The sequence below is a fragment of the Paenibacillus sp. LK1 genome, from assembly GCF_002750415.1.
Lineage (GTDB): Bacteria > Bacillota > Bacilli > Paenibacillales > Paenibacillaceae > Paenibacillus > Paenibacillus taichungensis.
The window spans coordinates 173,015-230,685 of the sequence record NZ_PEII01000008.1 but is presented as its reverse complement, the minus strand read 5'-3'; the positions used below and the strand labels follow the sequence as shown (position 1 = coordinate 230,685).

At 48.1% G+C, this 57,671-nt stretch carries 49 protein-coding genes (2 of these 49 running past the window's edge); 12 read left to right on the top strand and 37 right to left on the bottom strand.

All coding sequences use genetic code 11. The annotated features are described in order from the left end of the window. The 3 genes from CS562_RS19100 to CS562_RS19090 all read right to left on the bottom strand — a co-directional run. Positions 1–3, bottom strand: partial view of a diguanylate cyclase domain-containing protein gene (locus CS562_RS19100; RefSeq protein ID WP_099857925.1) — the start only. It extends 873 nt beyond the left edge of the window; 3 of the gene's 876 nt are visible here — the first part of the coding sequence; the start codon lies at positions 1–3; its stop codon lies beyond the left edge, outside the window. Positions 4–117: 114 nt separating this feature from the next. After that, positions 118–1,218, bottom strand: coding sequence for a glycosyl hydrolase family 8 (locus CS562_RS19095; protein ID WP_306554501.1), 1,101 nt, complete (start codon positions 1,216–1,218; stop codon positions 118–120). Positions 1,219–1,271: 53 nt separating this feature from the next. Then, complete coding sequence (locus tag CS562_RS19090) at positions 1,272–1,778, bottom strand: MarR family winged helix-turn-helix transcriptional regulator (RefSeq protein ID WP_064641639.1); 507 nt, start codon at positions 1,776–1,778, stop codon at positions 1,272–1,274. A gap of 141 nt (positions 1,779–1,919) precedes the next feature. Between CS562_RS19090 and CS562_RS19085 the strand changes: the two genes are divergently transcribed. After that, a complete protein-coding gene (locus CS562_RS19085) occupies positions 1,920–2,360 on the top strand; it encodes a GNAT family N-acetyltransferase (protein WP_076287315.1) in 441 nt (146 codons plus the stop codon). A gap of 342 nt (positions 2,361–2,702) precedes the next feature. Here CS562_RS19085 and rlmN read toward each other — a convergent pair whose 3' ends face one another. From rlmN to greA, 3 genes are all read right to left on the bottom strand, one after another. Then, positions 2,703–3,797, bottom strand: coding sequence for a dual-specificity RNA methyltransferase RlmN (gene rlmN / locus CS562_RS19080; protein WP_099857923.1), 1,095 nt, complete (start codon positions 3,795–3,797; stop codon positions 2,703–2,705). A gap of 176 nt (positions 3,798–3,973) precedes the next feature. Further along, on the bottom strand, positions 3,974–5,329 hold the full coding sequence (locus tag CS562_RS19075; RefSeq protein ID WP_076287313.1) for a sodium-dependent transporter: 1,356 nt from the start codon (positions 5,327–5,329) through the stop codon (positions 3,974–3,976). A gap of 412 nt (positions 5,330–5,741) precedes the next feature. Continuing rightward, the gene (greA, locus tag CS562_RS19070; RefSeq protein ID WP_063565893.1) at positions 5,742–6,218 is read right to left on the bottom strand and encodes a transcription elongation factor GreA; all 477 of its coding nucleotides are present in this window, start codon (positions 6,216–6,218) and stop codon (positions 5,742–5,744) included. Between the two features lie 238 nt (positions 6,219–6,456). Between greA and CS562_RS19065 the strand changes: the two genes are divergently transcribed. Continuing rightward, positions 6,457–7,329, top strand: a complete 873-nt coding sequence (locus CS562_RS19065; RefSeq protein WP_099857922.1) for an arylamine N-acetyltransferase family protein — start codon at positions 6,457–6,459, stop codon at positions 7,327–7,329. 83 nt (positions 7,330–7,412) lie between these two features. Continuing rightward, a complete protein-coding gene (locus CS562_RS19060; protein WP_180287182.1) occupies positions 7,413–8,102 on the top strand; it encodes a 4'-phosphopantetheinyl transferase family protein in 690 nt (229 codons plus the stop codon). 88 nt (positions 8,103–8,190) lie between these two features. Here CS562_RS19060 and CS562_RS19055 read toward each other — a convergent pair whose 3' ends face one another. The 12 genes from CS562_RS19055 to CS562_RS19000 form a co-directional block, all read right to left on the bottom strand. Then, complete coding sequence (locus CS562_RS19055) at positions 8,191–9,657, bottom strand: MDR family MFS transporter (RefSeq protein WP_099857920.1); 1,467 nt, start codon at positions 9,655–9,657, stop codon at positions 8,191–8,193. Next, positions 9,654–9,890: an MbtH family protein gene (locus tag CS562_RS19050; RefSeq protein ID WP_099857919.1), complete on the bottom strand. Its 237-nt coding sequence runs from the start codon at positions 9,888–9,890 to the stop codon at positions 9,654–9,656. The genes CS562_RS19055 and CS562_RS19050 overlap by 4 nt, the downstream gene beginning before the upstream one ends. Before the next feature lie 12 nt (positions 9,891–9,902). Next, positions 9,903–17,141, bottom strand: a complete 7,239-nt coding sequence (locus tag CS562_RS19045) for an amino acid adenylation domain-containing protein (protein ID WP_257219543.1) — start codon at positions 17,139–17,141, stop codon at positions 9,903–9,905. Further along, positions 17,138–18,187, bottom strand: coding sequence for an isochorismatase family protein (locus tag CS562_RS19040; protein WP_099857918.1), 1,050 nt, complete (start codon positions 18,185–18,187; stop codon positions 17,138–17,140). The genes CS562_RS19045 and CS562_RS19040 overlap by 4 nt, the downstream gene beginning before the upstream one ends. A gap of 86 nt (positions 18,188–18,273) precedes the next feature. Then, a complete protein-coding gene (locus CS562_RS19035) occupies positions 18,274–19,887 on the bottom strand; it encodes a (2,3-dihydroxybenzoyl)adenylate synthase (protein WP_099858002.1) in 1,614 nt (537 codons plus the stop codon). 3 nt (positions 19,888–19,890) lie between these two features. Next, positions 19,891–21,225 carry an isochorismate synthase DhbC gene (gene dhbC / locus CS562_RS19030; protein ID WP_099857917.1) on the bottom strand — a complete coding sequence of 445 codons (1,335 nt, stop codon included), beginning with the start codon at positions 21,223–21,225 and terminating at the stop codon, positions 19,891–19,893. 23 nt (positions 21,226–21,248) lie between these two features. Further along, on the bottom strand, positions 21,249–22,034 hold the full coding sequence (locus CS562_RS19025) for a 2,3-dihydro-2,3-dihydroxybenzoate dehydrogenase (protein ID WP_099857916.1): 786 nt from the start codon (positions 22,032–22,034) through the stop codon (positions 21,249–21,251). Positions 22,035–22,202: 168 nt separating this feature from the next. Beyond that, positions 22,203–23,063 (bottom strand): alpha/beta hydrolase, encoded by an 861-nt coding sequence (locus CS562_RS19020; protein ID WP_099857915.1) that lies wholly within the window; start codon positions 23,061–23,063, stop codon positions 22,203–22,205. Positions 23,064–23,365: 302 nt separating this feature from the next. After that, positions 23,366–24,412, bottom strand: a complete 1,047-nt coding sequence (locus CS562_RS19015; protein ID WP_099857914.1) for an ABC transporter substrate-binding protein — start codon at positions 24,410–24,412, stop codon at positions 23,366–23,368. A gap of 49 nt (positions 24,413–24,461) precedes the next feature. Then, positions 24,462–25,679 carry an AraC family transcriptional regulator gene (locus CS562_RS19010; RefSeq protein ID WP_099857913.1) on the bottom strand — a complete coding sequence of 406 codons (1,218 nt, stop codon included), beginning with the start codon at positions 25,677–25,679 and terminating at the stop codon, positions 24,462–24,464. A gap of 270 nt (positions 25,680–25,949) precedes the next feature. Further along, positions 25,950–26,699 (bottom strand): Bax inhibitor-1/YccA family protein, encoded by a 750-nt coding sequence (locus CS562_RS19005; RefSeq protein ID WP_063565881.1) that lies wholly within the window; start codon positions 26,697–26,699, stop codon positions 25,950–25,952. A gap of 279 nt (positions 26,700–26,978) precedes the next feature. Beyond that, positions 26,979–27,335, bottom strand: a complete 357-nt coding sequence (locus CS562_RS19000) for a nucleotide excision repair endonuclease (protein ID WP_076287303.1) — start codon at positions 27,333–27,335, stop codon at positions 26,979–26,981. Positions 27,336–28,007: 672 nt separating this feature from the next. On the opposite strand from CS562_RS19000, the gene pdxR reads away from it, so the two are divergent. The 3 genes from pdxR to CS562_RS18985 are packed head-to-tail and all read left to right on the top strand — an operon-like array spanning position 28,008 to position 30,847. Then, a complete protein-coding gene (gene pdxR, locus CS562_RS18995) occupies positions 28,008–29,459 on the top strand; it encodes a MocR-like pyridoxine biosynthesis transcription factor PdxR (protein ID WP_099857912.1) in 1,452 nt (483 codons plus the stop codon). Between the two features lie 12 nt (positions 29,460–29,471). Further along, positions 29,472–30,392, top strand: coding sequence for a D-alanine--D-alanine ligase (locus tag CS562_RS18990; protein WP_076287301.1), 921 nt, complete (start codon positions 29,472–29,474; stop codon positions 30,390–30,392). Beyond that, positions 30,389–30,847 (top strand): GNAT family N-acetyltransferase, encoded by a 459-nt coding sequence (locus CS562_RS18985; RefSeq protein ID WP_076287300.1) that lies wholly within the window; start codon positions 30,389–30,391, stop codon positions 30,845–30,847. The genes CS562_RS18990 and CS562_RS18985 overlap by 4 nt, the downstream gene beginning before the upstream one ends. An 84-nt stretch (positions 30,848–30,931) precedes the next feature. Here CS562_RS18985 and CS562_RS18980 read toward each other — a convergent pair whose 3' ends face one another. From CS562_RS18980 to CS562_RS18975, 3 genes are all read right to left on the bottom strand, one after another. Beyond that, a complete protein-coding gene (locus CS562_RS18980; RefSeq protein ID WP_257219542.1) occupies positions 30,932–32,437 on the bottom strand; it encodes a copper amine oxidase N-terminal domain-containing protein in 1,506 nt (501 codons plus the stop codon). Positions 32,438–32,648: 211 nt separating this feature from the next. Then, positions 32,649–32,780: a hypothetical protein gene (locus CS562_RS33510; RefSeq protein ID WP_256222229.1), complete on the bottom strand. Its 132-nt coding sequence runs from the start codon at positions 32,778–32,780 to the stop codon at positions 32,649–32,651. 99 nt (positions 32,781–32,879) lie between these two features. Continuing rightward, positions 32,880–33,347, bottom strand: a complete 468-nt coding sequence (locus CS562_RS18975) for a YfbM family protein (RefSeq protein ID WP_076287299.1) — start codon at positions 33,345–33,347, stop codon at positions 32,880–32,882. A gap of 116 nt (positions 33,348–33,463) precedes the next feature. Between CS562_RS18975 and CS562_RS18970 the strand changes: the two genes are divergently transcribed. Both CS562_RS18970 and CS562_RS18965 read left to right on the top strand, forming a co-directional pair. After that, positions 33,464–33,940 carry a DUF4385 domain-containing protein gene (locus CS562_RS18970; RefSeq protein ID WP_099857911.1) on the top strand — a complete coding sequence of 159 codons (477 nt, stop codon included), beginning with the start codon at positions 33,464–33,466 and terminating at the stop codon, positions 33,938–33,940. 97 nt (positions 33,941–34,037) lie between these two features. Continuing rightward, positions 34,038–35,798 carry a cellulase family glycosylhydrolase gene (locus CS562_RS18965; protein WP_099857910.1) on the top strand — a complete coding sequence of 587 codons (1,761 nt, stop codon included), beginning with the start codon at positions 34,038–34,040 and terminating at the stop codon, positions 35,796–35,798. A 251-nt stretch (positions 35,799–36,049) separates the two neighbouring features. Here the strand turns inward: CS562_RS18965 and CS562_RS18960 are convergent, their stop codons facing one another. From CS562_RS18960 to CS562_RS18940, 5 genes are all read right to left on the bottom strand, one after another. Next, positions 36,050–37,111 carry an LLM class flavin-dependent oxidoreductase gene (locus tag CS562_RS18960; protein ID WP_099857909.1) on the bottom strand — a complete coding sequence of 354 codons (1,062 nt, stop codon included), beginning with the start codon at positions 37,109–37,111 and terminating at the stop codon, positions 36,050–36,052. 174 nt (positions 37,112–37,285) lie between these two features. Then, on the bottom strand, positions 37,286–38,098 hold the full coding sequence (locus tag CS562_RS18955; protein ID WP_099857907.1) for a class I SAM-dependent methyltransferase: 813 nt from the start codon (positions 38,096–38,098) through the stop codon (positions 37,286–37,288). Between the two features lie 430 nt (positions 38,099–38,528). Beyond that, on the bottom strand, positions 38,529–38,855 hold the full coding sequence (locus tag CS562_RS18950) for a type II toxin-antitoxin system RelE/ParE family toxin (RefSeq protein WP_076287294.1): 327 nt from the start codon (positions 38,853–38,855) through the stop codon (positions 38,529–38,531). Beyond that, positions 38,836–39,111: a type II toxin-antitoxin system Phd/YefM family antitoxin gene (locus CS562_RS18945; RefSeq protein WP_076287293.1), complete on the bottom strand. Its 276-nt coding sequence runs from the start codon at positions 39,109–39,111 to the stop codon at positions 38,836–38,838. The genes CS562_RS18950 and CS562_RS18945 overlap by 20 nt, the downstream gene beginning before the upstream one ends. Positions 39,112–39,296: 185 nt before the next feature. Further along, positions 39,297–39,638, bottom strand: a complete 342-nt coding sequence (locus CS562_RS18940) for a zinc ribbon domain-containing protein YjdM (RefSeq protein ID WP_076287691.1) — start codon at positions 39,636–39,638, stop codon at positions 39,297–39,299. 254 nt (positions 39,639–39,892) lie between these two features. On the opposite strand from CS562_RS18940, the gene CS562_RS18935 reads away from it, so the two are divergent. Then, positions 39,893–41,047 (top strand): VanZ family protein, encoded by a 1,155-nt coding sequence (locus tag CS562_RS18935; RefSeq protein WP_076287292.1) that lies wholly within the window; start codon positions 39,893–39,895, stop codon positions 41,045–41,047. Positions 41,048–41,216: 169 nt separating this feature from the next. Here the strand turns inward: CS562_RS18935 and CS562_RS18930 are convergent, their stop codons facing one another. The 7 genes from CS562_RS18930 to CS562_RS18900 all read right to left on the bottom strand — a co-directional run bounded on the left by CS562_RS18930 (position 41,217) and on the right by CS562_RS18900 (position 48,428). Beyond that, positions 41,217–42,677: a carboxylesterase/lipase family protein gene (locus tag CS562_RS18930; RefSeq protein WP_099857905.1), complete on the bottom strand. Its 1,461-nt coding sequence runs from the start codon at positions 42,675–42,677 to the stop codon at positions 41,217–41,219. A gap of 350 nt (positions 42,678–43,027) precedes the next feature. Continuing rightward, positions 43,028–44,038: a metallophosphoesterase family protein gene (locus CS562_RS18925; RefSeq protein WP_099857903.1), complete on the bottom strand. Its 1,011-nt coding sequence runs from the start codon at positions 44,036–44,038 to the stop codon at positions 43,028–43,030. Next, positions 44,038–44,373, bottom strand: coding sequence for a DMT family transporter (locus tag CS562_RS18920; protein WP_076287289.1), 336 nt, complete (start codon positions 44,371–44,373; stop codon positions 44,038–44,040). The genes CS562_RS18925 and CS562_RS18920 overlap by 1 nt, the downstream gene beginning before the upstream one ends. Then, positions 44,370–45,137, bottom strand: coding sequence for an HAD family hydrolase (locus tag CS562_RS18915; protein ID WP_099857901.1), 768 nt, complete (start codon positions 45,135–45,137; stop codon positions 44,370–44,372). The genes CS562_RS18920 and CS562_RS18915 overlap by 4 nt, the downstream gene beginning before the upstream one ends. A gap of 87 nt (positions 45,138–45,224) precedes the next feature. Further along, a complete protein-coding gene (locus tag CS562_RS18910) occupies positions 45,225–46,604 on the bottom strand; it encodes an ABC transporter substrate-binding protein (RefSeq protein WP_099857899.1) in 1,380 nt (459 codons plus the stop codon). A 34-nt stretch (positions 46,605–46,638) separates the two neighbouring features. Continuing rightward, entirely contained in the window at positions 46,639–47,553 is a 915-nt protein-coding gene (locus CS562_RS18905) for a carbohydrate ABC transporter permease (protein WP_257219541.1), read from the bottom strand. Next, the gene (locus tag CS562_RS18900) at positions 47,553–48,428 is read right to left on the bottom strand and encodes a carbohydrate ABC transporter permease (protein ID WP_099857897.1); all 876 of its coding nucleotides are present in this window, start codon (positions 48,426–48,428) and stop codon (positions 47,553–47,555) included. The genes CS562_RS18905 and CS562_RS18900 overlap by 1 nt, the downstream gene beginning before the upstream one ends. A gap of 200 nt (positions 48,429–48,628) precedes the next feature. Between CS562_RS18900 and CS562_RS18895 the strand changes: the two genes are divergently transcribed. After that, entirely contained in the window at positions 48,629–49,195 is a 567-nt protein-coding gene (locus tag CS562_RS18895; protein ID WP_076287286.1) for a GbsR/MarR family transcriptional regulator, read from the top strand. 182 nt (positions 49,196–49,377) lie between these two features. On the opposite strand, the gene CS562_RS18890 is transcribed toward CS562_RS18895, so the two are convergent. Both CS562_RS18890 and CS562_RS18885 read right to left on the bottom strand, forming a co-directional pair. Continuing rightward, positions 49,378–52,983 (bottom strand): S-layer homology domain-containing protein, encoded by a 3,606-nt coding sequence (locus CS562_RS18890; protein WP_180287181.1) that lies wholly within the window; start codon positions 52,981–52,983, stop codon positions 49,378–49,380. Positions 52,984–53,254: 271 nt separating this feature from the next. Beyond that, entirely contained in the window at positions 53,255–53,998 is a 744-nt protein-coding gene (locus CS562_RS18885; RefSeq protein WP_099857893.1) for an SDR family oxidoreductase, read from the bottom strand. A gap of 241 nt (positions 53,999–54,239) precedes the next feature. Between CS562_RS18885 and CS562_RS18880 the strand changes: the two genes are divergently transcribed. Both CS562_RS18880 and CS562_RS18875 read left to right on the top strand, forming a co-directional pair. After that, positions 54,240–54,629, top strand: coding sequence for a winged helix-turn-helix transcriptional regulator (locus CS562_RS18880; protein WP_076287283.1), 390 nt, complete (start codon positions 54,240–54,242; stop codon positions 54,627–54,629). A 117-nt stretch (positions 54,630–54,746) separates the two neighbouring features. Next, positions 54,747–55,793, top strand: coding sequence for a CdaR family transcriptional regulator (locus CS562_RS18875; protein ID WP_099857891.1), 1,047 nt, complete (start codon positions 54,747–54,749; stop codon positions 55,791–55,793). A gap of 106 nt (positions 55,794–55,899) precedes the next feature. Here the strand turns inward: CS562_RS18875 and CS562_RS18870 are convergent, their stop codons facing one another. Together CS562_RS18870 and CS562_RS18865 are read right to left on the bottom strand one after the other, a co-directional pair. Continuing rightward, complete coding sequence (locus tag CS562_RS18870) at positions 55,900–57,048, bottom strand: glycerate kinase (protein WP_099857889.1); 1,149 nt, start codon at positions 57,046–57,048, stop codon at positions 55,900–55,902. Positions 57,049–57,071: 23 nt separating this feature from the next. Continuing rightward, a protein-coding gene (locus CS562_RS18865; RefSeq protein ID WP_076287280.1) for a GntP family permease crosses the window boundary here: on the bottom strand, positions 57,072–57,671 show its end. 696 nt of this gene lie beyond the right edge of the window; only the last 600 of its 1,296 coding nucleotides appear in the window; its start codon lies beyond the right edge, outside the window; its stop codon occupies positions 57,072–57,074.

Below are 57,671 nucleotides of genomic sequence, written 5' to 3'. Positions count from 1 at the left end.
CATAAGTACCTTCTCTCCAGTAGAATTTAATAGTGATCATTAGAATTCAACAAATTACGACATGAATATACAAATATTATGCTAACACAATATTAAACACATAAAATGACAGAATTATCATTTTTCAAGAAACTTTTGTAATTCAGTCTCACCAAGCAAAGGGAAAAGGTTATCAAACATATGTGTATCGCCATCAAATACGTACCCTCCCGGATAAGCGTTATCCAGACTGCGCAAGGAAATCATATGGTTATACAGCTGTTTGGCCCATTTTGGATCACCTGTTTGAACAGCGAGCAGCATGGCGAGTCCATAAACGGATGGAGATTCATAGGATACGGCGGGTGTACGCCCCGTACGTTTATATTGGCCCGGCAACTGATGACGGGTATTGAATTCAGTTTTCAGAAAAGAAATAAGCTTGTCCGGCGTCCGGTTGGTTGCCGTTAAATGGTTGGCGACAATTAGCTGATCGATCAGGTTGACCGTATCATCATATATATATTCTTTCGTTACAACATTAAAGGTTTTAGGGTAAAATACGCCGTCATCCGGCATGCTTTTCAGCAGAGATTCGTATTTGGTATAGGTTCCTGGTTCCAGCATTTCATGCTCTTCCATCGCTTGCAGCGCCTGCAGATCAACATAAACCAGACTTAATATATCCGGTGAATGTCCATTGGCGAAATCGTGAAAATCAACATAATACCCCTTGGTCTGAACGGACTGCGTAAGTGTACGGACAATATGATTGGCTGTTGCCAGCTTCTCCTTCCGGCCCTGCTCCCATTGATCTGCCGCCTTCAATAATGCCCCAACGATTCGAAAATCATCGCCAAGCGCATTGGTGGTCACATGAGACTTCCCTTCCGTATCCAGCTTCCAGGCAATATAGTTTTGAGGCATCAGGAAATAGGTCTTTAAGAGATCATAACTCTGCTCAAATAACACCTGATCGTTCTTGGCTACGGCGTATTGCATCCACAGTCCGATGGATTCAGACAAAGCCTCCCGACCTGCAACAATATTTGGATTTACTGACGAAGCATCCTGAAGATAGGTGGCCAGTGTGCCATTCGAATTGGTCATATGTTTCTGTACAAAAGAAGCTGTCGGGGATGGATCGTTCATCACAAACCGCTCCTTCATAAAAATAATCCATGCTGCCGCGATACCAACCGCCAGTATGACCAACCACACCAGTCTTCTCCGGTTCATGACCTGCATATTTCCCTCCTGTGTTGTTACAGCTCTGGAATATCACTCTTCGCTTATTCAGATTGGTCCATATAAGGTCGGCGGCCACCCTTTTTGACGAATTTCCAATCGACTTCAATGTTGTGGCGCATCCGCCGCAGAAGCTTAACCGCAATCTCAATCTCTTCCTCCGTTAAGCCCTCCAGCGTTACCTGATCAGAATGAACACCCTCCCTGCGGATGAACTCCCAGGCTTCAAGACCAGCATCTGTCGGATATAACAGCTTATTCTTCTTATTACCCATTGCCGACTGTTTGACGACAAACCCGTCCGCTTCCAGTTTGCTAATGGCTCTAGCCGCAGTGGTCCGATCCACTTTGATTAATTCAGCGAGCTGGTTGGGGATAATACCAGGATTCTCACATATGCGATAAAGATACAAATACTGTCCACGAGACAAGTTTAGATGTTGGAATTCAACGTTGCTGATCGAATCCAGACAGCGGGCAATCATGCCGATTTCACGCAACACTTCTTTTTTTTCAGTCAATGGATTCACTCCTCTATAAAATTGTTGCATTCGCAACATAATTGATGATATAACTGATTTAAATCAGTTTAAATTTTAACCATGATAACACATGGAACAGGTATACGTTCATGCTATCTACCAGTTTACCATGCCATAATAGAATTACTATTGACTAAAGGAGAAACATTCATGAATACAACTATTGTTGAAGCTAATAACCAGGAATTGCTCGACGCCTGCTTCGCCATTCGTACCGCTATTTTTGTTGAAGAGCAAGGGGTGCCGGCTGAGGACGAATTCGATGCTTATGATGCACTGGAGACGGAAGCAAAACATATTCTGCTCTACGTAGACGGCGTTCCCGCTGCCTCTTCCAGGCTGCGTGTGGTCGAAAATGTTGCCAAATTGGAACGGATCTGTGTCATGATCGATTATCGGAAACACGGACTTGGTCGTGTGCTGATCGATAAGCTGGAGCAAATGGCACTCGCTCAAGGACTCGAGAAGGCCAAGTTGCATGCACAGGTACAGGCCTCAGGGTTCTACGAACGTCTCGGATACACGGCAGCCTCGGACGTATTCATGGAAGATGGCATTCCACATCTACTGATGACCAAGAACTTAAAATAAATACCAAAAAGAGCATCCTCAAAGTTCAAGAACAAGACTTTGGGATGCTCTTTTTGGTTTCTAATGAACCCAGCCCGTGCTATTAATGGAGATTCAAGTATTTGGGAGTGTAACGAATCGTACAAACCTTATTTTCTGTTTTTGCAACCTAACTTGCACCTTTTTAATGTGAATTTGACTGAAATAACTTGATTGAAGTTCGTTAGCATTTCTAATTCACGTATTTTGCTCCAATTAGGTGCGAAGAGTTCATTAGATGTAGCGCCACATTGGGAGAGTATTTACTAAGTAAATAAGATGACAAAGAAGCCAGGCGTTAACCTGACTTCTTGGCTTACATCCTTATCCCAAAGCCAGACGACCTGGCTGAGATTCAGCGGCGTTGTTTTTCATCTGTTTACTGCGCAATTGTCCGCAGGCCGCATCGATATCGGTACCATGTTCCATGCGTACAGTTGCGTTAATGTTATTCTTTTTCAATGTATCATAAAAGCCCAGAATGGACTCTTCCGTGCTCCGCTGATACTGACTGTGCTCATCCACCGGATTGTACGGAATCAGGTTGATACTGACCATACTCTTGCGGGTGGACAACAGTTCAGCCAATTCGGCCGCATGTTCCCGCTGATCGTTGACGTCCCGAAGCAAAATATATTCAAACATAATACGCTTGTTCGTCGTAGCCAGGTAATAATCCACCGCGTCCATCAATTGTTCAATCGGGAAGGCCCGGTTGATCTTCATGATCTGTGTCCGCAGTTCGTTGTTCGGTGCGTGCAGGGAGATCGCCAGATTAACCTGCAGACTGCTGTCTGCAAATTCCTTGATCTTGTCAGGCAGCCCACTCGTGGATACGGTGATCCGTTTGGCCGCAAGCGCCAGCCCTTTACGATGCTTGATCACTTCAATGAAATCAGTCATGTTCTGGAAATTGTCAAACGGTTCGCCAATTCCCATCACGACCACGTTAGTTACCCGCTCGCCTTGACCAGCTGCATCAAGATACTGTTGTACGTGCATAATCTGTTCGACAATCTCACCACCGGATAGATCGCGACTTTTCTTGATCAGCCCGCTCGCGCAGAAGCTGCAACCAATATTACATCCCACTTGAGTAGTTACACATACAGTGAGACCGTATTTTTGGCGCATTAAAACCGTTTCAATCAGATTTCCGTCCTGCATACGCAGCAGAAATTTCACCGTGCCGTCAGCAGATTCCTGCTTCACATGTTCACTCAGTGAGTTCATCGTGAAATGCTCGGAAATGACATCCAGACATTCCTGACGCACATCCGTCATCTCTGTAAAATCATGCACTCGCTCCTGATATAACCATTCCCAGATGCGGGAAGCACGGGATTTCTTCTGCCCGTGCTCCGGCAACCAGTCACGTAGTTGCTCTAATGTTAATCCATATATGGATGATTTAATCATGTTATTGTCCTCTTTTCGCAAAAAGCATATGGCTCATCGGTCTATTGAAAAAACCTCTACTCTGTATTGTCCCAAAATTGACGAGGGAACACAAGGGCTTTTGCATTTCTTCCAAGAGGTTTTATCAATGGCAAATCTGCACAGTAACTTATCGCTTCACTCCAATGCCCAACCGTTTAGAAGTGAATAATACCTGAGGTATGCAGCAGAACCAGAAGCACCAGAATTGGCGCTACATAACGCAGCATGAACAGCCATACCCGGAACCAGCCTGCACGCAAGCCGGATGCTTCAGCAGCCTTTTTCCAGAAGTATCCGGCAAAAATAGTAACGAGCAATCCACCAATCGGAAGTAAAATGTTGGACGCCATAAAGTCCATCCAGTCGAACACACTCTTCGAGCCAATCGTCCATTCAGGGAACAATCCGAGCGACAATACCGAAGGAAGCCCAACGATGAAGACGGCAAGTGAGATGGTCCATACCGAGCGACTCCGGCTCCAGGATAGTCTCTCCATGAAATATTTCACCGGAACTTCCAGCAAGGATACAGCCGATGTTAACGCCGCAATCGCCAGAAGCACGAAGAACAACCCGCCAAACACGAAGCCTAGCGGCATAGCCGAGAAGGCTGCCGGCAAAGCCACAAAGATCAGCGATGGACCCTGATCTGGTGCAATCCCGAAGGAGAAGGTCGTTGGGAAAATGATCAGACCTGCAATGAACGCATAAATCAGATCACCCGCACCTACAGCAACGGTCGCTGCACCCAGTGATTGATTTTTATCAACATATGAACCGTATGTCACAAGAATACCCATACCCAGTGATAGGGAGAAGAATGCATGTCCAAGCGCTACCAGCGCAGATTCGGTCGTAAGTTGCGAGAAGTCTGGATTCAGGAAGAAGGAAACTCCCGCACCAGCTCCTGGCAAAGTCACTGCACGAACCATCAGGATAATGAGCAGAACCAGCATCGCTGGAATCAGCACTTTGTTAAACTTCTCGATTCCGTTCGATACCCCTTTGGCTACGATCCAACCTGTAATCAGAACCGAAACCAGTTGCCACACAATCGGCATATAGCCGCCAACAAAGTCACCGAACTGTCCGGCATAATCCGGATTGTTATACAACGTGCCACTAAAAGACGTGATTGCGTACTGCAGCGTCCAGCCTGCAATGATCACATAAAAGGAAAGAATGATAAATGGCGTCAGTACTTGCAGCAATCCAGCCGCAAGCCAACCTTTTTGCCCACCCGCTTTAATAAAGGCCGTAGCCGCGCTTCCTCTGCCGCTGCGACCAATCGCAAGTTCAGCCAGCAATACGGGCAGACCAATCAACAGGAGACAAACGATAAAGAGCAGGAAAAACGCCGCTCCCCCGTTCTCTCCCGTAATATAAGGAAACTTCCACATGTTGCCGAGACCCACTGAACTACCAATGGCAGCCAGAATAAATCCGGCCTGCGAGAAGCGTTCACCTTTGTTGGGTCCGTCTTGATCCAGATTAGGCTTACTAAAATTCATCGTATCTACTCCATCACTTTAAAGTTTTCCCGTAATTATATACTACTCCACGTGTCAGGTCATTCGAAAATCGAAATTTGTCGAAATGTTATTTATTTACAGGTACTTGTGCAATAAATAGGTTGGCCTTTCCTTCTTCATTTAACATAGGAAGCAGCCAGCGACGTGTTGTCCACTGAACTTTCTAATATACAGTATGTGATAAAAAGAAGCATGCCAACCCTGCCCTGTAGATCGGTAATTCCCCAGGTGGCTGGGATCCATATCGTGATTCTGCTCTGGGTTGTGTATGCCATGACCCGTGAAGTTCTAAATGGACGGAAGAAACGTAGCTGAATATGATCTTGTAAGAATAAAAAAAAGAGGTGTTCCAGCAACCACTTACATGGTTACCGAAACACCTCTATTTGGATTAAATTTTAATTTCAAGCAACTCATATTTGATAATGCCCATAGGCGCATTTACATGAATGACACTGCCTACTTCTTTGCCCATCAGTTCTTTACCAAGCGGGCTCTCATACGATATTTTGTTATCAGCAACATCCGCCTCGGCTGGACCAACCAACATGTATTCAATCTTCTCGGCGAATTCAATATCATTAAGCAGAATGGTTGAGCCAATGCTTACTTTGTTCGAGTCGATATTGTCCGAAGTGATGACTCTTGCTTTGGTCAGCATTTTCTCCAGAATCAAAATGCGTGTTTCCATAAAAGCCTGATCATCTTTGGCTGAATGATACTCACTATTTTCCTTCAGGTCACCGTAACTGATCGCGAGTTTCAGACGCGCCGCCAGTTCCTTACGCTTCACCGTCTTTAATTCCCTCAGTTCGTCCTCCAGCTTTTCCAAGCCTTCCTGTGTCAAAATCACTTCATCATTAGCCATTTTTTCCATCTCCTAATCCTGCTTTCTATCTATATTCTAACCTATATCCACTCCAAACGGTTAACATACCAAGAAAAAGAAATAACGCTCCCATTGATGGAAAGATGTGTATGTGTCTTCTTAGACTGTACCGGTACAATTGAAATAAACCAGTGTATTCATTTCATCCGTTCACTTTTACAATGAATTCAGGGCAGCAGTTTATAACACGCTCACTACATGACTCGAGGTGATCTGGATGAATGTTACATTGACTCCAACTGAAATAATGGCCTACCTGAAACGGATAGGCATCCATGATATCAAGGAACCCACACTGGCATTCCTATCTGAAATTCAGCAGGCACATGTGCAGTATCTATCCTGGCAAACGGTCGATATTTTTGCAGGTCGACCTACGGGCATTGATCTTCAAGAATCGGTCCAGCTTATATTGCAAGGCCGCAGTGGTTACTGTTTTCATCTGAATGGCGCTTTCAGCGTTCTGCTTCGCTCTCTGGGATATACGGTGCATTGGCATCGTGCCGGAGTTCAGCCATTCGGAGAGCAGCCACGTGTGAACTCGTTCCATCTCGGTCTTTCCGTCTCTTTGCTAGATGCAGACCCGAATGTGGAACGTTGGATTGTGGACGTCGGTCTGGGCGGCATGCCCTTTGAACCGCTTCCCCTTCGTTATGGAACCTACGGATCAGCCCCGTTTACTTATACATTAATGCCTTCATCCGTTGCCCCTGGCGGATGGCGACTTGAATATGAGCCGAACGGGCCAAGTGAGGGTGTCGACTTCGCTCCCGAAGAGCTTACCAACCTGGAGGAGTTCATTCCCAAGCATGAATTCTACAGCCAGTCAGCCGATTCGCCTTGGCATAACGCATTTTTACTCCGTCAAAGGCATGCTCTCCAAAGCAACGAACTACGTGGATGTATGCTCCGGACGCATGACCGCGATGGTATCCGCAAGAAGGAAATTCAAACCTACACCGAGTGGAGAGACGTATTGGCTGAGAAATTCCATGAACCGTTGGTGAATTACACAGAACTTGAACGCAAAGAAATGTGGGGACGGGTACAGGCTGCACATGAAGAATGGAAAAGAACACAGCAGGTATGAAGCGGCACGGGTAGACCCGATAAACCGATGATTATAAAGGAAAGTGTGCAATCCATGCCGAATACATCGTCAGGTGATAAATGATGATAACGATTCAAGTTCTTCAAGTTCCGGCAGAATTGCCGGAGACATACTGGAACCTTTTTTTGTCTTACGTATCTGAGGAAAGACGAGGACAAGCTGCACGTTTTGTACATCAGGTGGATGCTTATCGCTCTGTACTGGGTGAAGTGTTGACCCGTGTGACGCTGAGCAAGTTAACTAGCCTGAGGCCGGGAGAACTTTCCTTTACACGTAACAAATACGGCAAACCTTCACTCAGTCTCAGTAACGATGCTGATGTTCAATTTAATGTCTCGCACTCTGGCAATTGGATTGCTTTAATCTCTGGCGGTGACGCTGATCTGGGTGTGGATGTGGAAAAAATATCGCCCATCGACATGAAGATTGCCGAGCGCTTCTTCTCTATCACGGAGAGTGGATTCCTGGCTGCTGAGCCCGCCGAAATGCAGCTGGAGACCTTTTACCGTCTATGGACGTTAAAGGAAAGCTACATCAAGGCCGTCGGCATGGGCCTGTCCATGCCACTTGATTCATTCTCCATGATCCGTAATGCTGACGGGAACTGGCACTCGCCAGAAGCAGCCGCATATCCATTCCTCAGCCTTCGACTGGATCACGGGCATATGATAGCTGCTTGTTCCGCAGGAGAAGCTTTACCTTCCCAGCCGAATGTCATCACAATCGAAGAGTTGTATCAGGCATTATTATGAAGGAGGGGTTATAGACCCCTCTTCTTCAATAACAATCATGCTTAAAAATCCCTGGCGAGCCCGCCAGGGATTTTTTCAAAACTTGGAACTATTGTGATTCTTGCGTCAATGATGGCGATTTCTTTTGCCTCCGGAAGAGACCCCGACCGCTGTTTTTCCGTATCGTTGCAGCCGCGTCAGCATCGCTGATTTTCAGGGCAAAGCATAAACCAATCAACAGAAACGCAGCAGCACCCAGTAAAGCCAAACGGTACGCCAGCATATTCGGCTCCATCGCTCCAGCCGCAGTAACCGTCGTTGTACCTACGCCAGCCAGAACAGCAGACAATAAAGCCATTCCAATGGCGGAGCCCAGCCGATTTTGCACCGTGAACCAGGTGGAGGCTCGTCCCATTGAAGGAGGCGGTATTCGGGCAAAAGAAGCAATCTGTACCGCGCCTACCGTCTGCCCCAGGAAGATCCCCACGCCGAACAATAATGAACGAATGAACCACGGATTCGTATCCACTGTAATCTGACTAAGCGTAATGAAAATCACAGCCGTGCAGATCAAACCCATGGATATCAGCTTACGCGGACCCAGTCGCGGATATGTCCAGGGCACAAGCTGCGAAGCGATCATAAGTCCCAGAGCTTCAGGGAATGTGGTTAGTCCTGTCTCCAGCGCAGAGGCGTTTAGCACGTTTTGATACATCAGTGGAAATACATACAACATGCCCAGCAGACCCGCTGCTCCACATACGGACACCAGACCGGAATAGCGGAATAAACGGTCTTTCATCAAACGTAGATCAAGCAAAGGCTGCTTCGCGCGCAGTTCGGCAACCACGAGCAACGTGAGCAGTATGATTCCCGTCAGACCAGCTCCAATAATAAGAGGGGAAGTCCACCCTCGCAGCGGACCCTGACTAAGAGCGTACATCGTCAGAGCGAGCCCTGGAGCAGATAATAACCACCCCGGTACATCCAGTGGACCGGCTCCCTGTTCTTTGTGTTCCTTCAGATAAATCATTCCGAAGATTACCGCTGGAATGCCTACGGGTAGATTCACATAGAAGATCCATCGCCAAGAGAGCTGGTCCACAATCAATCCGCTCACAATCGGCCCTAGGGCCGGGGCCAGCGCGATGGGCAGTACGAGCATTCGAGATACCTTGGCCCGTTCCTGGGGAGGAAAGGTTCGAAACAGCATCGCCATCCCTACAGGAGTAAGCAGACCACCCCCTGCACCCTGCAAAATGCGAAAGAACGTCAGCGTACTTAATTGATCGGCCGTCGCACACAATGCAGAGGATACCGTAAACAGTGCCAGTGCCGATAAGAAAACTCGTTTCGTTCCCCATCGATCACCAAGCCACCCGGCGACAGGCAGGAATACAGCCAAACTCACCAAATACCCCACATTCAAGGTACCCGAAGCAGCCGGGGGAACCCCCAGCTCCTCACTAATGGTTCGTAATGCTACGTTCAAGACCGTTCCATCCATAGCCACCATAAACATCGCTAACACATAGACGATGCTGACAATGACCTTGGGATTCAGACCGAATTTCATCTGCTAGCCTCATGAACGGCTCCAGGCATACCGATTTCATCACAGAGACTTAACGGTTTCAGATCTGTCCATTGCTCGGCGATGAAATCGAGACACACCCGGCGCTTGGCCTTGCCAAGCATCACGGTCCAACCTGCGGGTACTTCAAGGGATGCAGGCCAGAGGGAGTATTGCCCCTCCTCATTGATTAACACCAGATAATTGCTGTCTTCATATTCAAATGGGTTGCTCATCGCCTTATCCTCCTATTTATGTTGAATTTCGCGCTTGTTCAGCTCTTCCAGCTTGGCGGCCAGTGTTCGGCAGATTTCCTCCAGCGGTCCAGGCTGACAGAGGTCTTTGTGACGGCAAGCGATATCATGACGTTCCAATTGGCCCCCGATATACGCATTCCACATTTCCGGTTCAATCGGGTCAAACCAGTCCGGAATAATGGTGGAACGGAAGAAGATCAGATCCCCCTCGAATCGGGATGGCGTATAGGCCCCCAAGATCCGTACGGAATTTTCATAGGTCTTCCGCAGCTTCATGATCGTATCTTCGTCCAAACTTGCCAGTGCACTGCCCTCACTGCGCAATATGCGCATAGCCGTTGCCATATCCAGCGGCCCATCCCCAATGCTGTCCGGATCATAACCACCCAGTGCAAGCAATGCCGTTAAGGCTTCTTCCTCATCCGGTTCTCCGCGAATCGGCAGATAGTGGCTCGGATACGCATCCAGCATGGCGAGAAACTCCACTTCTTCCCCTTCCGATTGCAGTTGTACCGCCATAGCCTGGGCTACGTTACCTCCGAGAGACCAGCCCAGCAGACGGTAAGGTCCCTCAGGCTGTACCGAGCGGATATGGCGGATGTAGTCTGCTGTCATATCTTCCAGTGTAGACGGAAGTTCCTCGTGCTCAGCAATTCCTCTGGCCTGTAACCCATAGAGCGGAAATTCCATGCCCAGATGTTTCATCAGCCCGGCATAACACCAGCTAAGTCCTCCTGCAGGATGGACACAGAATATAGGCAGATGCTCCCCATGCGTTCTGAGCGGCAACAGCACATGAAGCGAGCTTTTTCCGGAATCCGAATCCATCTCCAGTCGCTCCGCTAGTCCCGCTACGGTAGCTGTTTCGAACAAAATGCCGATGCCCGGCTCCCTTCCCATCGCTTCACGAATGCGGCTCATCAAGCGAACAGCCAGTAACGAATGGCCACCCAGCTCGAAGAAACTGTCATCAATACTCACACTCCGCATGCCCAATACTTCGGCAAACAAATCACAGAGGATCTCCTCCTGCGGGTTGCGAGGCGCTCTGCCACCTGTCGTTAATTGCATTTCCGGTGCGGGCAGTGCCTTGCGATCGAGCTTTCCATTAGCTGTAAGCGGCAGGCTCTCCATCGCTACAACCGCAGATGGAACCATATAATCCGGAAGGCTGGCAGACGCATGACGACGCAAGGCAGTCGATTCCGGTATCGTCCCTGTGTCCGAAGCCGGAACGATATAAGCTACAAGACGTTTATCCCCCGGCTGGTCCTCACGGACAATTACAGCAGCCTGTGCCACGCTTGAATGCCTTGCCAGCACCGCTTCAATCTCGCCAAGCTCAATGCGGAATCCCCGTATTTTCACCTGCTGATCCGCCCGCCCCAAATAATCAAGCGAGCCATCATGCAGACGCTTCGCCAGATCTCCTGTCCGGTACATACGTGTGCCTGGTGGACCGTATGGATCAGCAACGAATCGCTCAGCTGTAAGATCAGGTCGTTTCCAATAACCACGAGCCAGACCCGCTCCGGCTACATACATCTCTCCGGTTACTCCTGTTGGTACAGGCTCAAGCTGATCATCCAACACATATACCCGAAGATCCGGTATGGCGCATCCAATCCAGCTGCTCGCGCCTTCCGTAGAACTGCCTGCATGCAGTTCCTGGTAGCTGACATGAACCGTCGTCTCAGTGATGCCATACATATTAATGAGTCTTGGCGCATCATCAGCATGACGTTCATACCAATCATCCAAGCGCCCAAGCTCCAGTGCCTCACCTCCAAAAATGACATAACGGAGTGCAAGCTGCTGTCCCCAGGCCGGATTTTCCCTGTCAGCCTGCATGAGTTGGTAGAATGCGGATGGCGTCTGGTTCAATACGGTCACCTTTTGCTCAGCAAGCAACTGCAGGAACGCTCCAGGTGAACGGCTAATCTCATGAGGAACAACGACTAATCGCCCTCCATGCAGCAGCGGTCCCCAGATTTCCCATACGGAGAAGTCAAATGCATAGGAGTGGAACAAGGTCCATACATCACTCGCGTCAAAATGGAACCAGTGCTGCGTGGCATCCAATAAACGGATGACATTGGCATGCGGAATAACGACCCCTTTAGGCTTGCCTGTCGAACCCGAGGTATAGATCATGTAAGCCGGGTTCAGAGGTGTTACACGCCCATTGCGTTCACTATCCGCAGGGTTTCGATCATCCAGCATCTCCAATTGCTGCAAAGTATGCAAATCGTCCATATTAATACACTGAATTTCTGCCACCTGCGGAAGCAAGGTGTATACCTCTGTACTCGTTACCATTACTTTCGGTGCTGCATCTGTCAGCATATGTGTCAACCGATCTGCCGGATAATTGGGGTCAAGTGGTAGATAAGCGGCTCCTGCTTTTAGCACAGCGAGAATGCCCACAACCATTTCAACGGAACGAGGCAAGGCTAGCGCAACCATTTGTTCCGGTGCCACGCCTTGAGCGATCAGTAATCTGGCAAGCTGATTGGCTCTTGCATTCAGCTCCCTGTAATTCAAGGTGATATCCTCACAGGTCATGGCAGTCGCTTCCGGATGAGCAGCTGCTTGTATCTCAAAGCGCTCGGCTATGGTCAGTTGTGCATCCTCACTCAGCGTAAAGGACCATTCTTTTTCAAGCTGGGCCTGCTCTGTTGGGGTCACGACATGAAATCTGCTGATTCGCTCATCCAACTGCTGCACTGCATCTTCAAGCACCTGCATCAATCGGACCACAAGTTCACCTGCAGTAGACTCCCGGAAGAGATCTGCACTATATTCCAGCACACCTTCAATTCCGCCTGGAGATCCATTATGCTCACGCTGCTCTGTCAGCTCAAGGGTTAGATCAAATTTGGATGAACCCACACCATGCATGCAGGTTTCCGCCGCAATACCCGGTAGATCAAGACGAATATCCGGTGTATTTTGCAGCACAAGCATCACTTGGAACAGCGGATGTTTGGAACGCGACCGAGGCGGATTTAATACTTCAACCAACCGTTCAAAGGGCAGATTCTGATGTTCATATGCAGCCAGATCGACTTCCCGCACACGAGCCAGCAGCTCACGGAATGTTGGATCACCTGAAGTATCTGTACGCAGCACAAGGGTGTTAATGAACATACCTACGACTTCATCCAGCGCATCATCGCTCCGTCCGGCAATCGGTGTTCCTATCGCAATATCCGTTCCTGCACCCATTCGGGTAAGCAGCAAGGACAGTGCCGAGTGCAGCACCATGAACAGGCTGACTTTATTCTCACGTGCGATGATCATTAATTGCTCATGCAAACGTTGACTGATCGTAAAAGGCACTGACCCACCGCGATAACTGGACACGACTGGACGTGCGTAATCCGTAGGGAATGTAACCTGCTCCGGTAAATGGGCCAGCTGGTTGCTCCAGAATTCCATCTGTCTTGCAATCAGACTGTCCTGCTGTTTCTCATTCCCTAGCAATCTCTCCTGCCACACCGCATAGTCGGCATATTGAATGCGCAGCGGCTCCCAGGCAGGTGAAGAACCCCGCAAGCGTGATGCATAAGCCACCGACAGATCGCGGATGAGCGGTGACAATGACCATCCATCCCCGGCAATATGATGCAGCAGCAACAACAGCACATGCTCATCAGCGCCGATTCTGAACAACTCGGCACGAATGCCTGGTTCAGTGGAAAGCTGGAAACTGTAGCGTGACGCTTCTGTCAGAAGCTCGGGAAGCTCCTGCTCCGTAGCAGCGGTTATATTCAATTTCACTTTGACGTCAGCAGCATTCAGAATATGCTGGCTCGCAGAACCCATTTCAGGCGGATACAACGTTCGTAATGTCTCATGACGGTCTACAATATCCTGCAGGGCGTTCTCCAGAGCATCCGTATCCAGCTTCCCGGCCAACCGGGCAACCAGCGGAATGTTATACGTCGGATTGGCGCCTTCCAGACAATACATGAACCACAACCTCCGCTGGGCAAAGGAGAGCGGAAGCTCCCCCTGACGTGAAACAGGCTGAATAACAGGTCTCACCGATTTCGCCTGATCCAATCGTTTGGCTAGGCCTGCTGCGGTTGGAGCTTCAAATACATTGCCGATCGTTAGATCTGCACCGAATACATCACGGATACGTGCTGTAATTCGTCCAGCCAGCAGGGAGTGCCCACCCAGTTCAAAGAAATCATCGTCAATGCCCACACGACCAACACCAAGAATCTCAGCGAACAGACTGCATAGAATTTCTTCTTGTGGCGTGCGCGCCTCCCGTCCATTGGCATTGGACAGCAAAGTAGGCACAGGAAGCTGTTTGCGATCGATCTTTTTATTCGGTGTCAACGGCATCTCAGGCAGTAGTGTGAATGCAGCAGGCACCATATAATCCGGCAACGCATCCGCCACGTAAGCTCTTAGTTCTGCCAGATCCATACGATTCTCGAGTTCAGACTCACCCACTACGTACGCTGCCAATCGCTGGTTTCCCGGTTGGTCTTCGCGAGCCATGACCGTGACCTGAGCTACGCCAGGATACCTGGAGATTACCGATTCAATCTCGCCCAGTTCTATCCGGAAACCTCTAATTTTGATCTGATGATCTGCACGACCCAAATAATCGATAGAACCATCCGGCAGCCATTTCGCCAAATCTCCTGTACGGTACATCCGACTGCCTGGCTGACCGAAGGGATTGGCTACAAAGCGTTCTGCAGTCAGATCAGGCCTGCCCAAATACCCGCGCGCAAGCCCTTCGCCTGCGATATAGAGTTCCCCTACTACACCCGAGGGTACTGGCTTTAAGCCTTGATCCAGCACATATAGCTGCGTGTTGCGAACCGGACCACCAATCGACGGTTTCCCCATTTCCCCTGTGTCGAACGAGGCAGCTGTGGAATAAATGGTTGTCTCGGTTGGGCCGTACTGGTTATTGACGTGACACCCCAGTTCCTGCAAAGAAAGCTTCAGTTCCTCCGTCAGCGCCTCTCCTCCAGTAATCAAGGTTAGCCCATCGAATCGCCCTGGCCGGCTCGTCACCAAAGACTGCCATAACGTAGGCGTAGCCTGCATGATGGTGGTTCCCAGCTCTCTCATCTTCCCAGCCAGAGCTACCGGATCAAGAATCGTCTCTTTGTGTGCAATATCCAGCCGGGCACCCGTCGTAAGCGGCAGAAATACTTCCAGTACGGATATGTCAAAAGCAATCGTAGTCACCGACAGCCAGTGGTCCTGCGGACCAACCTGTAGTCTCGTCTTCATATCCTCAAGCAGATTCGCCAGCCCCAGATGGGTTACGGCTACGCCCTTGGGCTTACCTGTGGAGCCTGAAGTGTAGATAATATACGAAGGATTGTGCAGAGAAGCTGTACTTGTCAGATCTTCACCTTCGGGATTACTTCCAGGACGGCGACTCACTGCCGTAGCAGTATTCGGTTCATCCATGACCATCATCGGTACACTGGATATTGTCGGCAGACTGGAAACATGGTCCATCATCGTCACCACACAAGCAGGCTTGGCATCATCCAACATGTAGATCAGACGCTCTTCGGGATAGTCAGGGTCAAGCGGCAGATAGGCGGCCCCCGTTTTGTGGACAGCCACAATGGCGATGACCACTTCGAGCGAACGAGGCAGAGCAATGGCCACCCGCTGTTCCGGTCCTGCCTGATATCGTTGTATCAATTCATGAGCCAACTGATTCGCTCGTTCATTCAACTCCGCATATGTCAGGGACTCCCCTTCGAATGTCAGCGCCGTTGCAGAAGGTGTGCGGCGGACCTGCTGTTCAAACAGTGCTGCTGAATTGCTATCGGCAGTCACCCCTCCCGTTCCATTCCATGTCACCAATACTTGTTCACGTTCGGCAGGGAGCAGCAATTCCAGTCGTCCCACCGTCTCCGTCTCCATGCCTTCCTGCATTACCAAGTTCAGCAGCTGCATATAACGAAGCTGATGGTTCTGCAGTTCGGAATCATTGTAGATAGACGGATTCGCATCAAAATCAATACTCAGCCCATGACCATGCCCTTGGTCCACCACATGAATGGACAGATCGTCTACCGGGCCCGTGGACAGGTTGTGAATCATGCCGCGCTGCCCTGCAAAGTTTAATTCATGGTGGAATGGCATGACATTAATCATGGGTCCGAACAGGCGACGATTCTCTCCAAGCAGCTTCAGATCACGCCGCAGATCCTGGTGCCGATAGCGTTGATGCTTTCGTACCGCCCGAATCTCCTGCATAACCTGTTTCAGCAACTCTGACACGGTCAGATCCGACTCTACGTTGAGACGCAGCGGAAGCACATTCATGACCATACCCGGAACCCGCAGGGAAGTTGATCCCAATCGGCACATCACGGGCAGGGCCAGCACAACATCGGTCGCCCCTGTCATTCGGTGAACGTAAATGGCCGTTGCCGCTACAAACAAATCCGGCCAGGTCACACCGAACCTTGCCGCTGCCGCCTGCATTTGCTCGCGCTGCGGTTGTGTAAACAGGCCACTCTGTCTCAGGAAGTAGGTAGAGGTTCGCGGAGCACGTTCCCCCAGACTGACAACATCCGGTTCGTCTGCATACCGATCCATCCAGAACTGACGATCCTGCACTTTGTCCACTGATCCAAGATAAGCCTCGTCTTCCTGAAGAACGGCCATCCATGAGCCAAACGACGCCCCCTGCTGGACTTGATCTACACCTTCTCCTCTTACCCTTGCAGAGTATAGGCTCGCCACCCTGCGGGTAATCAGCGAAACGCCGTATCCGTCAATCGCGATATGATGGATGCGTTGGTACCAGTAATAACAATCATGGCTCACCTGGAACAATGCCTCCGTGAAGAGTGGACCTGTCGCCAGATTGACGGGATTGGCCAGATCCTTTTTCATCCAGTTTAGTGCTGCTGTGTGGGGCTCCGATTCCTCCCTCACGTCGATGACATGAAATGTCCAATGATTCGGGTTTCTGTTCAACGACTGCCATGGACCTTGTTCATTTTCGCCATAAACCATATTCAGCGACTCTGCTTCCGAAACGGTCTGTCGCACACTTTCTTCGAAGCGTCCTTTGTCTACTCTACCCTCGATGATCACATACTCGGCGGTATTGTACATCGGATTGTCCGGATTCAACTGCTGAGCGAACCAGATGCCGGACTGTGCAGAGGACAGGGGCCAAGCCGTGTCCCGACTGTGCGACGTATGCACGGCCCCGCTCAAAAGTAGTCTCCGTTCGGGAGCACCTTATTTTTGGCCTTATCCAGCAATGCTGCCCATGCAGCCAATGTAGGCAGCTCCGCCAGATCCACGAACGTTACCCCCGCTCCTTCCACTCGAAAGCGCTCAGCCAGACTCATAATACGAATGGAATCCAGTCCCCACATCTGAATCAGATCATCGTGCTCTCCAATGTTGCCAGGCTGCTCCTGGAGCATCTCTCCGACCTGATTTCTCAATACTTCCAACGTGACTTGTTCAACGCCATGACTTCCGTCCTGAATTGGCTCTGCTGCGGATGCCGTTTGCTGCTCAGCCTCCGATACAGCCACCTGAGCAGATGCAGCATAGGAGCGCTCCCCTTGCTCACCCACTTCGGATTTCAGTGCTCCTTCATTTCCGTCAGCGGCAGAATCATTTAGCGATTCAAGTAAACGTCCGGTTGTCAGTGTTACCGCGCACCTTTCTGCTGCATACGTCAGGGCCATGCGATGTTTTTCCGCCGAGAAATCAGCTACTGCATCCGCAACCAGGAACGCCTGAATGTCTCTCATAAAAGCTTCACAAGAGGTCATCAGACATCCGATATGAGCATAAATACCGCAAACGATTAGTTGATCGCGGCCATCCCTTTGCATTAGTTCAAACAGGTCTGTTTTCTGGAAGGCGCTATATCGCCATTTGGTCATGAACGTATCTTGCGGAGCGGGTGCGAGCGCATCAATAATTTCTTTTTGCACAGGTCCTCCATCTATTCCCGCACCCCAAAAGTCCAGCTGTAACCCGCGCTGCTCCGGAGTCTGTCCGCCCGGTTGTGCGGAGTAGACCACCGGAATGCCCAGCTCATGACACTTTGAACGAAGTTGTGAAATATGATCGATCAGCTCCACAACAGGGGATTGTCCTGCCGTAAAGGCGTTCATAAAATATTGCTGCATATCATGGATCAGGAGTACCGAGCGCTTCGTATCCGGTGTCCATGTTACCTTGTTAACAGGAAGCTCCGACTCTACAGGCATTGCATAGGGTTGAATCTTTGGAAGTGCCATGAATATCCCTCTTTTCAGCTTTATTTATCACAATCATGTTCATCACTGCGCTACAGTGTACAGTGGCTATCTATCAGTCGTTACAATCAGGAGATGGGCTGTTTAGCCGTAATCATCTCACGCAACGCTTTTTTGCTTACTTTGCCAACTTGAGTTTTGGGAAAAGACTGCACAAACTCAATCCGATCCGGTATTTTATAGCTCGCCAGGCCCCGGTTACGCAGAAAAGATTTCACTTCGGCAGCTGACGGAGCTTCACCGCTCGGCACGATAAATGCACAGGAGCGCTCGCCCAGATATTCATCCGGCATGGATACTAATGCCGCATCATGTACGGCAGGATGGGCCAGCAGATGATTTTCCACTTCCTCGGCAGCCACTTTGTCGCCGCCACGGTTGATTTGATCCTTCGCCCGTCCTTCCACAACGAGATATCCATCAGCCGTAAGACTGGCAATATCTCCGGTACGATAGAAACCGTCCGTGGTAAACGATCTGGCATTATGTTCGTCAGCCTTGTAGTAACCTCGAATCGTATAAGGCCCTCTTGTCAGTAAATGCCCCGATTGTCCTTGTCCCACTTCCATGTCCTCGTCATCCACAATTCGTACTTCATCATACGGAGACATCGGCTTGCCCTGAGTGTTAACAATCACATGCAACGGATCATCCAGACGGGTGTAGTTCACCAGCCCCTCCGCCATGCCGAACACTTGCTGTAAGGTGCAGCCTAGGACGGGTTGGACACGTGCAGCCACCTCGGCGCTGAATTTGGCTCCACCAACCTGAAGCACCTCAAGTGAAGGAAGTTTAATCCCCCGGGTAGCCGCCGCATTCAACCATATGAGTGCAAGTGGTGGTACAAGAGCCGTTATGGTCACCTTATGGCGCATAATGAGTGGAAAAGCTTCATCCGGGCTGGACCCGCGTGACAGTACAATGGTTCCACCCGCATACAGCGTACCCAGAAAGCCGGGTGAGCTCATGGGATAGTTATGTGCTATAGGCAGAACGGCCAGGTAGACACTATCTGGGGTAAGTCCGCAGACTTCCACACTTCTCCGCAAACTGTAGATGTAGTCATCATGAGTGCGGGGAATCATTTTGGACAGCCCGGTACTTCCACCAGACAACTGTAGAAAAGCAACATCCGAAGAAACTGGCTCATCCGGCAGTGTGACTGGTGCTGTATAAACATCCTCCAAAGCCGTAAATCGCCCCGCTTCTCCCGCCACGAATACATGCCGAAGTCCCGGAACCTCTGCCTGAACCTCTTCGGCCAGTGTGCGGTAATCAAACCCTCCATCCTGATCAGGTATCACGTATGCTACGGCCTCAGAGAAACGGGCAAAATACGTAATCTCACTCTTCCGATGTAAGGGAAGTGCATATACAGGCAGTGCACCAATGCGGAATAAGGCAAAACACACCTCGATAAACGCCGTAATATTGGGCAGCTGGATAATAACTCGATCATGCTGTCGTATTCCTTTGGCATATAAGCCAGCGGCCAGACGATCCACCCGATCGTTCAGCTCCGCATAGGTTAATTGTTGTTCACCACTGATAACGGCTACTCGATTGCCATATCGTTCTGCGCGCTTGCGGAGCATTTCTCCAAACGTAATTCCTTCCCAGCAGCCTTCCTGACGATAACGTTCGGCAACTTCCTCAGGCCAGGCCTGAAATCCTGACAGCATCATTCATTCCTCCTTCATACTGGACACAGATGAATCCAAACCCATGGCGAGCAGCATTGTTCCGAATTTGGCTGAGGTCTCTGCCAGCTCTGCTTCGGCTGTAGAACCTGCCACAATACCCGCGCCAGCGAACAGTTTAAGCGTATTCCCTTCCACTTCCGCACATCGGATCGTTACAGCCCACTCGCCGTCACCCTCACTGTCACACCAGCCCACCATGCCGGTGAATAATCCCCGTTCAAACGGTTCCTGTTCTCGGATGGCATCCCGAGCGGCCTGTACAGGCGTTCCACAAATTGCTGGTGTAGGGTGGAGAGCAAACGCAAGTTCCAGTGATGATGTGTTCACATTAGCAAGCTCCCCGTGAATTTCCGTAGATAAGTGCCACATGGTTCGTGTTTGGATCAAGGAGGGTTCTGCCGGGACGGATAGCTGCTTACACAACGGACGCAGCGCTTCCGCCACAGCCTCAATGACTACTGCATGTTCATGGCGATCTTTGGCGGAAGCCAGCAGTGCTTCTGCACGGCGACGGTCCTCAGCCGGATCATCACTCCGGGCAGCAGACCCGGCGAGTGGATTGGCTCTCACTTTGGACCCTTTCCGGGTAACCAGCAATTCGGGACTCGCTCCGATATAAGTCCGATGAGTTTCTTTTTCCGTCTCCACGTCAGCGCGTTTATCCGTTGTTATATTACTTTTTTCTAGAGAGAGTTTCGTCATCGGAACAGCAAATGTATATCCGTGTGTGTTATCCCTGAACAAATTACGGAGTAACTGATGCGTGTTCACCAACGCCTGTGAAGTCACATGAAGTGTACGGGATAACACCACTTTGTGGAGAACGCCTTGATTCAGATCCCTCAAAACGTTGTTTACACTTTGCTGGAATATGGCTCCGGCAGGTTCTTCACGCACCTCACAACCCACTGCGGCCGGGCGTTTTTCCACCACTGCTCTGGAGTCCGGGGATAGGGGTTCAGCCCATTGGATCTTCTCTGGCACGAATAGCTCTGCAGAAGAATGTATCGGATCGAACGGAATGGCGCCGACCACAATCGGTTTCGTTTGGCCCGAGCGTCTTGCCTTTTCCATCAACTGCTCCATCTGGTTAATGAAAAGCTGCGTTTCTTCATTCCGCTTTTGTTCATTAACATTAACCGCGCCCATGAAATCAGTTGTATTCTCTTCCGATACCTCCATGGCAGACCATCGAATCTGCCCCCCTTGAGCTAACAGGGTATGTTGCGGTGAAGACCAGAAAAAGGACGTCCCCTCCCGATATTGTTCCAGAAGGTGTAAGGCGGAAGTTGCAGCAACCGTACCCGCTTTTGACATGATTATCATCTCCTTATCTTGATTCAGGCACCTAGCGTGGCGCCTCCGTCCACACACAAGTTATGCATCGTAATATGTCTAGCCTGATCCGATACCAAAAAAAGCACACTATCCGCTATATCCGATGGTAACGCCAGCCTGTTCAGTGGTATGCCCAGTCGGTATGCTTGCTGGGAACCGGCGATAACGGCCTGTGCTCCCTGCTCATCTGCCCACAATGCACGCTGCATATCGGTATCCGTCGAACCTGGAGATACAATGTTACAGCGGATATGGTCTGAGGCGTATTCAAGCGCCAAACATTTGGTGAACATGGTTGAAGCCGCTTTGGAGGCCACGTAGGCAGACATGTGCATCCGGGGCACGCCAGAAGCATTTGAACCGACAGTAACAATCGCCCCTGATTGACGTTCGGCCATGTAACGCACCACAGCACGTGACATGTAAAATACACCATGTGTATTCACGTCAAAAGTTCTTGTCCACTCTTCATCACGGAGCTCACTCACAGCCCCCGTGTATAGTACTCCCGCTGCATTCACCAGAATGCCAATCGGACCTAATGTCTCCTCAATACGCTGGATTGCATCTTCAACGGATTGATGATTAGATATGTCCACAGGAAAGGCTGTTGCCTGATGACCCTGACTATGCAGATCTGTGACCAGTTGATTCAACTGATCCTCTCGTATATCGACAGCTGCAACAATAGCGCCTTGCTCGGCAAGCAATCTCGCCACGGCTTCACCAATGCCTTGTGCAGCACCGGTGACTACGGCTACTTTTCCATCAATTCCTGTGTAACTCACTCCTGTTCCTCCCTTGCATCACTGCTCCCTCTCCTGTTTGGAGAGATATGTTATCCTGCTGAATCTGATTGGATCATCCGTAAATCCATAACATTTCACTCCACTTGCCTTTCGCCCAATCTCCCATACCGATACCTCTAATTGAGAAATACTGTCGCCTCTTCCCTTCTACGACTCCGGGCTGCAGGCAAAACGAATCGCACGACTAATCAGAAATGGCAATACGGATACATGGTTTTCTTCTTCAAACTCGGTATATTTAATGTCCAGACCCGGCTGATTCAGCGCAGATAACCGTTCTGTAAGACTCGAAGCTTTATCATTGTTGCGGGCAGGATGCGTCTTCTCCTGTTCACCCATGCCAATCCACACATTGACGTTCACGGGATGCTCTTCCAGCCGTGCGACAAATTCCTGTTCCTCCGCCAGCATGACGTTCTGGTTCCAGTGAAGGGAAGGGCTACCCGCAATGTAATAGCGAAAAGCTTCTGGTTTCTTGAACAGCGTATGCAATACGAACAATCCACCAAGGGAATGGCCAAAAATAGCCTGTCTGCTCCGGTCAATCCGATACTGCTGTTCCATATCCGGCTTCAGCTCTTCTTCGATAAACTGCAAGAATTCATCGGCTCCACCCTGTTTCGGTAAAGGTGTTCCGTCCGAATTCTGGGTATATTCCGTTGTGGCCTGCGGGGTAAAGTCATAGTAACGGTGCGGCGAAAAAGGGCCCGCCGTTGGATACCCAATGCCAACAACAATGGCCGGAAGTGCTCCTGTCTTCTCCGGTCTGCGGCCCTGTACACGAACAGCTTCGACCATCGTGCCAAACACCGAGTTGGCATCCAGCAGATAGATCACCGGATACCCCGAAGGCGGTGGCGCTTCTGCCGGTTGGAATACCATGATCTGATAGGCATGATTGCCGTGGCGTGATTTCATCGTCCATTGTTCGGCGCGTGGAATCTGTACGGTACTGCGTGCGATATGTTCAAGGGTGCCAGATGCGGGTTGATTGGGCTGAAACGTCATTACGGATGGTTCCTCCTCGTTGTTCTGCGTATATAAGTTGAATACTGAACTACACATGTTTTATATGAGATTGATTCTCATTACCAATTATAAAAGAGTAAATCCGGCTGTCCCATGGACGATATCCAGAAATGATTTTGATTATCTCCATATTCCCACATTTCTGTAACTGACTTGGTTACCCCAAAATAAAAAAACTCCCTCACGGAATACCTGAAACGCTGGAATTTGTCCGGTTTCTGGCACTCCGCAGGGAGCTACATTTCTCATATTGTGATCAATACATCAATAGATTGCCTCTATTATTGCGTTAACGCCTTCAACGTGTCGTCAATGACATGACCGTAAGCAATCAATCCGCCGCCCAGCCACGGAGCTGGCTCTACTGCGTACACATGTCCAGCTTTAACGGCTGGCATGCTGTTCCATACTTTTGTATCTGTCATTTCCTTCATGCTCCCCGGACCCTGTTCCACCGTGAAAATAAAGTCGGCATCAATCTCAGGCAACACCTCGGTCGATACCGTTGCGCTGTTCTCCGTTTGTACCAGTGTTGGTTTGCCAAGTCCCAATTGCTGATATACCACGTAACCACTAAAGTAGTTACCACCCATCATACTGATCCCACGAGGTGCAAAACGAATGATCGCTGCTTTCTTGCCCTCGGTAACTTTGGCGAGCTTGGCCTTAGCATCGTCTACCTTCGCATGATACGTTGCAATGGCTTTTTCGGCCTCAGCCGTTTTGCCCAGCAGATCACCAATTACCTGCAAAGACTTCTCGACATCACCCGAAGCATTCGTAAATACGTAGGTTGGTGCAATTTTCGAATAACTCTCATATACACCGTTCTCGGCATATTGGGCCGTGTGTAGAATAATAAAATCCGGATTGTACGCCATTAGTGCTTCAGGAGAAGGCAAACCACTGGAGAAATCCAGTGTTGGAACTCCGCTCAACTGGTCCTTAAGGTAAACATGACCTTGCGTACCACTCGCCCATTGAGCTACCGGTTTGACACCCAGTGTCAGCAGAGAGTCTTCCAGATAAGGTGCAAAAACACGCTCCGTATGCTCAGGAACAATAACATCATGTCCCAGATCGTCTTTGACAGTTCGTTCTCCTTTGGTTTCTTCCGTGTTCTCTTCGGTTACAGCAGTCCCTGATGAGGCCGTGGTCGAAGCCTCCGTCGTTGGCTGCTCTTTCTGTGCTTCCCCCTCATTTTCTGATTTTGAGCCACAGGCAGATAGCAAACCCGTAATCAATACCAGTACGAGCAAGGCCGAGAATCCGGCACTACGAAATGGACGAACGGAACGGTGTCCGTTACCTTTTTTCTGTTGAAACATGACATATCCCCCTTGATAAACATTCTCATTTAGATAGATGGATTATATGTCATGTAGCCCGAGAATCACCATGGACGTTATCCAGATATACATTTGGACAATATCCCGTGAAAATCAGCAGCGCTTCATCCAGCATACGCATCACGCCTACGGCAGAGTAGTCAAACCAGGGATCACCTGTAATCAGATGAATCTGGTATTGCCTTACTGCCTTAAGCTGACGCCATACTGGCGAGTGTTGCAAACTGAGCCAGTATGCACGCGATGCGGCCTCAGGACACACCATAACAAGAATCCGATCTGGATTTAGCGCAGCCAGTTGTTCCAATGTTAACCGTGTATTGGCCTGAACATCGGGGAACGTCTCCAGTTGTAAACCATTGTTGTACAACACCTCTTCAATACCCGGATTTCGATACAGATAAAGGTGCTGCCCATACACTCGGACAACGATGACCTTCTCTCGGCCCACTTTCTGTTTTACGGAATCCCGTGCCTTCTCGACTCGCTGATTGTATACACCAATCCACTGCTCTGCCTGTTCTTCCCGTTCCAGAAAAGCAGCAATCATGCGTAACTGCGCACGCCAATCCAAGTGATACTTCGGTACAAAACAACAAGGTGCAATCTCAGCCAGTTTGGCCTGATCCGGGTCACTGATTTGATCCGTACCGACAATAGCGTCCGGCCGGATATGAACCAAACGCTCCACGTTGGCTTCAAATCTCAAGCTGGTATACGGGTCTGTCAGTCTCAAATGTGACTGAATCTCTGTTCGGTGCGCGTTATAATAATAAGCGGTCCATTTGGGATCAATTGGCGCAGCGACAGGCATGACATTAAGCGCCAGCAACTGTCCAATGATGCTGGAGGAGCAGGTGGCGATGCGTTTTCTCGCATTTTTGGCATAATCCGAAGGAGATACGCCCACTTCCTTTTTAAATTTGCGGCTAAAATAATACTCATCGCTATACCCTACTCTCAGCGCGATTTCACGGAGTTTGTACCCTGTTTCTTTCAGATATCGTTTCGCACGATTGATGCGAAGATCGGTCAGATATTCCATTGCACTCTGCCCGTAGGTCTTCTTGAATAGATCCACGAAATATTTCGCACTGATATTGGCTTTGTGGGCGAGATCTGCAATAGACAATGGTTCGTCATAGTGCTCGTCCATATATACTTTTACCTTGGCAAGATCCGTCTTGGGACTGCGGCCGGTAACGGGCAAGTGCGCAGGGGTCTGCGAATCATTTTCCAGTAACATAAGGCCACTCCTTTCGATCTGCTTGATCGGTTTGATATGAAATGTACAGGGCAATACAGCCGGTACTATATTAGACTAACGAAAATGATAATCATTATCAATTAAAATATCACATTCTTTTCCATTCAGTCAATCCATATATGGAAGAATGTACACAGTTCGATGTTAGGACTATCCAGTAAACAGTAAAAAAGCCAACTACGTGTTTGGGGCACGAGTTAGCTTTTGATGATGAGTTGCATGGTTAAGTTTGCAAAAATTTGAATTGAATTAATCCCGGCTCCGCAGCTTGCCGAGTAGACGAATAATTTCAAGATACAGCCATACCAGTGTAACCATCAATCCAAATGCACCGTACCACTCCATATATTTCGGAGCACCGTTGTCGGCACCACTTTCAATAAAATCAAAATCAAGTACCAGATTCAGTGCGGCCACAATGACGATAACGACAGAAATGCCGATTCCGATCAGGCTGTTGTCATGCAGATAGGGAACGGTAATCCCGAAAAAACCAAGAACAAAACTGAGGAGATACATAATCATGATGCCTCCGGTTGCTGCGACAACCCCAAGCTTGAAATTCTCCGTAGCTTTGATCAATCTTGTCTTGTATGCCATCAGCAGGGCAATAAAGACGGCCATGGTCAGCAAAGCAGCTTGCAGCGTAATGCCGTTATACAAGTATTCATACGTAGCCGAGAGTGCTCCGAGGAACATGCCTTCCGCAACGGCATAGATCGGCACAAGGTAAGGCGCCGCAACAGGTTTGAATGAAATAATCAATGCGAGGATAAAACCGACGATTGCCCCTCCATATGCAAGAGGAAGCACTTCCTGCCCATTGAAAAACATCATCCAGGATGCAAATGCACTGCCCAGCAGAATTACCAACGTAATAAACGCTTTGTTTACCGTACCGTTGATCGTCATTCTGGTTTGATACCGATCATCTCCATAACCTCTGGAGTCTTCAAACGTACTATCTTTGAGTGTAGGGTTACCGCTACGTCCGATCAAAACAATCACCTCTTCTATGTATTTGGTTAATCCTGTACTACCATCTCTAGGTTCTACATTGCTGTTTCTACGAACTACATATTAAATTACATATTGAAAAATAAAAATTCTAATGCTTCTAAGCAGACGTGGGATGCAATCCGCAGATCACATCCTTGTCTGTTGAAGCAAGCCATAGGCTATATGTCCCAAACCTTTGCGAAAAATACTTACACTTTATTCAGCACATTCCATCATTTGATTCCAATTCTTATCGCTCTTGGGGCACATTCGAGATACTTATTTGTACAACACTTTATCTACATTGTATTTCGCACGCAACGTGTTGATGATATAGGTCTCGTAAATTTCGCGGTCCACCGGATCTTCAATTACGCACACTTCGATGGTAGTTACTTCCTCGCGGTGTGACTTCATTGGTGATACCGTATCTTCAAAATGTTTCTTGATGCGCGGTCTTAATTTTCGTGCTTTCCCGACAAATAACAACTCATCATCGGCATTGTAAAACATGAAGATACCGCCTTTTTCCCGTGTAATCAGGTGGAAATCGGTAAATCCATAAATGTGGCTAAGCTGTGGATCAGCCTGCTTCGTGATGATGACATCTGGTGTTGGCACAGTAATATTAATCAATAGGTTCACTTCCTCATTATCTATAGGTTTACATCCTATCATATATTATAAAGGGAAACCATTTCATTAATAAGAAGCAAGATTCAAGCTTTTTTCAACTATTACGACAAATATTTCAAAAAAAAGGTTAACTTCCCTGATTCAAAGTGGTACTATAGGGGTATGAGGAAGAATTTGGGCACTAAGACATATGTCTTTATATCTACTTCCGTCTATTGTACCCTATGATTGATCATCTTTTTCATACTGAATTCTGTTACGTGCGCACGACAAGAGTACAGTTAGCAAGAACCTAGCTTTATAGCTTTACGATTCATCATCTATTCGACCCTTGCAGCAAGCAAACGTAGAAAGATCCTAGCTTTACGAAGATAGTATAGAACTGGATTGACCTAGAAAGCCTGCAATTATAGCCGTACGAGAGTAAATAGACACACGTAGAAGGACAGATAGCTATCGATCCTAGAGAGACTAGTCATGCAACGCCAACCTAGAAAGTTATAAGCAGCAGCACTATAAAAGATGGATCACGTTTCACCCCAGCCCGGCATGATGCCAGGGCTTTTTTACGTTTGCGCAAACAACCAACCACCTCCGCAGGGAAACAGAGGTATCGTGGTTCTTTCTGCGGGGGTTATAATATGGCAAGATAGCAAATAAGGGAGTGATGGGATGTATTCCGATCTGCAACTGACGGAGGACCGCCCTGTATATATACAAGTCAAAGATTATATGAAGCGATTGATGCTCAAAGGCGGCCTGCAAGCCAAACAAAAGCTTCCTTCCACCCGCGAACTCAGTACACTCATGAAAGTAAGCCGCAGCACGATTCTGCTGGCCTATGCTGAACTTGAGGAGGAAGGCCTGATTTACGCGGTCAAAGGCAAAGGCAATTACGTAAGCTCCACCATTGATGCACCTGAGGCAACATCCGGGTGGCAGCTGGACTGGAACGAACGTGTCAGTGATTATGCAATCCAGGCAGAGCAGTATGATCTGATGAAACATGGCTCTGGCTCAGAGCGTGGTGAGATTTCATTTACCAGCATTGCGCCGGATGAGAAGCTGTTTGACATGCACAATGTCAAAAGAGCCTTTCTCGACCGGATGTCGCTTGAAGGTGAAGTGCTGCTGAATTACGGATATGCGCAAGGCTACAGACCTCTTATGAAGTATCTGCTGCGCTATATGGAAAATAAAGGTGTCGACCTATCCGGCAAGGATATTCTGATTACCAACGGATTTACGGAAGGTTTTGATCTGGTACTGGGCGCACTTCGCAAAAAAAGCGGCAGGGCTCTATGTGAAAACCCGACACATCATACCGCTGTTAAAAATCTGAGACTTCATCAATTCCATCTCACCGGTGTGGATATGGAATCAGATGGTCTGGACCTGAAGCAGTTGGAACGGGAACTTGCAGCAAACCCGTATGATCTGGCCTACCTTGTGCCCTCCTACCACAATCCAACTGGGATCGTCACATCACCTGCCAAACGGACAGAGATCATTCGGCTGATGAACCAGTACCATGTGCCGATAATTGAAGACGGCTTTAACGAGGAACTGCGCTATTCCGGTTCCCATGTCTCCCCTCTGATTGCCAGTGTGGGCAAAGGGAACGGACTCGTGTATCTGGGCAGCTTCTCCAAGATATTGTTTCCGGGACTGCGTGTAGGCTGGGTCATTGCGGATGCGGCACTGATTGATTATCTGGAAAGCATGAAACGGGCGCGCAGCATTCATACCTCGACGCTGGATCAGTCCCTGCTCTATCAATATCTGAGCAACGGCAATTTCGAGAAATATTTGAAGCGGGCTCGCACGGAGTACAAGCGAAAATATGAGCTAGTCGTCCGCTGCTTGCGGCAGTATCTTCCGATGTGCCGGGTTTCCGGCGAAGGCGGACTTCACCTGTTCGTACAATTCCCACCAGAATACCGCACGAGGGAGCTGCTGGCGGCTTGCAAGGCAAAAGGCGTTACCTTCATGCCCGGGGATACTTTTTATCTTGAACCTGGCCAGGGACAAAACACGATGCGTTTGGGCTTCTCCCGAGTCAGCGATGAGAACATTCGCAAAGGTATTCGCATCATTGGCGAGACGGTTGCTCAAATGAAATGAGGAGGATTACACATGAAAGTTGGCGTGATAATGGGTGGCACATCTTCGGAGCGGAATGTTTCTCTGCTCACCGGACAGGAGATGATCAACCATCTGGATGGACAGAAGTATGAGGTTATTCCGGTGGAGATCAACAGCAAACGTGATCTCATTGAGAAAGCCGCAGGATTGGATGTGGCACTGCTCGCTCTGCACGGCAAATATGGCGAGGATGGTACGATTCAAGGTACGTTGGAGTCGCTGGGTGTTCCTTATACAGGCTGTGGTGTCCTCGCGAGCAGCGTATGCATGGACAAAGATATGTCCAAACGCCTCATCCAGCATGCGGGTGTACCTACTGGCGAGTGGCTTCAGGTAAGCAGTTTGGATGAATTGTCATCAACCGCTGTGCAGCAGTTAACGTATCCCGTTGTAGTAAAACCCAATTCAGGCGGTTCCAGCATTGGTACGCAAGTGGTACAGGAACCCTCGACTCTTCATGCGGCTGTAGAAGCGGCACTCGTCTGGGACGAAGTCGTCATGATTGAGCAATATATTGAGGGTGAGGAGATTACCTGCGCCGTTCTGGATGGTCAGATGCTTCCAGTTATCTCGATTCGTTCAAATGCTGATTTTTTCGATTACACTTCCAAATATAATGACGGCGGCGCTGATGAGCAGGTCGTTCATTTGCCTGCGGATTTGCACAAACGTGTAGAAGCGGCAGCACTAACCTGTTACCGGGTGTTAAAATGCAGTGTCTATGCCCGTGTGGACATGATGATTCGGGATGGCATGCCATATGTGCTTGAGGTAAACACGCTACCAGGTCTTACCCGAAATAGCCTGCTGCCCAAAAGTGCAGCCGCGGCTGGTATCTCCTTTGCCGGTTTGCTGGATTCCATCATTGATCTCTCGTTAAAAGAACGTCAAAAGGAGGCAACGCGATCATGAGTCTGAATATAACAATTCGTAACAGTACCCCTGAAGATCTGCAGGACATGGTCATTCTTATGGATCAACTCGGCTATCCAACCACGTATGCCGAGATGAAGGAGCGTTATTCGCACATCGCTGCGGATTCAAACTTTGCAACGTTGGTTGCCGAAGTCCGTGGCCGTGTCGTTGGACTGATCGGACTCCAAACATCTTATCTATATGAAAAAAACGGAAAGCACTGCCGTATTATGGCTCTTATCGTGCATGACCAGTTCAGAAGCTCCGGCATCGGTCGTCAGCTTATTCTGGAAGCAGAGCAATGGGCAGCCACTCATGGCGTGGATTCCTTATCCCTGAACAGCGGCAATCGCCCGGATCGTGAAGATGCGCATAAATTCTACCAACAGATGGGCTTTACCGCGGGAAGCACTGGCTTTAGCAAAAAGCCGCAGGCTTTGCAGCATAGCTGACTGTTTGGAAAGTAACATCAAAAAAACGCCCATTTCCAACACAAAGGTCGGAAACGGGCATTTTTTATAATATACAAATCTTACTTATGGCCGGTCGATGAAAATCCAGCCTGTTTCTTTTTCCTTATCTACAGATGCCCCAAGAGATTCGGCCATAAAGCGCAGTGGGACGTAAGTTTTGCCGTTTTTGCCCACATAAGCGGGTTCAACCATTGTTACTTCCTTGCCTGCAACGGTGGCCTTCTTGGAACCTACAGTCAGGACAATCTCATCGCCGGTGATATCGTCAATAACGACGATTTTATCCGACCCTTTGGTCCATTTCACTTCAGCATCCAATTCCTCGGACAGATAACGCAGAGGAACAAATGTTGTATTTTTAACAGTGACTGCGCCATATGATTCGTCGTCCGGATACAACATGACATATTTACGAGTGATTCCCGCTTCATCTTTCAACAGCTGATACACAAGTGAATTGGAATCAAAATTGCGCAACATCTGACCTGGCGTGATATCTCCCTGCATCAGATCAATTGCACCAGCCGTTTTGTCCACGGCATCCACAGTTACTGGTCCACCAATATTCCACAGTTCGCTGTCACCATATACAGATACCGATTTGATCGGCAGATCCTCAGAACCAGGCAACGCTACTTTGAAATCATAATTCTGTTTACGGATATTCAGTGCGCTGTCCAGATAAAAGTCCAATTTGAGATTGGTCTCAGTTCCGAACACCGTCTTCAATTCAGGTGTTTCGGTCAACAAGTTGGCTAGTTCCTTGTCGTAATTAGCAAGAATCTCGTCAAGACCGCCCTTAATCATTTCATACAATGAAGCAACTTCGGCATCCCGTGATTCGCTAATCGTAGAAGGAAGGGCACTGCCGTCGCCAATATCAACCGTGTTGAATGTAACGAGGATAGGGTAGAACACATCATACAGATCTCCAATCAGATCCTTGAGTCCTTGCTCATCCTGAGCAACACTTGTCAGAAACGGTTTAACCATGGCAAGAAGCTCTTCTCCACTGATCTCCACATGCAGCTTGGAGAGACTCAGCGATTCACCATTAACCGATTCCTGTACCGGGGTTACGGAAATATTTTTCGGGTTGGACAAATGCTTCAGCGCAAAGGTCAGCAATTTCGGGGAAAGCTCCTCGATCTGCTTCTCCAACGCCTTCGTATCTAGCATAGGAAGTGTGTCATCCTGCAAAGATATGTATAGAGGCTTTTGCGCTCCGTCTACATCAATGACCATTTCCGATTTATCCATCGACAAATGGAAAGGCAATTTCTTTCCTTGCATACTCAGTGTGCCTTTGACAGACGCCGTGTTGGAGTCCTTCACTTTGGCATCTTCAATATCCAATGAAACGGAATTAATGAGTTCAATCATTTGAAGCGCATCCTCATCGACGAGGTTTGCTGTAGGTTCAATTTTTATATGCATGGACTGTTTGGATTCACCGGACTTGACGGTTGTACTGTTGACAACGGCTTTGCCAATATCTACGCCACCTACGGCCTGACATCCCGTAAGCGCAACCATCATCAAAACGAGTGGTACGGCAATCCACTTCAATAGCTTGTGATTTTTGATACGATCTCCTCCTTAGGAAAAATGTGGTTCACTCCTATTATGAGGGTTATAGGTAATTGTTGTAAACCGGATCCATAAATAAATACCAAAAAAAGGCCGAACAATGGTCCGACCTCGAGTATGACGTATATTTAAAATTTGGTGTAATTCGCTTCAACAACAATATGCCTAGTCGAACCATAAACAGTTCAGTTTATTCTTTTTCCGTATCCTTGGACTCAGTGTCCTCATCGGATTCTTTACCATCGGTACGTGCAGGGGTTTCAAATTGATCCGGCTCGTCGTCTTGAATGGCTTTGTTCTCTTCATTCTGGTCTTGTGTCATATCGTATTCCCTCTCTTCTACCGGATTTTAGGCACAGTCTGTGCCTTGTTTCTATCAATAACCGGAATAATGACAAATTAAACAGACAGAGGTGGGATCTTAGAAAATATAAAAGACAATTCCGTTTCCGCTTGCAGCCGTTGCCTGATATAAAGCCTGAACATCATTCAGTGTCTGAACGATCTCCTGGAATGTCTCCTCTGCGTCCCAATCCTCCATGACAGGATACACGCCCTCAGCTACCATTTGTTCCAGGCTAAACCGTTTCTTCAATTCTTCAGGTGTCAGTTGTTCTAAAGCCATGTACGCCTCGAGCACCTGTTCATTGTTCAGCAGGAACAGATCCATGTCTGAATAGTTGCCCAGATATTGTTCGCCTGCCAAAGGGACCACATATCCCAGAGGAGGCTGCCCCTCTACCACTTCACCAGTCAACGTAAACTGAAGCATCTGCCACATTTTATCGATATCCAGCTCGACCGAACAATCATGTACACTGACTTCACCTGACTTAATGGATGCGACCAATTCATTGGTGACAACAAGATATCTGCCGGACATGCCCATACCCTTATCCCTCCTATGTATATACTTCTCTTCTTTCCCATTAACCGTGCATGTTGTACAAGAATCGGGGTAAAGAGGTGGAAAGGAACAATAATCTTCAAGGAGGAGCGGAATCCATGAAAAAGTTTGATTACAGCCTCAATTACGAGGAGCTTGATCTGCGCAAGCAACCTGAACTATATACCGTTGGCCGGGGAGAGCAAGGTGTATTAATGGTGGAGCCCTACAAAAGCGAGATTCAACCGTACTGGCGGTTCAAAACACCCGAAATTGCGAAAGAATCCTCGCAGAAGATCTACGAATTATTTTTGGAGTATAAGGAAAAGGATGACTTTGTCGGTATGGATATGGCACGCAAGTTTCTGCAAATGGGCTATACGCGGGCCCGGCGGTATACGAATCATAAAGGCGGACGCAAATATTCGAAGGAGGACGGCTCCATCCTGCCTTATCAGAATGATAAAGTGAAGGCTGAATCAGCAGCCATTTTCAAAGCACAATGGGAGATCGCCAAAACGGACCCGGATTATGTGAAAATGAAGCAGAAGCACCGGGAGAAGTACGAGTCAGAGAACGCGCAGGAGCATGGGTGAAAATACATGATTCATGCAGATGTTCATTTTGATATAATGCAATACATCAAGCTTCACACACGAGATTAACGATGTACGCCCATCCAAAGGAGCCCTTATGAACCCACCTAGCCACCATTTCATCCTGACGCTTGTTTGCATGACCCTGTGTCTGTTTATTCTGCTTCCTTTGCCTGCATCTGCAGCCAAGTCTGAACTTGCCAGACAACATGAAATGACGGCCTTTGGTCCACTACAAAGCGATGTTGACGGGATGCAGCCGGGATGGAACCTGGGAAATTCCCTGGATACGGTCGGAACTGATGAAACGTATTGGGGCAACCCGCGAGTTACCCGCGAACTGATACAGCAGATCGCTGCTCAGGGATACCGAAGTATTCGCATTCCTGTCACATGGGATGGGCATATTGGGGACGCACCAGACTACACTGTTGATCCAGCCTACATGGGTCGTGTTCAGGAGGTTGTCCAATGGGCGCTGGATGCCAACCTCTATGTCGTCGTGAACGTTCACCATGATTCCTACCTCTGGATCAGCCAACTGGAGACGGACCATGATCAGGTGCTTTCCCGTTATAAAGCAGTATGGACTCAGATTGCCAAGCAGTTCAAAGATGAACCACGTAAGCTGATGTTTGAAAGTGTTAACGAACCGCGCTTTCACCGCGGAGCAACAAATGCAGGCGACATGGGCTCAGGCAGCAATATTGATGAGGCACGGCAGTTAGAGCTTTTGCATGAATTGAACACTGCATTTGTAAAGTTGGTACGAGAAACAGGTGGAAATAACAGCGAGCGCCCGTTGGTCCTGCCTACGCTGGAAAGTTCACCAACACAGGTAAGACTCGACAGTTTGCAACAGACGATAGCTGGCCTAAAGGATCACAATCTGATTGCTACGGTGCATTATTACGGATATTGGCCGTTCAGCGTTAACATTGCAGGGCACACCACCTTCGATACGGATACGAAAAATGATGCGGCCAGCACGTTCAATAATGTGTACAACACACTGGTTATTCAGGGCATTCCGGTTATTCTGGGCGAATACGGCCTGCTCGGTTTTGACAAACATACGGATGTCATCGAACAGGGAGAGAAGCTGAAATATTTAGAGTTCATTGGTCATCAGTTAAAAGAAAAAAAGATCACGTCCATGTTATGGGACAACGGTCAGCATCTGAATCGACTAACATTCCAGTGGGCTGACCCGGATTTATTTCAGATGATTCAAGCGTCCTGGACAGGACGTTCTGCCGTAGGAGAAAGCGATCTGCTCTATTTCAGACAAGGTTCGCCTGTAGCAGACAGACAATTGACGATCAAATTAAACGGAAACAAGTTAGTTGCCCTGTATGCGGGTGATCAATTGCTGAAAGCCGGCACAGATTATTCGTTCATTGGCAACACCTTAACCGTCAAATCCACTGCGTTATCCCGGATGATCAGTTCAACTCAGAAGCTTGGGAACAATGGGATAATCACAGCGAAGTTCAATCAGGGCGCAAAATGGAAATGGAATGTAATTGTGTCCACGGAGCCCGAGTTGGGCCACGCAACAGGTAAAGTAGACTCCTTCTCCATTCCCACCCAGTTTCAAGGCGATCAGCTTGCCACGATGGAGGCTGTGTATTCATCCGGTGAGAATACAGCGCCACAGGACTGGACACCGTTCAAAGAGTTTTTGACCACATTTGCTCCTTCTTATGAAACGAATGAAATTAAGCTACAGCCCGATTGGCTCAAAGAACTGCACGATGGACAGATCGAGCTGACATTTCACTTCTGGAGTGGTGAGCTCATTCGATACACTCTGATTAAGAGCGGAAATCAGGTGACTGGCAAGGTAGAAAATTGAGCCTGTTCGCAGGTTGAGTTGAGATTGAACGCCCCGTTGATTGCAATGAGCGCTGCAGGATGCAGCATGACCTATGAAGTACTGAATTACTGAAGATTGTTTAAATAGAGACGCTGCCAGTGGAGTATGTCAGCTGTGGACATAGCTAAGCCATAATTGATAAGGAAATGAAAAAAGAAGCGGGCACTTCATCGCTCGGATGAAGGACCTGCTCCTTTTTATAATTATATATAAGGAATTACTATCACTAATTAATGCCCGGCTTCATTCTCAGCTTCCCAACGCGAGATTTCTGCACGGACCTTGGGAGCCACTTCTTTGCCAAGCAGTTCAATCGCTCTCATTACCTCCTCATGCGGCATCGTACCGAGGGGAGTGTGTAACATGAAGCGAGTGATACCAACTTCTTTGCGCAGATAGATAATCTTCTGGGCCACGGTATCCACATCACCTACATACAGCGCACCTTCCAGACTACGTGCCGCGTCAAAGGTTGCACGACTATAGTGTCCCCAGCCGCGTTCACGGCCTAGTATGTTCATTACAGCCTGAGCTGGAGGGAAGAATTTCTCTACGGCTTCATCTGTTGTATCCGCAATGAACCCATGAGAGTGGGAAGCCACAGTCAGTTTGGAAGCGTCGTGACCTGCATGTGCAGCTGCTTTTTTGTACAACTCCACCAGTGGTGCAAATTGAACGGGGCGACCACCAATAATGGCGAGTACAAGCGGTAATCCAAGCAGACCTGCGCGGACAACCGATTCCTGGTTACCGCCACTGCCGATCCATACCGGAAGTTTTTCCTGTACCGGACGCGGGTAGATGCCTAGATTATTAAAGGAAGGGCGGTGTTTGCCTTCCCAAGTTACTTTTTCCGAATCACGCAGCTTTAAGAGCAGCTCCAATTTTTCATCAAATAATTCATCATAATCATTCAGATCATACCCGAACAATGGGAATGATTCGATGAATGATCCCCGCCCTGCCATAATCTCTGCACGCCCATTCGAAATGCCGTCCAGCGTTGCAAAATCCTGAAAAACCCGTACCGGATCAGCCGAAGATAGCACCGTTACAGCACTGGTTAGGCGAATGCGTTTGGTCTGTGAAGCTGCGGCGGCCAAAATGATAGCTGGTGATGAAGCGGCATAGTCGGCACGGTGATGTTCTCCCACGCCGTATACATCCAGCCCCACCTGATCTGCCAAAACAATCTCTTCAACGACGTCGCGAATACGCTGCGCATGACTTATAAGTTCTCCTGTGTTTACGTCTGGATTCGTCTCCACAAATGTACTGATTCCAATTTCCATTGTCTATTCCTCCCTGTTATGAAGCGATCCGTCGTCCATCTAACCTATTGTAAGTAGATCACCTTTTGTTATTTATCTTAATATTGAACTATTTTGAGGAAAAATACAAGTGCCCCCTGTTTTCCAGAGGGCACTTTCGTGACATATTCTTCTCAAAATCCAATGATTTCATGATTATTTCTTTTTCCCAATGTACAGCAGATGAGACGAGATTCCCAGTATTGAGGGGTCTTTGGCCGCCTCAATCATATGCTGAATCAACTCATCGTATTCTCCGCGTTCTTTCCAATATTGCTGCTGCTCTTCTGTGAGCATAGCTCTCAGACTGGACGATCCAATCAGGTCTACCGTTTCGAATCCGTGCTGCTCCATAAACGGGTTAATATCCTGTATGTTGAAATAGTACGCCCCTGTAAACCGCCCTTGATCCAGATGATCGAATGTACCCTTTTCCACAAAAGACCGGATAGCTTCCATGTGGTCATGTGGTTTCCATTGCCGCGGGAATTGCAAAGAGGTAATGCCCATTCGCATACGGCTCTGCATCGCTACAAACACAGTTCCCCCACGCTTGGTGACCCGATGCAGCTCCCGTACCGCAGCCACTCGCTCTTCTTCCGTCTGCAAATGATACAACGGCCCCAGCATCAGAGACGCATCATATGTCTCATCTGCAATACCGTTCAGATGGGTCGCATCCAACACATGAAATCCGTCAAACTGCTGTGTCAAATCCAATTCCTTTGCCTTCTGTCGAGCCATATCCACAGATGTAGGGGTCAAGTCTGACAGCGTGACATGGTATCCAAGTTTGGCAAGCTCCATGGCATATTTGCCTGGTCCTGCGCCATTGTCCAGCACAAGTCCGGTTGCCGGAAGTGACTCTCGGACATAATGCATATTAATGATGAACTCCAGCGGTTCTCGGTCCAGCCTTCCCCACTCGTCAAATCTGGAATAATACTCAATCACACGTGATCTTTCCATGATTCTGCACCTGCCTTTTCTCAACATTAAGGCCATATAAAAAAACAAAAACCTGCCACCTCAACTAAGAGGCGACAGGTCTGACCTTCGCGGTACCACTCTTCTTGATCCATGAACAGGATTGGTTACATCATACTCCAACCTACCCTGCCATAACATCTCAGGACCTGATGACGGAGGTTAACCGTCAGAATCTACATGAAGTCAGCGTATAGCATCATTTTTAACATCTAGCCCTTTGTTTGCTGAGCAATGACGATATTCACGTAACTACGGTTCGATTCTGCCGCTCACAGGTGAGTTGGGGATAGGTTGGGCTGCCTTGCACCATAACGACAGTTCTCTGGACCAAACCTTGTGCCTTATTACTCCTGATCATTGCATTTGACTGTTAAATTTTATCCAGTATAGTACTTCTAAATATTTCCTGTCAATTCATCTCAAATAAATCTCTGAGGTAATCTCTCCGCCCATGTAAGATGCGATAAATGATAATACCCTCTAGAGTAATGCGGTAGAAAACCAGATAGGGAGAAACGACGATAAACCGGTATCCTCGCTGAATCAGGTTGTAATCATCCTCTGACAAAACAGAACCTATATTGGGAAAATCGGCGATGTTCCTTATTTTTTCATCCAGTTTATCAAGCATCTTCTCTGCCTGTTCTACGTTGTCCTTAGATATATAAGAGAAAATTTCGTCGAGATCATCAACAGCAGCAGGAGTATATCGGATGCTACTCTGTTTTGGAAGCATCCAATTTTCTCCGTAATCGTGTCATTACTTGCTCGTGACTGGGCAACTCTTCACCTTCAGCCACCTGTTTCTCAGCGACGAGTAGTTTGGATTGCAACGCGGTTCTGGCTTCCATTCTTCGGTACGCTTCATGGCTCATCACAACTAAATCAGCTTCTCCATTGCGGGTAAGTATCACGGGCTCATCCAGCTCATGACAATATTTAGAGAACCCATTATAGTCCTTGCGTATTGTAGTTGATGGTTTGATCTGCATAACTTCCCTCCGATATCATTATAATCACTTAATTATAACATTATAATACTACTTTATTCATCTGGGGTCCTTTCTCCACCCAACAAAAAAGAACCTTCACTTCCACATCATTGCAGAAATGAACGTTCTTTTATGGTTTAAGACAAGTCCACTAACATGGCAATCCAGCCGTGCCTAAAGAGAAGCTAGATTTTTTTCACAAACTCGGACTTCAACTTCATTGCGCCTAGGCTGTCGATTTTGCAATCGATGTCATGGTCACCGTCAATCAGTCGGATGTTTTTGACTTTGGTTCCCTGCTTAACTACCAGCGAGCTGCCTTTCACCTTCAAATCCTTAATGACCGTAACGGTATCGCCATCATTCAGGACATTACCATTGGAATCGCGTACTACTTTAGTTTCCTCCGCATTCTCTTCTTCTGATGCTAGCGCCCATTCGTGCGCACATTCTGGACACACCAACAGATTACCGTCCTCGTAAGTGTATTCGGAATTACATTTGGGGCAATTAGGCAAATTAGACATATGTATTAAACTCTCCATTCATTTTGTGGCTTCCTCGCAAGTATACGGGAATGCAGTCCATTGTTCCACATAGGCCACAGTGGTTAATTGATTTTAAACTAAATTTAAGATTGCCCCGCCCCCTGATTTAAGGAAGGTTCCTTATACTGAAGCTATAGAAGAAAAATGGTGGAGTATCACAACGAAATACTATTCTTAAAAGTCGTGTCTCACACGAAATGCTGATATACATCCTATAAAAGGAGTTTCTGCTCATGTCACCCTATGTTTTTCCTGTCCAAACGGCTTTCTTTATTTTTGTCCTTATCGCCATGTTTCTGCTGGTGCCTTGGTTAATCTACGGATATCGAAAAGATGGATTTTTTAGCTGGTCGCGGTTTGGCGTCAGCTTTTCATTTATTTTCTACCTACTGGCTGCATATTGTCTGGTTATTCTTCCTTTCCCGACGACTCGTAATACATGTGCTCAGCAAGCAGCGGATACCGTCTATTACAACCTTGTTCCATTCACCTTTGTAAAAGATATTATGAAAGAAACACCAATTGTCTGGTCTCAACCCGCCAGCTATATGGGAATGATTCAGGGCAGAGCTTTTCTGCAGGTTCTGTTCAACGTATTGCTTCTCATGCCACTTGGCGTGTATATCCGTTATTTTTGGCAAAAGAGATCTTACTGGAAACAGGCTTTGTTAAGCGGATTCGGCTTATCCCTGTTCTTTGAGATTACCCAGATCACCGGCTTCTACGGTTATTATGATTGCCCGTATCGGCTGTTTGACGTGGATGACCTGCTGCTGAATACTTCAGGAACGGTACTGGGATTTTTCGCAGCACCCATCGCGCTTGCCTTATTCCCATCTCGTGCAAGTATTCAGGCGAAAAGCGAACAAATCATCGAACAAAACAAGGTCTACCCTGTAGCCCAACTACTCGCACTCATTATCGACAGTGTAGTTGTCGTATTCCTGTCCAATCTGATGTCCATTTTCAATCTATCCCATACAAATGCCATGATTAGTATGCTAAATACCATGATTGCGATGCTGGTTGTATTTTTCTTTATCCCATCGCTGCGAGAAGGCAAAACACCAGGCTCAGCCCTGATGCGATTCAGATATATTGATCAACGGACAGGCGATCCTTCCAGCACTTCCCTGTTCAAAAGATTGCTCGCGCTTTACGTCCCTTGGCTGTTTGTGACCATTGCTCAAATCATAAACGAGTATGCTTTGCTAAACAAAAATGCGATGCTTGAGCCCTATAAAATATGGCTTTCTGTCGGCATTGTTGGTTTGCATGTGCTGATTCTTCTGGTGTTGTTCGTTCATGTCATGCTGGTGCTGTTCTCCCGGGGCAAGCGAGCCTTTTACTGTGATGATGTGTCTAAGACAAGAGCATCCCGAAAATAAATGCTGGACCCATTCCACTCACAGCACATAGGTTCAGGTGAAAGACAGTACTGTATCGTTTGCCATTAAAGTCGCCAAGTTGGTCCATCGTAAAAAAAGGTGTGCCTCGTCAACTAATGACGAGGCACACCTTTTAACTATGTTGAGATGAAGTTCAGAGGTCGCCGAACTATAGCCCCAGCAGCTCACGTTTGGAAGCTTCCGGATCATGGACCAACTCCAATTCATGATTAAAAATCAGCGTAGCGCGATCATCTTCGTAGGCAGGCCAATTTACTCCCGCTGTCTCAGGCTTGCCCTGCTTGGCAAACGAAATCCATGCATCCTGCACTTTACCTGCAAGTTTTACCGCGGCAGCATCCGGTTCGGCATTCATAAACTTCAATACAGGTAACGTATTAAAAGCAAAGAAGATATCGATGCTATGGATTGATTTATGCAGCAGTGGGTGCTCCGGCATCACCCAATCAAAGCGATACATCCATACAGGTGCATGTTTCTGCTGAGCTACCGCATATTGCACAGCCGAGCGCCAGAAGAACAGATCCGTCATCACCTGGGCCTGGCCATCTGCAGTTTTGGGATAACTGTCCGCAATCGCTACCCGATTCTCCAGATCAGGTGTCATGAAATCAACAGCCTTCACCATGTTGATCTCTTCAGAGTAAGGTACCTGAGGTTGAATGAACAACGAGCCTTCATGCAAAGTGGTTCCGATCAGCACAGGGATATCCTGTGCCGCGCCCTCTTCTACTGCCTGAAGAGGCAACTTCGGAAGTGTTACCCCATCCAGTATGGGCTGGAACAACAGGGCCATACCTGCACCGCTTTGTTGTTTAACCGTCTCGCCAGCAGCGATGATTTGCTCCACTGGAATGGTTTTGAGTTTGTGCAGGTCATCTGGTGTTACACCCAGAACCTTCAGCATGCCATCACGAATGGCTGAAGCCTGCTCTGCTGGCATGACTTGTGAGGCTCCACTTTGCATAATGGCACGATGGAACAATCCTTTGGCTGCTGGCATCGCCATCAAAGCCGCAATACTCATGCTGCCCGCAGATTCCCCGAATACCGTGACGTTATGCGAATCACCGCCAAAAGCTTCGATGTTGTCCTGTACCCATTGCAGTGCAGCAATCTGATCCAGTAAACCCACATTGGATGCAAAACCCTCCCCAAGCGGAGCCAGATGCAAGAACCCTAGCGGCCCCAGACGATAGTTGATCGTCACGACGATAACGTCTCCCCGGAGAACAAGTTGTGTTCCATCGTACATGGGCTGGCTGCCAGCGCCTGAAACGAACGATCCGCCATGAATCCATACCATCACGGGAAGTGGATCATGGCTTTCTTTTTCAGGTGCCCAGATATTCAGGTAAAGACTATCTTCCGAGTCCACCGGAGGCTGTCCGGATATGGCCTCGGTTTGAGGATTTCTTGGCTGTATATTTTCAGGGCCGAATTGCGTCGCCTCTCTGACTCCATCCCACGACTCGGGTGAGACCGGAGCCTGGAAGCGTAATTCACCCACGGGTGGTTTAGCATAAGGAATGCCTTTCCATACACTCGCTCCATGCAGAAGCTCTCCTTGAACCGTTCCATATCTTGTATTCACTTGAAGTTCCCTCATGCGCATATACATCCTCTCTACTGATCGATAGTTCCAGTTTACGACTGGTATTGTTCAGATCTGGGTGTAACTTTGAGCTGATGAAATTCTGTCTCAAGGTTTATTAAATAACGTACACGAAGAATAATTTTGTATTGCTTCAACGCCCTTTCGTGCTTACTGGCAGGCGCGTTTCCACTTATTTGAGTATAGATCTCCGCGATACCCATTTACAAGTTTGTCCAGATTCAAGTACCACTGCTACGTTTCACGTGGAACTTTTACAGCAATAATAAAGACTCCGCTTCAATTAACGAGCGAAGTCTTCTATTGTTGCCCTGCATATTTCATCAACTTACCCGTTGTATGGATCAATTACCGCCGTTTACTTTTATCGGATAATGAACCGTATATTCTGCGCCTTCAATCCAGCTCCCGGTCACATGATTACGTCCCTTAACGACAACCCGATCACGGTATACATCGACATGCAAACTCTCACTTCCCTCCAGATGCTCATCCTCATCCGTCCAGAGATAAGCTACAGAGGAAGCATTAAACATCGTTGGCATCTGTCCGCCACCTTCGTACATGGTACGTTGAGCCTGCAATTGCCAATGGGTATGCCCAGAGAAAAGGATGACCTGCGGATAACGACTTAGAACAGCCTTTAATGCTGCGTCCTGACTCACACCATACCAACCCTGTTCCTTCATGGAACCCGCGACTGTATCCATCAGTGGTTGATGGAGAAAAACAAAAATCGGCTGCTCCGGCAATGCTTGCTCCGACAGTTTCGTTTCCAGCCATTGCAGTTGATCTGCAGACATATCACAATCTTTCGGATGAGGCTGCTCCGTACCCAGGAAGATATAATGATATCCGTCGATCCAGTGGTCGTGATACGATCCGTTCATACCTGTGATTGCTGTAAAATCGCTCAACCGCTTCTGCCATAACCCTTCAATCGAGATCGATTCATCCAGTTTTTCAATGTCATGAGCCTCGACTTGGCCCATATCCCCTGAATGCCCCAACACCTCGCCCACCTCATGCTGGTTCATTGTGGTCAAGTTCAGCGGCGGATCTCCCCATAAAATGGCTCCGATATCATGATTACCTACAGTGTAACGTATTTGAGGCAATGATTCGCCGTGAGCCTCCAATATACGCTGCAACTCTTGGTATTCTTGCTGCAGTCCACGATCGGTCACGTCGCCCACATGCATAATTCCACTGCTGCCATGGCTATACGTTGCGATGTCTTCCAGCGCTTTCTCCAGATGACGGTTATGGATATGATCAGCCTGCTCTCTCACATGAGTATCTGTGATGACCTGGAAGCTGATTATCGGTTGTTCGTGTTTATTTTCATTTCCCATCAGGAATCACTCCATTTCAGTCCAATAATGCCAATCAGAATAAAGCCCATCCAGACGATCGACATCGCCTTCAGACGTTCACCCAGAAAGTAATGTCCCACGATCCCAATCAATGTAATGCCTACGCCCGACCAGATGGCATAAGCAACACCCAGCGGCATATACTTCACAGCAAAATTCAACAGGGTAAAGCTCGCTCCATAACAAGCAAACATAAGAATGGAAGGCCATACGCGGGTAAAACCATCCGAGACCCTCATCAGAATCGTACCGCTCAGCTCCAATCCAATCGCTAGGGCAAGCAGTATCCATCCTGTATATGAATGACTCGTCATCGGTTTACCTCGACTTCCAGCAATTCATCAAACGAACGAACCGTAAGGTCCGCGAGCTTGATATGAGCAGGTTCACCGATAGCAATCTTCCAGGCAGCTCCGGCAGCACGAGCCATCTCCATATCACCATCCGTATCGCCGATCACGACAGCTCTTGCAGTAGGTACACCCAGACGCTCACACGCCAGCAACAACATGTCAGGAAACGGTTTTCCCCGTCCAACCTGATCCGTTCCTACAACTACGGTGAAAAAAGATTCAATCCCCATCCACTTCAAATGACTTAGCGCATTTTCTGTCTCATCCGCTGTGACGACGCCCATTTTCAGTCCTTTGCTGCGACACTGCTCAAGAAAGGCAAGGACGCCTGGGAGGGGCTGAGCAGGGCGCTCCTTATTCATTGCATATTCTGCCTGTAGCAAACATTCCCTCACAATAATTTTCGCTTCCGCCCAGCTTAATCCTGCACGATAGCCATGCCAAGTTAATACGGCATAAACTTCCTCCATCGTTCCCATGGCAAGGGGCCCTCGCACATCATAACCGTTCATTCGTCCCTGCTCATCATGGAATGTTCCCCATATATGAGGAATCTCTGCTGCATTGAACTGAAGGCCACGGGCAGCAAGCTCTTCCCGGAAGTTCTCCATCACACGATCGGTCCAGAAGCCCCACATCGCTGTAAAATCAAGCAATGTCCCATCCTTGTCAAATAAAATAGCCTCAATTGGGGTAGAAAGGCTCCCCAGCATTAAATCGGGCATCGGTTACGCTCCTTGTCTGCAGAATTACTAAGTCAGAAAAGCGGCACATGACTGCACCGCTCCTCCAAGTTAAGCTTGTTTCCCTTGTTATTTCACGCGATCCAATTCTTTTTGAGCCTTTTCTTTGGCTTCCTTCAGCGCTTGTGCCGCTGGAATGTTATTAATCTGTACCTGATCTGCTGCATCCTTCAGTGCGTCATTGATTTTGCCTCCAGTCGGGTCCTGGAACGGAGCCGAAGCATGGGAAGCCTGCTGCAGTGGAACCTTGATTTGCGGGTTCTCTTCACTGAACGTTTTGAAAGCAGGATCTTCTTGAGCAGATTGACGAACTGCAATGTAACCTGTGTTCATGGACCAAGCTGCTGTATTCGCTGTTTCCGAGAAATACGTCAGCCATTTATAAGCTGCTTGCTGCTGTTCCGGACTTGCTTCAGCCGGGATACCAGCCATGATCGCACTCGCTACAGGTTTGCCTTGGCCTACACCTTCCCAGCCTGGCTGTTCCATAGCTGCAACGATGCTGAAATCCAGATCTCCCTGGTCACCGCTGGAACCGGTGTATCCAGCTGCTTTATTTTTCATCACATCATCAATGGTTTTGTACCAGTACTCCCAGCCTTGGCCGCCAAAATGAATACCCATGGTCTTGTCCTCATTAATCCACTTGCGGAACAGCTCCCACGTCTCTACCCATTCCGGTGAATCAATCGTTACGGTCTTGCCGTCATCACTCAGAATTTTCCCGCCTTTACCCAGCACGGCGTCGATCATGTTATCGCTACCCCACATCGGCTCCCAGCCGTAGAAGGTTGTCTTGCCATTCTCCTGCTTGCTCATCTTCGCTGCCGCTTCAGCAAGTGCCTCCCACGTGGTCAGAGTGGCAGGGTCGATATTATTATCTTTCAGCGCATCCATACGGTAATACATGATCTGGGTTGTTCCGTACATCGGTAAGAAATATTGCTTGCTGTCTACTTTTCCCTGCTCCAGGAAGGTTTGCACGTAATCTTCCTTGTTAAAGCTCTGATCGGCAGCGATCAGCTCATCCAGAGGCGCATAGTAGCCTTTGCGCGCCCAGTCGATATTGGAGCTTAGTACAGCGGCGGGTACTTTTTTCGAGGCAATGGCTGCCTGCAGTTTTTGTTCTGTCTCCGTGTAATCTGCTTGTACAATCCCTTTCACAACAACTTCGTTCTGGGATGCATTGAAGGCGTCAATCGTCTTCTTCATGTTATCTCCCAGGTTACCACCCAGACCATACCAGAACTCAATCTCGACCGGACTACTTGATGCAGAATCAGCTCCATTCGCAGCAGCTGCATCTGAACCCGTGCCCGTGCCGCTATCAGCAGAGGAACCACAGGCGGTGATCAGGGCAAAACTCGCAGCCAGTACCAGCGACATACCCCCTCTCCACCTGAGCTTTAATTTGTTCCGCCATTTCATACTCGCTTGACCCAATTTCATTTTGATTCCTCCTATATAAAGTATGTTGTGAAAATCAGTTCTTGTTCACGCCGGCAGTAATATTCACACTCTGCATGATCGTTTTCTGGGTAAACAGGAAAAGGATAAGCAGCGGTGCGATGGTAAAAGCACTGGCAGCCATGATCTGCGGCCATGCCAGACCGTAGGCTCCACCTTCCACGAAAAAGCTGCGCAGACCTGCGGATACCAATTGCAGATTCGGGTCTTTGGTAATGAGCATCGGCCAGAAATAGTTGTTGTACTGGTCAATGAATGTAATCAACACCATCACGGCAAATGACGAACGAACCAGCGGCGTCATAATGGTCCACAGAATGCGGAAGTGCGACGCTCCATCCAACTGTCCGGCTTCCACCAACTCGTGGGATACCTGCATGAACGCCTGACGAATCAGGAAGATGGAGAACACACTGACACAGTTGGACACAATCAGTCCGGTGTAGGAATCCAGTAATTTAAGTTCGCTGAGCACCAAATAACTGGGCAAATAAACGGCGGTGCTCGGAATCATGTAACCCACCAGAATCAGTCCGGTGAGTACGCCTTTTATACGAAAACGCATATGGGTGAGTGCATAGGCCATCATGCTGGAGTTAATAACCTGGATCAGACAGATCGCAGCCGCTACCCCTGTACTATTCAGAATGTAACGGGCAAACGGAGCAGCTTGCCACGCATCTACATAATTGTTCCAACGGAACGTTTCGGGCCAGAAGGTTGGCGGGAACTGCCAGATCTCGTCATTCGTTTTGAAACCGCTAATGACCATCCAGTAGAACGGAAATGCCATCGTCAGACTCACCAGAGCAAGCAGCAGATAGCGAATTGCGGTAGCAAATCCTTTTCCTCCACGAGGGACCTTCCGTTTCTGCACTTCTTCACGACTATTATCTTTTCTTGTTTGGTTGGTTAAAGTGGTCATGTTCATTAGTAATGCACCAGGCGTCGACCGAGCAGGAAGGATACTCCCGACAGCAGAACGCAGATCAGAATAATAACGACGGCGATGGAAGAAGCCTCGCCCACATTGAAGGACTCAAATGCAGATTGATAATACATGTAAAGCAGTGTTCTTGTTGATCCCGCCGGTCCCCCTTGCGTCATCACGTTAATCTGGTCATAAGCCTGAAGCGACTGGATCGTCAGGATGATGGACAGGAAGAACGTGGTAGGTGAAATCAACGGCAGTGTAATGCTTCGGAACTTGTCCCAACTGCCTGCCCCATCAATCGATGCCGCTTCAAGTAAATCGGATGGCAGATTACGCAATGCAACCAGGTAAAATACCATGGACCAGCCAATCGACTTCCACAGCGTGACGATGAGCACAGCTACCAGTGCCCAGTTCTGATCTTTCAGCCAGCCGATCGGGGATATGCCGACCCATCCAAGCAACAGGTTGGCCAGCCCCACTTCAGGTTCGAAAATCCAGGACCACGCAATGGAGACTGCGACAGTCGGGGTCACCCAAGGGGAGAATAGCAGGGTCCGGAACAGGCCGGAGGACTTCATCTTGCTGTTCATGAGCATGGCCAGCGCCAATCCACCCACAATCGTAGGCACTACACTTCCAAGACCGAACAACAGCGTAACTTTTAATGAACGGTAAAATTCAGAATTGGTTAGCAGATAGCTGTAGTTATCCAAACCGACGAATAATTTGTCAGGACTCATGAAGTCCCAATCCGTAAAACTCAGATATACAATGTATCCCAAAGGCCCCAGCCAGAAAATGAGTAATGGGATAAGGGCAGGAAGGGTGAAGAGAACCGCTTCTGTCTCCCTCCATAATTTCACACGCAATTTGCACACTCCTAATCGTCCAAATTTTATTTAATTTCTCTAAAAATCATGCCTTCAAACTCCCTTTAATCTCTTCTGTACAAAAATGATTGTATAATACATTTGAAAAAACTAATTCCGGGTTATGTTAAAATAACGCGAGGTCATGTAAAATATGAAAAGGAAACAGGGAGTCCCATCCATATACTAGAGGTGAGATTGTGGGAAAAGAAGCTGCCGAGGACCAGAACCATTCCTCGTTGTCCTATCGGCCCGAGCTGAGGGAGAAAGTCATTGACGCCATTGCCAATACCATGGATCTGTATGGAGTCAATCATTCATTTGGTCAACTGTATGGCATTATGTATTTTGAAGATCGCCCGATGACGCTGGAAGAGATGAAAACGTCCATGAACATGAGCAAAAGTAATATGAGTTATGCTGTACGTTCGCTTACCGAATCTCAGATGATCTATAAATTGGAGGAAAAGCGGGAACGTCAGGATCAGTATCTGGCCGAAACCAACTTTTTCCGTACGTTTCAGAACTTCTTCGGGGCCAAGCTTCAACGGGAAATCGACGTGATGCAGGAAAGCCTCCGGGAGGTCATTCCGCAGTTATCGGAGATTATTCTCGCCAGAACAACTCCGCCGGAGGAACGGGAAGACGCTTTGCGGGATTTGCATAAACTTCAGCATGCCGAGCAGTATTATGATTGGTTGCAGGGATTTGTAGACCAACTGCGGGATGGTGTTTTTTACAAAGACGCTCCACATGAAAGTGATTAATTACGCTAAGGAATCATATCCGCCTTATTATGAATAGCATTCACTCCGTTCCGTTCGTTAAACTACAAAAGCCAACTCGGCGAGCAACAATGTGCTTGCTGAGCTGGCTTTAAATAATTAAAAGGGGAGCCCCGCCATGTTTTCATGGTTGGGGCTCCCCTTTTGTTATAGATATGGTTATCTTATTTCTGCGCTGCAGCCTCAATGTCTGCATGAGCCCAGTGTGTTGCTGGTACGTCTGTAAAAGTTGGCGTAGTTACGCCTGTTGCCGGCGTTCGTTTGAACAGTACATTTAGTACTTTCACTGCTTCAGCGCGGGTCAGTTTACTGTCCGGTTTAAATGTACCATCGTTATATCCGGTCATCAGGCCAGCAGATTGTACGTAAGCAATCGCATCGGAAGCCCAAAGGTCGGCGGACACATCTGTAAATCCAGCACCATCTGTTGCTTGTGTTGTGCTGCTTGATGCATCTGCGCTTTGTTGCTGTATCCAGCGGTATGCAATGGTCGCCATTTGTGCACGGGTAATTGAACCCTCTGGCACAAATTGAGTAGCGTTCATACCGTTCATGATGCCTGCGGATTGCGCTTTTTCAATATCGCTTGCTGCCCAATGAGTTGCAGATACATCGTCGTAGTTTACAACGTTCGCAGATGCAGTTCCCGCATCATCAGACAGATTACGAGCCAGCATCGCTGCCATTTGCGCACGGGTTACGAATGCATCCGGGCGGAAATCAGCACCAAATCCGTTGATATACGGGTTGTGCGAACCTTGGGAAGCTTTCAGCCCATCCACCACAACGAGCGTGAACGTGCTGAATTTGTTAACTGTAAACTCGATGCCTTCACTGGAATCGCTGAGTTTCACCAATTTGCCTTGAATCAACTCTTTCGTACCGTCACTGTGTTCGATGTACACAGCCAGGTTGTCCAAAGCTTGCTGGAGGGCAGCTGGATCAGTTGGCAGACTGTCGCGCAGCGGCAATGTCAGTGTTACTTCATGGCTTTGCATATTTGTTTCGATTTCAACTGGACGAGCCAGTACTTTCACGTTTGAATTTGGAGTAATCTGTTGAATCAATCGCTCCTTCTTCGCACGTTCTTCCACTTCTTTACGCTCGGATTCCTTTTTCAACGGAACGACGCGGAAGTATAGATCCTGGTCGAATCCGGCAATCGACTTCGTTGGAACCGAGATAATAGCGTTCTCTGTGGAAATCTCAAGGTTAAGCCCACCATCATTCAGCTGTTTCACCGCTGCTTTTGGCAGTTCAATGCGTGTCTCAGATACAGCATCTTTGGCGTCAGGGATGACAATGCGTGCAGTGTTCATGTTTAATTGCTTTGCTTTTCCCACTGATTCCTTGGCAATCGCCTCAGACATTTTCACAAGGTCCTTGATCGTGCCGTCGACTTCGGTTGTACGTGTAATTGGCGTTTTGGTCAAATTGGTGCCATTCGCTCCGTTCACGTCCACGACGATTTGTTCCTGCTTCGTCGTCGGTGTAGTCGTTGCAGGTGTAGTCGCCGACGATCCTCCACCTGTGTTTCCACCCGGGTTAGGGTTAGGTGTTGAACCATTTCCGTTATTGCTATCGCCATTTGCCGTGAAGACAATCTTCACCGCGCGTCCTGGTAATAAGTCACTGATGGCTTTGTAACGAACCCATACCGTTTTGTCACCGCTAAAATCAAATTTCTGAATGGAAGCAACATCAATCCAGTTCAGTTTGCCGTTAAGAGAGATCTCCATCGTGTCATCCAAGCCAGTTATGGTGTTGTTGATATCATTTCCCGTTACATTAGGGGCCGTGAAAAATTGGTTGAATACATATTGTAAATTCCCAACATCCTCGTAGCGGTCTTGTTCATTAAGTACCCATTCGGCCAGTTCTTTCTTGCCTTCCGGGCTGAGATCAGCTCTCTTGGATAAATCAAGTTCACCTGTAAGATTGAATTTGTATTGGTCAAAGAAATTGTGTCCGTTAAACTGTTCATTCATAGTTGTCTCAAGCCACTGATCCATTTGATCTATAGTGGTGGCTTCCTCAAGAGGCTGGAAAGGCATTGATAGCAGTGCCAGCAGAAAGCGCGGATCTGCAATCTCTACTTGAGCCTGTTTTGCAATGCGTTCCAATCCCAATAAATGCAGGTACTTAAAAGCGAAAATTGGTTTGTTTACTTCGCTTAATTGTAGATGATGATCTCCAACTTGACGAAGCATATCTGTCTCAGGGTCTTTAAAATGATCGGGTCCTTCAGACAGTTTCTGCGCAAATAGGTCCAGCTTGTCCTGAAGTACGCCCAACCCTCTCTGCTCCCAGATCAACTGAGCTTGTACAGCAAGCTCAATCATATATTGAACTTGTTCCTTATTTTCATAGTTTCTTTTGATATTATCAATCAGGAATCCAGCCACATAGTCCTTGACATCCTTAGATAAAGAACCGTATTGATTTGGAAAAGTAATACCCAAATCAGGGTTCTCCATAGCCAGACGCATGGCGTCTATATCTTTGTTAACCCTTGCAGTATTTACGGCAGCCAATGGATCGCTTTCGTTATCATCATCATTGAAAAATTGATCAAATGCAGTCTGAATGGCTTCATAGCTGGCATACCCACCAATCGGTCTTTGATTAAGCATATGATCAGCCAAATTCTCCTGCTCTTCGGTTGTAAGGTTATCCATTTTGCTGATACCCAGAGGAAAGCTCATCATCGGGTTTTCAGGATTCGCAGTGTTGTATGAGATACTCTCCTTCTCAAGGTCACGGAACTTCTCCAACGATTTCAACATTTCCTCAGTCGTGTTTGCACGATTAATGAATGGCGTTTTTTCTACAGCTGTGTCTGTATATTTCAAAACTCGAGAAATGGTCGGTGTTTTTTTGAGTCTAAGTTCGTACAGATAAGCAGTTGTTCGTTTATCAATCTCGGAGGAAGTGAGATATGCATTAATGAGTTGATAGAATTTTTCCTCTGCACTCGGATTATCGAAATAATTTACTCGTTCTGCTTGTTTCGCATACAATTCATCAAGTGCAGTTTTGGAGCCTTGCCCTCCAATCTGGCGAGTCACTTCAAGTGCTCTTAGAGCCACCTGCACCAAAAATTCAACTTGCCCCTTGTTTTCGTATCCATTACTTGTTGGTGGATCAATTTCTAATAAGTATTTTGCAACGGCTTCCTGATCTACTACAGGCAAAGATTTAAAATCAGTCTGGGCTATGAGTTGCTCATTACCTAGCAACAAGATGGCTTCTTGGATAAAGTCATTGCTGTTACCCCGGTCTGCTTTCTTTTTGAGCTCGTTATACTGGTCCAGTGCACTCAACTGCACAGTGAATTCGATTGATTGCATTTGATATGCAGTTTCCAAATTTCGATCTTTAACAACGACATTGAAATAGTACGTATCACCTTCTACTAAATTCGTGATTATTTTCGTAAATGTACCATCTGAAAGAGAAGCTGAGCCATTAATCCAGTCATCATCGTAGGCATGACCTGATGTTACGCTGATTTCTTCCATATTTTCAAGATCAGAATCATTGGATATGTAAACCTGGTAATTTACATCAGGTGGGGTAGAAGATCCGGATTCTGCATACTTCCATTGCAATTCGATTGAGTTCTCGTTTACATACTTTATCGTTAATAGACCATTATTTCCTGGTGTTAGATACGATGCTCCTGCACTTACCTTTCCTGCGGGTGCTGCTAACCATGGAGCTGCCAACACTAAAATGAGCAACATGCTAATTATTTTTCTGTATTGCATATACGCCTTCCTCCCTAATCTCACTTGTCGAAATATAGGCCTATTGTAGTACATAGCTCTGAACGGATTCTGAACATTCACTCCAATAAACGGAAAAAAATCCGGCCAGTAGGTGAAAAACAGGCCGGATTTCAAATATTTTTCGTCATTATTCATCATTTTTACTTCTGTATTTAATTATAGAGTCCTATATTCCATAAAATTCAAGATTCTTGTCACGTCGTCCCTGTACTCATCCCACCGCTCCTAGCACAACAAACAAGTAGACGCATCAAATCATCGTATAGCCGCCATCCACAAATAACGTACTGCCTGTCGTAAATGTATTTGTCATAAGATACGTAACTGTATGTGCAATCTCCTCATTGTAGCCCACACGCTTGAGCACAGACAGTTTCTCATAGTCTTTGAAATGTTCGCCGCGAGGTGTACCCTCCTGCCCCTCACGCCAGATGGTTCCGGGGGATACGACATTCACACGAACAGGCGCCAGCTCCACTGCAAGTGCTTTGCCCAGACTTTCAATCGCTCCGTTACACGCTGCGTAAGAAGCGCCACCATCCAGTGGGCGTTGGCTGAAGCCACCCGACATTAACGTGATCGAACCCGAAGCCGATAGATATGGAGCTGCGTATTTGGCAGCAAAATACTGAGGCCAGAACTTGCCCTTGAAGCAGCTTTCGGCCGTCTCCCGATCTGAAGTTAACGGACCACGGGTGTATGCAGCTCCAGGGGTAAACAGGTGATCGAATTTGCCAACCTGAATGAAAAATTGCTCGATTTGCTGTTCATCCTGATTGTCCAACACATAAACTTCGATGGATAACGCTCCAGTCTTGCCTTCGCCTGCGACTTGCGCAATCTGCTCCCTTGCTTCCTCTAGCTTGTTCTCCGATCGTCCCGCGATAACTACATGTGCACCAGCCTCAGCAGCTTGCACAGCTGTTGCAAGTCCAATTCCAGAGCTTCCTCCTATAATCACGACACGTTTATTCTCCAATGTAAATGGACTCATTCTGCATCTTCTCCTCGTAGCGCCAGAACTTTCGTTGTACCAGCGTTTGTTTTGTTCATTATTATTGAAAAGATTAGCGCTGAACAGTACGCAATTGGATCGTACCAGGTACGAAAATTCGTACTATTGGAACCAGATGACACAGTTATTCCTGCCCTATTCACATAGACAAAACAAGCGGAACGCGAAAAAATCAGGTATGATGGAGTTATATATAGTTGTTTAAATCGAGGTGAATACTATGGATTTGCAGGAGCCACGGTTACAAGGTGTTCTTGTTACGTTGGAAGCCATTAATGGAAAATGGAAACCACTCATCCTGTTTATTTTATTGAAGGAAGGCACGAAACGGTTTGGTGAACTAAGACGCATGATTCCTGATGTAGCGCAGGGCACGTTAACGAAACAGCTGCGCGAGCTGGAACAGGATCAGATTATTGTGCGCACTCTCTATGGCGATGTTCCACCGAAGGTCGAGTACAGACTGTCCGAACACGGGCAGACGATTGGTACGCTGTTGGATGGCATGTGCGGCTGGGGCAAGGCGCATCTGGAATACTTGAACGGAAATCAGCAGATGATTAATGCAGAGAAATTAGCCGGGGAATCCCATAACGAGGCAAAAGCTTAATAAAAAAACAACAAGGTAGCCCTCTTAGCCTTTTACCATTTAGGAAACAAACTTGTTTAAGACAAGCACGTCAGCTATACTTTCGTTCAGATGCACAACGGGAGAGGGGGATATGTAATGTTGCAACTTTCGGAAAAACAGGCTCAGGATATTGTCGATAAAATGATGCAGGACATTCCGTACAACATCAATATCATGAATGAACAGGGCATTATCATTGGAAGCGGACAGAAGGAACGCGTAGGCACGATTCACCAGGGAGCGGTCCGTGCCCTGACCACCGGAGACCGCGTCGAAGTCTGGCAGCATGGCAGACTGGAAAAGATGGGCACCAACGAACCGATTCGGATCAATCATCAGTATGTCGGTGTCATCGGCATTTCCGGGCATCCGGATGAAGTCCGTCCGTTCTGCAACATTGTGCGCACAACCGTATCTCTCCTGATCGAACAACGTAATCAATTGGAAAGTCTGGCCCATGAAGCTTCTCGGAAAAAAGCCTTTCTGGAACGGTTGCTTGCCCACTCGGGTTCCTATTCGCAGAAGATCCGGCGGGAAGCGGCGCAATACCATATCGATCTGCAGCTGCCAACGGTTCTTCTATACATTCGCTTTCCCCATGAAGCCCCTGATTTTGGCACGGAGACAAGCCGGGTATTCCTACAGCTTCCCTCGTTCTCAATGGAGGAGGATGGCCACGTGCAGCTTATTCTGATCCAGAGCGAATCGGACGTTGATTCGATAATCCAGCTTGTACATCAGGAACAACCTCAAGCCTTCATCTCTGTTAGTAGGCGTGACGCCAGTATTGCCATCTGTTACGAACAAGCGAGATCTGCAATGAACATCTTGCTCGCGCTTCGACCTGCGGCACCATTGATCCGTTATGATGATGTGCAGTTTCTGGTGCGCTTCAGCACGGCCAACCTAGTTCGCCATAACAACGTCGTCAGTAAACTGGAGGACACAGCCGATCTGCTTGACTCGCTTCGCAGTTTCATTCATCACAATGGCAGCATGTCAACGACTGCAGAGGATCTCAACATCCACCGCAATACACTGCAATATCGGCTCAAACGGATCCAAACCCTTACAGGCAAAGACCCGCGCAATTGGCTGGAGCTCATTGAACTTACGCACGGACTACTCGCGTCTTATCAGTAGAGTCCACAACAAAAAAAGACTGAACCGGAATGCCCTGTCCCTTGTGGACGTCCCTACGTTCAGTCTCTTTATACTCTTCGAACCCCACTAACCGAACCACAGAATGTTAAGAAATCAGACCCAATTTCAGCACTCTCGCAATATTCTCGGTTGTACGCTCCACATTCTCTGGGCCTTCGCGCAGAAGTCGTTCCAGATCAGCCGCCCCCGGCACAATACCAAACACCGCGTCAATACCTTCAGTGTACAACGTATCTATCCCTTCACCAACGTAACCTGCAATGGCGATAACCGGCTTGCCTGCTTCCTTTGCAGCACGCGCTACACCGTAAGGTGTCTTGCCAAATTTCGTTTGAAAATCAATGCCGCCTTCGCCCGTAAACACCACATCCGCATGTACCAGCTTGTCACGCAATCCAGTGTATTCAATGACAATTTCAATGCCTTTGCGCAACACAGCCTGTGTAAAAATCAAAAGCCCTGCGCCCAAACCACCTGCTGCACCAGCACCCGGCACATCACGTATATCCTTGTGTAGCTGCTGCTTCACCACATCTGCATAATGGGAAAGATTAGCATCCAGCACCTGCACCATCTCCGGTGTAGCTCCCTTCTGCGGTCCAAACACCCGTGAGGCGCCATGCTCTCCGCATAACGGATTCGTTACATCACAGGCGACAATGAACTCCACATCCTGCAATCGTTCATCCAGCCCAGTCACATCGATATGCGCCAACTTATCAAGTGCGCCGCCTCCACGTGCAAGTGGCTGTCCGTTTGCATCCAGAAACGTTGCACCAAGCGCTTCCGCCATGCCTGTACCCCCATCGTTGGTCGCACTGCCACCGATTCCGATAATGATTTTGCGAATACCCTGATCCAGACACGCCCGAATCAGCTCTCCCGTGCCATAGGTTGACGTGCGAAGCGGGTTCCGGGTTTCCTTGGTCACCAGATGAATGCCGCTCGCCGATGCCATCTCAATCGCCGCCGTTAACCCATCGCCCAGAATGCCATACTGCGCTGATACAGGCTGCCCTAGTGGCCCGCTCACCTCTCTCTGGTGAATTACGCCGCCAGAAGCATCCACTAGCGACTGCACGGTGCCTTCGCCTCCGTCAGCCATCGGTACATGAATATAGTTGGCGGTTGGATAAATTTTACGCATTCCTTTTTCCATGGCCACACATACTTCTTTCGCTGTCATGCTCTCTTTAAATGAATCCGGCGCCAGTACAAATGTCGTCTCTCTCATCTTCTCCCACCCCATCCGTGTTATTAAAGGATAAATCCGTAAATTAACGTCGCTACAATCGCCATCGTTCCACCCACGATTGCTTCATAAGGAATAACGCCCATCCGCTGCTTGATTGTCATCTTCATGCTGTCAGCAGAGACGTGGAAGTAATTTCCCTGTGGCAGGGAATCGATAACTGTTGCACCCGTGTGCACCATAACCGCCGCTGCGAGCGGAGCGGTTCCCATGTTCAGAATTGCATCTCCGAATGAACCGGTGGCAAGTATAACTCCTGTCGAGGTGGAAGCCGTCGCTGCCGCCATCAGAATACCAGCAATCGGCGCCAGGAAGGTACCGGATATCCCGGACGCTTCAATAAGACTAACCACCTGACCAGACAGATCGGATGCAGAGATCAGTCCCGCGATGCCCCCGGCTCCGATCAGAATAAGCACGGTGGCAGTCATTTTATTCAATCCGGATGTCGTGTATTTCACAATGTTTTTGCCCTGACCCATCGCCAGCATGCCGATAATACCCGCAATCGGGAGAATGTACATCGCATCCACTTTGAATGTGGATAGTGCTGTGATACCTGTAATGGAGCCGATTGGATTAATCATCAGCAGGATGATCGCAAC

What these genes read in the sequence shown, in the direction of transcription:
- CS562_RS19095 (WP_306554501.1), bottom strand. Translation starts at nt 1,218, where the DNA reads ATGAACCGGAGAAGACTGGTGTGGTTGGTCATACTGGCGGTTGGTATC.
- CS562_RS19090 (WP_064641639.1), bottom strand. Translation starts at nt 1,778, where the DNA reads ATGCAACAATTTTATAGAGGAGTGAATCCATTGACTGAAAAAAAAGAA.
- CS562_RS19085 (WP_076287315.1), top strand. Translation starts at nt 1,920, where the DNA reads ATGAATACAACTATTGTTGAAGCTAATAACCAGGAATTGCTCGACGCC.
- rlmN (WP_099857923.1), bottom strand. Translation starts at nt 3,797, where the DNA reads ATGATTAAATCATCCATATATGGATTAACATTAGAGCAACTACGTGAC.
- CS562_RS19075 (WP_076287313.1), bottom strand. Translation starts at nt 5,329, where the DNA reads ATGAATTTTAGTAAGCCTAATCTGGATCAAGACGGACCCAACAAAGGT.
- greA (WP_063565893.1), bottom strand. Translation starts at nt 6,218, where the DNA reads ATGGCTAATGATGAAGTGATTTTGACACAGGAAGGCTTGGAAAAGCTG.
- CS562_RS19065 (WP_099857922.1), top strand. Translation starts at nt 6,457, where the DNA reads ATGAATGTTACATTGACTCCAACTGAAATAATGGCCTACCTGAAACGG.
- CS562_RS19060 (WP_180287182.1), top strand. Translation starts at nt 7,413, where the DNA reads ATGATAACGATTCAAGTTCTTCAAGTTCCGGCAGAATTGCCGGAGACA.
- CS562_RS19055 (WP_099857920.1), bottom strand. Translation starts at nt 9,657, where the DNA reads ATGAAATTCGGTCTGAATCCCAAGGTCATTGTCAGCATCGTCTATGTG.
- CS562_RS19050 (WP_099857919.1), bottom strand. Translation starts at nt 9,890, where the DNA reads ATGAGCAACCCATTTGAATATGAAGACAGCAATTATCTGGTGTTAATC.
- CS562_RS19040 (WP_099857918.1), bottom strand. Translation starts at nt 18,187, where the DNA reads ATGGCACTTCCAAAGATTCAACCCTATGCAATGCCTGTAGAGTCGGAG.
- CS562_RS19035 (WP_099858002.1), bottom strand. Translation starts at nt 19,887, where the DNA reads ATGCTGTCAGGATTTCAGGCCTGGCCTGAGGAAGTTGCCGAACGTTAT.
- dhbC (WP_099857917.1), bottom strand. Translation starts at nt 21,225, where the DNA reads ATGTCAAAAGCGGGTACGGTTGCTGCAACTTCCGCCTTACACCTTCTG.
- CS562_RS19020 (WP_099857915.1), bottom strand. Translation starts at nt 23,063, where the DNA reads ATGACGTTTCAGCCCAATCAACCCGCATCTGGCACCCTTGAACATATC.
- CS562_RS19015 (WP_099857914.1), bottom strand. Translation starts at nt 24,412, where the DNA reads ATGTTTCAACAGAAAAAAGGTAACGGACACCGTTCCGTTCGTCCATTT.
- CS562_RS19010 (WP_099857913.1), bottom strand. Translation starts at nt 25,679, where the DNA reads ATGTTACTGGAAAATGATTCGCAGACCCCTGCGCACTTGCCCGTTACC.
- pdxR (WP_099857912.1), top strand. Translation starts at nt 28,008, where the DNA reads ATGTATTCCGATCTGCAACTGACGGAGGACCGCCCTGTATATATACAA.
- CS562_RS18990 (WP_076287301.1), top strand. Translation starts at nt 29,472, where the DNA reads ATGAAAGTTGGCGTGATAATGGGTGGCACATCTTCGGAGCGGAATGTT.
- CS562_RS18985 (WP_076287300.1), top strand. Translation starts at nt 30,389, where the DNA reads ATGAGTCTGAATATAACAATTCGTAACAGTACCCCTGAAGATCTGCAG.
- CS562_RS33510 (WP_256222229.1), bottom strand. Translation starts at nt 32,780, where the DNA reads ATGACACAAGACCAGAATGAAGAGAACAAAGCCATTCAAGACGACGAG.
- CS562_RS18975 (WP_076287299.1), bottom strand. Translation starts at nt 33,347, where the DNA reads ATGGGCATGTCCGGCAGATATCTTGTTGTCACCAATGAATTGGTCGCA.
- CS562_RS18970 (WP_099857911.1), top strand. Translation starts at nt 33,464, where the DNA reads ATGAAAAAGTTTGATTACAGCCTCAATTACGAGGAGCTTGATCTGCGC.
- CS562_RS18965 (WP_099857910.1), top strand. Translation starts at nt 34,038, where the DNA reads ATGAACCCACCTAGCCACCATTTCATCCTGACGCTTGTTTGCATGACC.
- CS562_RS18960 (WP_099857909.1), bottom strand. Translation starts at nt 37,111, where the DNA reads ATGGAAATTGGAATCAGTACATTTGTGGAGACGAATCCAGACGTAAAC.
- CS562_RS18955 (WP_099857907.1), bottom strand. Translation starts at nt 38,098, where the DNA reads ATGGAAAGATCACGTGTGATTGAGTATTATTCCAGATTTGACGAGTGG.
- CS562_RS18950 (WP_076287294.1), bottom strand. Translation starts at nt 38,855, where the DNA reads ATGCTTCCAAAACAGAGTAGCATCCGATATACTCCTGCTGCTGTTGAT.
- CS562_RS18945 (WP_076287293.1), bottom strand. Translation starts at nt 39,111, where the DNA reads ATGCAGATCAAACCATCAACTACAATACGCAAGGACTATAATGGGTTC.
- CS562_RS18940 (WP_076287691.1), bottom strand. Translation starts at nt 39,638, where the DNA reads ATGTCTAATTTGCCTAATTGCCCCAAATGTAATTCCGAATACACTTAC.
- CS562_RS18935 (WP_076287292.1), top strand. Translation starts at nt 39,893, where the DNA reads ATGTCACCCTATGTTTTTCCTGTCCAAACGGCTTTCTTTATTTTTGTC.
- CS562_RS18930 (WP_099857905.1), bottom strand. Translation starts at nt 42,677, where the DNA reads ATGAGGGAACTTCAAGTGAATACAAGATATGGAACGGTTCAAGGAGAG.
- CS562_RS18925 (WP_099857903.1), bottom strand. Translation starts at nt 44,038, where the DNA reads ATGGGAAATGAAAATAAACACGAACAACCGATAATCAGCTTCCAGGTC.
- CS562_RS18920 (WP_076287289.1), bottom strand. Translation starts at nt 44,373, where the DNA reads ATGACGAGTCATTCATATACAGGATGGATACTGCTTGCCCTAGCGATT.
- CS562_RS18915 (WP_099857901.1), bottom strand. Translation starts at nt 45,137, where the DNA reads ATGCCCGATTTAATGCTGGGGAGCCTTTCTACCCCAATTGAGGCTATT.
- CS562_RS18910 (WP_099857899.1), bottom strand. Translation starts at nt 46,604, where the DNA reads ATGAAATTGGGTCAAGCGAGTATGAAATGGCGGAACAAATTAAAGCTC.
- CS562_RS18905 (WP_257219541.1), bottom strand. Translation starts at nt 47,553, where the DNA reads ATGAACATGACCACTTTAACCAACCAAACAAGAAAAGATAATAGTCGT.
- CS562_RS18890 (WP_180287181.1), bottom strand. Translation starts at nt 52,983, where the DNA reads ATGCAATACAGAAAAATAATTAGCATGTTGCTCATTTTAGTGTTGGCA.
- CS562_RS18885 (WP_099857893.1), bottom strand. Translation starts at nt 53,998, where the DNA reads ATGAGTCCATTTACATTGGAGAATAAACGTGTCGTGATTATAGGAGGA.
- CS562_RS18880 (WP_076287283.1), top strand. Translation starts at nt 54,240, where the DNA reads ATGGATTTGCAGGAGCCACGGTTACAAGGTGTTCTTGTTACGTTGGAA.
- CS562_RS18875 (WP_099857891.1), top strand. Translation starts at nt 54,747, where the DNA reads ATGTTGCAACTTTCGGAAAAACAGGCTCAGGATATTGTCGATAAAATG.
- CS562_RS18870 (WP_099857889.1), bottom strand. Translation starts at nt 57,048, where the DNA reads ATGAGAGAGACGACATTTGTACTGGCGCCGGATTCATTTAAAGAGAGC.